Source organism: Draconibacterium mangrovi, from assembly GCF_010586825.1.
Classification (GTDB): Bacteria; Bacteroidota; Bacteroidia; order Bacteroidales; family Prolixibacteraceae; genus Draconibacterium; species Draconibacterium mangrovi.
On record NZ_JAAAGB010000001.1, the window covers coordinates 922,743 to 980,413 of the forward strand.

The following is a 57,671-nucleotide window of genomic DNA, read 5'->3' on the forward strand; positions in this document are numbered from 1 at the left end:
ACACTCTTTTTCAGCTTCGTCGGATTTTACTTTTCCACCGGGAAATTCCCACTGAAAAGGATGATCGGAACTTTCGTTATTTTGAGCAACAAGGATTTTCCCCTGATGGATTATTATGGCGCAGGTAACTTGAATCATTCGGTAAAAATAGAAACTTGAAGAATATTTTCTATCTTTTCTGCGTACTTGAAAATCAACCGCCGATGACTGAACAAGAACTTTTCGAACATCTCGACGCATGGGAGAATATTGAGATTATTGCCGCAGCAATGCTTAACGATCCGGCACAGTTTAATACCCTCATCCACCTTGCCCTAAACGACACGCGGCAAAAAAGTTGGCGTGCCGCTTACCTGGTCGATAAAATCCATGACCAAAAACCGGAATTGTTGCAGCCTTATCTCCAGGCGCTGGTCGCCCAATTAAAAACAGAAAAGAATGCCAGCAAACGCCGCCACTGGTTAAAGCTTATCAGCATGAATGCTATACCTGAAGAGCATAGTGGTTTTCTGTTTGATTATTGCATTGATACATTTACCTCGGGCAGCGAAGCAGTGGCTGTACGCGTGCATGCCATGCAAATTCTGTACAACATATCAGAACTGGAACCCGACCTAAAACCGGAGGTACTGCAGTTAATCGAGCAGGAAATGGAGTTCCATCCTACGGCCGGCATTCGGTCGCGGGGTAAAAAACTAGCCACTAAATTATTCCGACAAATTCAACAAAACAGCGATTAAGAACCGGCTTTATTCTGAAACTTAACAATCAATTCCTGCAATTTAGCATCCAGCTCTGTATTCAATTCCTCTTGTTTGTAGTTTCGCGTAAGAATTATCATGTTTTGCAAATGTGAGATCTGGCGATTTTGTTCGCTTTGTACTGCTGCCGCAAAATTGTCGGGCAACGAAGCATAATAATCAAGCAAAGCAAAACAGTTGTCAGCCATTATACGCACTTTTTCATTTCCTTTTTCTGTGGCCCCGGCACCGTAATACTGTGCTGCCATTTGGAACGAACTGTAATCGAGCGGAATTTTCTCGTTCGGGAAAAGCTCAAACATTTTATCCGCCACCTCAATGGCTTTTTCTCTTTCTCCCTCGGCGAGCAAGGCTTGCGACAAACGCGTAAACATATATTGCGCCTGCATAATGTTTATCTGCTTGCGGTTATACTCGTCCATATGAATATCCGGGTCATTTACATTTCCCCAAACAAATTTATTCATCACATTATCGTAAAGAATATCACTGTCGATTCGTCCGGCAGTTACTCCTTGTTTTGGTGTGCGTATCGGCACAAACCGATAAGCTAATCCTTCAAACTGTAACCAGTCGAGGAAGTGAATATTTCCGGTAAACACCAAACTGTGATCGATATATATCGGGCGTTCCCAGTTGTTGGCAGCAATCATATTCAGCACCGCCATTTCGCTTTTCGAGATCAAATTATCAGAGATCTTAAAACTCACCCTGTCGGTAATAAGGTCTGCATCTTTTTGTCTTACAGTTCCCGAATCCAGCACTTTTTGCTTATCAACCGTAATATGAAAATCGCGCGACGGCAGGTAATCCATCATATCTCCACTGGTAACTTTTACTTTTGTACGCACATCGTCGCTACCTAAAAACTCCATAGCCTCGCTCAGCTCCACCGATCCTTTTATCCGATCCTGGAAAAGCACTGCATCCATACGCCCCATGTAGTATTTATCTTTTGTGAAAGTAAATGGTACCGGATCGGCATCGTATGTTTTAAACTGCTGCTGATTGATGTACCAGTCCATACCCAGGTAACTGATATTTATGATTTTTATATCCCGGCGTACGCCCTCCACTTCCTGCACATACCACAGCGGGAAAGTATCATTATCGCCATAAGTAAACAGAATGGCATTTGGCGCACACGATTCCAGGTAGTCGATCGCATAATCGCGTGTCATGTATTTTCCCGACCGGTCGTGGTCGTCCCAGTTTTGCGAAGCCAGCACACCCGGTACGGCAACCACCGAAATTACGGTTGCCAACACTGCTCCCGGCGCTCCTTTCAGCACCTTCTTTAAACCGGAATATATGGCCAGCACACCCAGTCCAATCCAAATGGCAAAGGCATAAAACGAGCCGGCGTAAGCATAATCGCGCTCGCGTGGCTGGTACGGATACTGGTTGAGGTAAACCACAATGGCAAGACCGGTAAGGATAAACAGCAGCATGGTTACGGCAAAAGTTTCTTTGCCTTTTTTGCCCTGGTTATATTGAAAAAACAAACCCAGAAGTCCCAATAATAGTGGCAAAAAGTAGTACACGTTTCTGCTCGGATCATTTTTCATCCACTCGGGCATGTTATCGCGCGGCCCTGTTTTTGGCTCATCAATAAACGAGATTCCGCTTACCCAGTTTCCATTCTGAAAACCTCCGTGGCCCTGTACATCGTTTTGCCGGCCCACAAAATTCCACATAAAATAACGCATGTACATATGCCCAACCTGGTAACTAAAAAAGAAGCGCAGGTTTTCGCCAAAAGTTGGCTTTTGCATGGTTTTTACTTCGCCTCGGTCACGCACCCTTACCGGAGTTCCTTTTACTTTTCCCCAATCTTTATAAGCCTGAATGTGGTTGGCTTTATCGCTGTACATTCGCGGAAAAATGGTTTCCATTTTTGGCTCGTACACCGAACCACCCGGCATTGTTCCGGTAATTTTGTATTTCCCGTCTACTCTATTGTATTGTTCTTTTGGAGCTTTCGATGCAATACGCGGCGCATTGTAATACGGTCCTTTTGCCAGTGGTCGGTCGCCATACTGTTCGCGGTTCAGGTATCGAACCAGCGCAAAGGCATTATCCGGACTATTCTGGTTCATTGGAGGATTGGCCGATGCACGAATAACGATGAGTGCAAACGACGAATAGCCGATCAGAATTACAATAACCATTGTTAGTGCAGTGTTCAGTACTACCTTGTTTCTTTTTCGGGTATAGTTGATTCCCCAAACCGAACCAGCTACCACCAGGGCGCCCATAAACAATATTCCCGAGTTAAACGGCAAGCCAAATGCATTCACAAAAATGCGGTCGAAGATAAAAGCAACGTGCGGAACTCCGGGTATAATTCCATATTGAATTCCCAGCAAAATACCCATCGAGGCTGCCAGCGCATAAAACACACCTTTCCACGAGAATTCGTATTTTTTGAAATAGTAAACCATTCCGATAGCCGGTATAGCCAGCAGGTTCAACAAGTGAACGCCAATTGACAAGCCCATTAAATACGCGATTAGCACCAACCAGCGGTTTGCGTATTTTTCGTGCGCCACATTTTCCCATTTCAAAATGGCCCAAAATACCATGGCCGTAAACAGCGATGAAAGTGCGTAAACCTCTCCTTCTACAGCCGAAAACCAAAACGAATCGGTGAAAGTAAAAGCCAGCGCTCCAACCAAACCACTACCCCACACGGCAATCTGTTCGCCGGTGCTTAATTCATCCTCCGGGAATAGTTTACGCGCAAGGTGTACGATCGTCCAGTACAAAAACATGATGGTTGCGGCACTTGCAATGGCCGATAAGGAATTAACCATAACTGCGGCTTTGGTAACATCGGGAGCAAACAGTGTAAATATCCGTCCCAAAATCATAAAGGTAGGCGCACCCGGGGGGTGACCAACCTCCAGTTTAAATGCACTTGTTATAAACTCTCCGCAATCCCACCAGCTAACCGTGGGTTCAAGAGTAGCGAAATAGGTTATACAAGCGACAGTAAAAACAAGCCAACCAAGAATGTTATTGATTAATTTTGTGTGTTGCATGATCTGCATTTTATTTTTGAACAAAGGCAAATATAAGCTTTTATACAAGAATGCTTAGAACATAATTATCAAAAAGAATTTCACCTTTTTTTCGAAAGAGGGAATTTTTTTTTGCCCAGATATTGCAGAATAAAATTTTTTTATACTTTTGCACCGTCTTTAACGAAAAGACGCAATAAGGACTGACCCGTGGTGTAATTGGCAACACGTCTGATTTTGGTTCAGAAGAGTCCAGGTTCGAGCCCTGGCGGGTCAACCACCAAAGCCTGCAGTTTTACTGCGGGCTTTTTTTATGGCAAAAAAATCATACAAAATAAGCCCGTCAAATTAATGGGCCACTTATAAAAATAAAAAGCTCCGACCAATGGCCGGAGCTTCTCTAATATCGAAATAAAGCTTCTACTCTTTGTATTCGTCCCAGCTCACCACTTTAATGTCCTCGAGACTGTATTTGCAAATTCCGTAAAGGAATGCACTTGCAACACGGGCATTGGTAATTAGCGGGATGTTATAATCGATTGCACTACGGCGAATCGTATAACCATTTTTCAACTCGCGGTTGGTATGGTTTTTCGGGATATTAACCACCAGATCAATCTTTTTATTCTTGATCATTTCAATGGTATTAGGCGACTGATCTTCCTCGTCGGGCCAGTGCACCAGCGTATTCTCAATACCATTATCGCGGAAGAACTTGTGCGTTCCTTCAGTAGCGAAAATATTGTAGCCTTTTTCAACCAGCATTCTGGTGCTGTTCAGCAACTCCACTTTACCTCTCGATGGTCCTGACGAAATCAAGATGTTCTTTTTCGGGAAATTGTACCCTACCGACAACATCGCTTTCAGAATCGCCTCGTAGTAGGTATCGCCGATACATCCAACCTCTCCGGTCGACGACATATCAACACCTAAAACAGGGTCGGCTTTCAGCAATCGTGCAAACGAGAACTGCGGTGCTTTAACACCCACATAATCCAGCTCAAACAACGATTTATCCGGTTTTGGCACATCGATTCCCAACATTACTTTCGTTGCAATTTCGATCAGGTTCAATTTCATCACCTTCGAAACGAACGGGAAGCTTCGCGATGCGCGCAGGTTACACTCAATAACTTTTATGTCGTTATCTTTTGCCAGGAACTGCATATTGAAAGGTCCGGTAATTTCCAGTCCTTTTGCAATCTGACGAGCAATTTTCTTCACCCTGCGAATGGTCTCAACATATAGTTTTTGCGGCGGAAAAACGATGGTAGCATCGCCCGAGTGAACTCCGGCAAACTCCACGTGCTCCGAAATGGCATAAGCAACCATTTCGCCTTTATTGGCCACTGCGTCAATCTCAATTTCTTTGGCCTGCTCGATAAACTCGGTAACAACCACCGGATGTTCTTTCGATACATTGGCCGCCATTTCAAGGAAATGCTCCAGCTGATCGGGGTTGGAAACTACATTCATGGCTGCACCCGAAAGTACGTATGATGGACGAATCAACACCGGATAACCCACTTCGTCCACAAACTTGTGAATCTCTTCGATGGTTGACAGGCGTGCCCAACGTGGCTGATCAACACCCAGCTCATCAAGCAGTGATGAGAATTTCTCGCGGTCCTCGGCATTGTCGATCTTTTTGGCCGATGTACCAAGGATTGGCACATTTTGGCTGTCGAGTTTCATGGCCAGGTTATTCGGAATTTGTCCTCCCATTGAAACCACAACTCCATGCGGATTCTCCAGGTCGTAAACATCCATTACACGTTCAAAAGTCAGCTCATCAAAATAAAGTCTGTCGCAGGTATCGTAATCCGTACTCACCGTCTCCGGGTTGTAGTTGATCATTACTGAACGATATCCCTCTTTTTTAATCGTATTAATAGTATTTACACTACACCAGTCGAATTCTACCGAACTTCCGATACGGTAAGCACCTGATCCAAGCACCATTACCGATTTATGATCGCCTAAGTAAGTAACGTCGTTCTCCGTGCCATTATGCGTCAGGTACAGGTAGTTGGTTTGAGCAGGATACTCACCTGCAAGTGTATCAATTTGTTTAACTACCGGCACAATTCCGTTAGCTTTACGGAAAGCCCTTACTTTCAGAAGATCTTCATTGATGTTTGCATTCTTGCTCCTCATCACCAAACGTGCGATCTGAAAATCGGAATAACCGGCTTGTTTTGATGCTTTTAACAGTGGAATTGGCAATTTCTCCAGCTCGTTAAACTTCTTCAGCTCCAGTTTTATTTTGTAAATATTATTCAGCTTTTGCAGGAACCAGCGATCGATTTTTGTTTTCTCGTGAATCTGATCGATAGAATAACCTTTGTTGAACGCCTCCGCAATGGCAAATATTCGGCGGTCGGTAGGATTTGTCAACTCCTCCTCGATTCCCTCAATGGTAATCTCCTCCCTATTGGCCACAAAACCGTGCATTCCCACACCAACCATTCGAATACCTTTCTGAATGGCTTCTTCAAAAGTTCGTCCGATGGCCATAATCTCGCCAACCGATTTCATCGAGCTTCCGATATTTTTCGAAACACCTACGAATTTGCTCAAATCCCAGCGAGGAATCTTTACCACACAGTAGTCGAGCGCAGGCTCGAAACATGCAGTTGTTACTTTGGTAACCGAGTTTTTAAGTTGGTGCAAACCGTAACCCAAACCCAATTTTGCAGCAACAAATGCCAGCGGATAACCGGTAGCTTTCGAAGCCAGTGCCGATGAACGTGATAATCGGGCATTCACCTCAATCACACGATAATCTTCTGAGTAAGGATCGAGCGCGAACTGAACGTTACATTCTCCGATTACTCCAACACGGCGAATAATCTTAATTGATATCTCGCGCAGTTTGTGATATTCTGAGTTCGACATTGTTTGCGATGGAGCTACAACGATACTCTCGCCGGTGTGAATTCCCAGCGGGTCGAAGTTCTCCATGTTACAAACCGTAATACAGTTGTCGTATTTATCGCGAACTACTTCGTACTCTACTTCTTTCCATCCTTTAATTGATTCTTCAACCAGGATTTGCGGCGAGTAAGCAAATGCGCTTCCGGCCAGTTTTTCCAGTTCCTCTTCGTTTTCGCAGAAACCGGATCCTAAACCTCCCAGCGTATATGCTGCACGGATGATAATTGGGAAGCCAACCTCTTTGGCAGCAGCTTTCGCTTCAGCCATATTTGATGCCGCAATACTTTTACATGTCTTAACATTAATTTCATCAAGCATGTTGGCAAAAATATCGCGGTCTTCGGTGTCGATAATCGACTGAACCGGCGTACCAACTACTTCAACATTGTATTTTTCGAGAACTCCCGATTCGTATAGTGCAACCCCGCAGTTCAGCGCAGTTTGACCTCCGAACGCCAGAAGTATTCCCTGTGGTTTTTCTTTTTTAATCACCTCTTCAACAAAATGAGGCGTAACAGGCAAAAAATAAATTTTGTCTGCAATGTCTTCAGATGTTTGAATGGTTGCAATATTCGGATTGATAAGAACCGTTTCAACACCTTCTTCTTTCAACGCTTTTAGCGCCTGCGAACCGGAATAATCGAACTCACCGGCCTCTCCAATTTTTAGTGCTCCCGAACCAAGAACAATTGCTTTTTTAATATGTGTTTCTATCATGATAATTTTTGAATTTCGAATTATGATTAACGAATTAAGATTTCAGATTTATCATACATCTGCTACTTGTTTTTATTCTTTTTGGCAGTTTCAATACTTTTCACGAAGATCGATATCAACTCGTTATTCTCGTTGTAACAATCCTGGAGCATATTTAAATTTTTAACCAAACCTGAATATTTAATAATCTTTATTGCCACAAAAGTTTCTCTTAATTCTTTTAAACAAACACTCATTTTATGAATAAAGTCGTTTTTGCTTTCAGCACTTTGAGCTTCTCCATAGTTGAGTGCAGGTGAAGTACCTGATCTAACGATTTGACCTTTCATATGATTGCCGATGGGAGTATTTGGAAGAGCATCTGCCAGCCTGATAATCATGGCGGCAAATCGTATTAGTCTCTCTTCCAAATCAAACTTGTTCATATCTGCAATCATAAATCGTTAATCGTCATTCTGCGGTTCAATTCTTACTTCTTGCTCTCTACGATATTTTTAATGAACTCGTCAAATAAAAACTCGGTATCTACCGGACCACTCGATGCTTCGGGATGGAACTGAGTTGAGAAGAAAGGCTTGGTTTTGTGCCTGATTCCTTCGTTGGTTTCATCGTTTACGTTTGTAAATAATGGTTCCCAGTCGCTTGGCAACGTTTCGGTTGCTACCGCAAAACCGTGGTTTTGAGAAGTGATATAACATTTGTTTGTTCCTTCCAACAACACAGGCTGGTTGTGGCTGCGGTGCCCAAATTTCAATTTATAGGTCTCGGCGCCGGCGGCACGTGCCAGCAATTGGTTACCCAAACAAATTCCCATAATTGGCTTCTCTGCTCCGATTACATTTTTAATATACTCAACAGTTACATCACAATTTGCGGGGTCGCCCGGGCCGTTCGAGATAAACAATCCGTCGAATTCTTCATTGGTAAAATCGTAGTCCCATGGCACACGAATTACCGTAGCTCCGCGATTAAGCAAACAACGGATAATGTTGTTTTTCACACCGCAATCAATTAATACCACTTTGTGCTCTCCGTCTCCGTATACCTCACGTTCTTTGCAACTGGCAACAGCTACCAGGTTTTCTTTATTCGGATCGTAGAAGTCAATCTCATCCCCGAATTCGATCTTTCCAAGCATCGATCCTTTCTCACGTAAAATTTTCGTTAAGGCTCTCGTGTCGATGTCGAATAAACCCGGCACTTCGTATTCTTTTAGCCAATCGCTCAAACTTTTCTCAGCATTCCAGTGGCTAAACTCAAACGAGTAATCAGAGATTATCAGACCGGAAATGTGCAATTTGTGCGATTCGTAATATTTGTGTATTCCGTTCTCTTTTCTGTTAAAAGGAACGCCATAATTCCCAATCATTGGGTAGGTCGACACCAGTATTTGCCCGGTGTAAGATGGATCGGTCAAACTTTCCGGATACCCCGTCATTGCTGTATAAAAAACGACCTCTCCGGCCACCGACTTTTCGCTTCCGAAGGATTTTCCCATAAAAACCGTCCCGTCTTCAAGCGTTAATTTTGCCTGTTTTACTTTGTACATATTCCGATTTAATAATTAAAAAAAATGCGCTTGCCCTAAAATAGTTCAAACGCATTTCAGTTATTCTTTATACTTATTTTCAAATACACTTTCTCAGCCATAATGTTAAGAACATGATATTAAAATCATTTTCCGATGCAAAAATAGAAAATATTCTGAAATTCTTACCTGTTCTTTTATGAAAATGTATATTTTTGCATTACAAATGAATATTTATTCAATGAAGAATAAAGTACAACGACAACGAGAAATCCGAAAAATAATCCAGAGAGGCAGTGTACACAGCCAGGATGAATTATTGGTTGAATTAAAACGCCGCGGGTTCGAACTGACACAAGCTACATTATCGCGCGATTTAAAAGTGCTGCAGGTAGCAAAAGTGCCACATCCGGTTAAAGGATACCTTTATACGATTCCGGAAAACGGACAAGCTGAACGACAAAATTCAGAACACATTAACCGTATAAATTACCTGGCCGACGGATTTAAAGACATACAGTTTTCGGGGAACCTGGCCGTTTTACGAACGCTACCTGGATACGCCAGTAGCATTGCAGCTGTAATCGATTCGGCTAGTACGTGGGAAATTTTAGGAACCGTTGCCGGAGACGATACTATATTAATAATACAAAGGGAAGGAATATCGAAAAATGATTTGACTGAGGCATTAATTAAAATTCTGCCAAAGCTTAACGACAAATTGTAGATCGAAGGATGAAGAGTTTAGAAAATATTAAAGTTTTAATTGCCGACGAAAATCACCTGAAATTCATCGACGACATAAACGACGCTATCGACAGTGCATCGAAACAACGGGGCACCGGTATTGCACGTCGTACATTTGAATACCTCTCTTCGAAAATGAAAGAGGGAAAAGCAATTATTGCCCTTGAAGGAGACACCTTTGCCGGTTTTTGCTACATAGAAACCTGGCAAGAAAAAGGTTTTGTGGCCAATTCGGGTTTAATTGTTGGTGAAGAATACCGTGGAATAGGGCTTGCAAAAGCGATTAAGAAAAAGGCTTTCGAGCTTTCGCGTAAGAAATATCCGAATTCAAAAATATTTGGTTTAACTACCGGTTTAGCGGTAATGAAAATTAACCACGAACTTGGCTACCGTCCGGTAACATTTTCGGAATTAACCTTAGACGACCAGTTTTGGAAAGGCTGCCAGGGATGTGTTAACCACGATATTTTAGAGCGCACCGGGCGAACAAAATGCCTGTGCACAGGAATGCTTTACGATCCGGCATGGGAAAAACCAACATACGCCAACGGAAACGGAATTAAGAAACGCAGCCTGCTCGATCTTCTGCCAAAACGTTTTGTAGGCGTTGCGAAAAAGAAAATAACAGATAAAAATAAGTAGAGTGGCGGCTCGCTATTCGACAGACAGCTACAGACTTAAGTGGAATAACAAACGCCGTCACTCTTTTAAAGATATTGAGACATGAGTAAAAAATTAGTACTGGCATTTAGCGGAGGTTTAGACACATCGTTTTGTGTAAAATACCTGAAAGAAGAAAAAGGTTATGATGTTTATACAGCAATTGCCAACACAGGCGGATTCTCCGACGAGGAGTTAAAAGCCATTGAAGAACGTGCGCTGGCGCTGGGCGCAGTTGAGCACATTACGCTCGACGTAACTAACGAGTATTACGAAAAATGTATTCGCTACATGGTTTTTGGCAATGTACTGCGTAATAACACCTACCCTATTTCTGTAAGTTCAGAAAGAGCATTTCAGGCCATCGCCATTATCGAGTATGCAAAAGAAATTGGTGCTCAATACATTGCTCATGGTAGTACCGGTGCAGGAAACGACCAGATTCGTTTCGACCTGACTTTCCAGGTATTGGCTCCCGAGATTGAGATCATTACGCCAACCCGTGATATGTTACTCACCCGTCAGTACGAAATTGATTACCTGAAAAAATACGGTTTCGAGGCCGATTTCACCAAAATGGAATATTCCATTAACCAGGGACTTTGGGGAACCAGCGTTGGCGGAAAAGAGACATTGACCACTGACAAAAATCTTCCTGAAGAAGCTTATCCAAGTCAACTGGAAGCTACCGAGCCCAAAACCATTGAATTGGGTTTTGAAAAAGGGGAATTGGTTTCGCTCGACGGTGAATTTTACGAAAACGGTCCCGATGTGATTCGTGCATTGGAAGATGTAGCATCGAAATATGCCATTGGCCGCGACACTCACGTTGGCGACACCATAATTGGCATTAAAGGCCGCGTTGGTTTTGAGGCTGCTGCTCCGCTAATTACGATTAAAGCACACCACCTGTTGGAAAAACACACGTTGACCAAATGGCAATCGTACTGGAAAGAGCAGTTGGGCAACTGGTACGGCATGTTCCTGCACGAAGCCATGTACCAGGAGCCGGTGATGCGTAACATCGAAGATTTCCTTGAATCAACTCAGGAAAATGTAACCGGAAAAGTGATCGTAAAGCTTAGACCTTACAACTTCGAGCTGGTTGGTATTGAATCGGAGCATGATTTAATGAATTCAGGATTTGGCCAATACGGCGAAACGGTTGAAGCCTGGACTGCTGACGATGTAAAAGGATTTACCAAAATCTTAGCGAACTCACTAAAAATCTACAATAAAGTAAACGGGAACTTGTAAGAATGTTGAATGATGATTAACGAATACTGATTTTAGAAGGAAAAATCTGAAATCAAAAATCGTTAATCTACAATCGTTAATCAAATGATTAAAGTTGGAATTATAGGAGGAGCCGGATATACCGCCGGAGAGCTGTTGAGAATCTTATTAAATCATCCGCAAGCAGAAATTGGTTTTGTGCAAAGCACCAGTAATGCGGGCAACCTGATTTCGGATGTACACATTGATTTGCTGGGCGAAACCGATATCAAATTCACCGACCAAATACCTTTTGATGAGGTGGATGTTATTTTCCTTTGCATGGGGCATGGCAAGTCGATCGAATTTGTGGAGAAAAATACTTTCCCACAATATTTGAAAATTATCGACTTAAGCCACGACTTCAGACTAAAAAGAGAAGGCAATGACTTTGTTTATGGTTTACCTGAATTAAACCGCGAAGAAATTGAATCATCAGAACGAATTGCGAATCCGGGATGTTTTGCCACAGGCATTCAACTGGCACTGTTGCCACTTGCGGCGAATGATTTGTTGCAGGATGAAATCCATGTCCAGGCCATTACCGGATCAACCGGTGCCGGGCAAAAACCAACGGCAACCTCGCATTTTAGCTGGCGAAGCAGTAATGTTTCAGCATACAAAATTTTCGAGCACCAGCACGAAGGCGAGATCATTCAGAGTCTGAAACAATTGCAACCCGATTTTGAGAAAGATTTCAACTTTGTACCGATTCGCGGAAACCACACACGCGGTATTTTTGTTGCCTGTTATACAAAATTTGACGGTTCGCTTGAAGAAGCCAACGAAATATACAAGGATTACTACGCCGATCACCCGTTCGTTTTTGTAACCGACAAAAACCCCGGAGTAAAACAGGTAGTAAATACCAACAAAGGCGTAATTTATTTGGAAAAACACGGTAACAAACTGGTAATAATCAGCTTAACCGACAATTTAATAAAAGGCGCATCCGGACAGGCAGTTCAGAATATGAACCTGATGTTTGGCCTGGATGAGAAAACCGGACTCAACTTAAAACCGGTAGCATTTTAAAACTGAACGCAGATAACACAGATTTTGTAGATTCTCACTAAAAAGATCAGTGCACATCAACTAAATCAGCGTCATCAGCGTTCCAATCACAAACGAATGGAACTATTTAACGTATATCCACTTTTCGACATCACTCCTGTTAAGGCAGAAGGCTGTTATGTTTGGGATGAGAATGGGATGAAGTACCTCGATCTTTACGGCGGTCATGCGGTAATTTCAATCGGGCACAGCCACCCAACTTATGTTGAAAAGATAAGCAAACAACTTCAGCAAATTGGATTTTATTCCAACTCGGTTCAGAATCCTTTACAAAAGGAACTGGCTGAGAAATTAGGCAAACAATCGGGTTGCGAAGATTACCAGTTGTTTCTTTGTAACTCGGGTGCCGAGGCCAACGAGAATGCACTGAAACTGGCCTCTTTTATAACCGGTAAAAAGAAAATTATCTCTTATAAAAAAGGTTTCCACGGGCGTACTTCGGCTGCGGTAGCCATTACCGATAATCCGAAAATTATTGCTCCTGTTAACGAAACAGACAATGCACTAATCCTGCCCTTCAACGACATTGACGCAACGGAAGAAGCATTGAAAAAAGGCGATGTGGCGGCTGTAATTGTTGAAGGAATTCAGGGAATTGGAGGGATTTACGTTCCCGATACCGAATTCCTGACTAAACTAAAACAACTGACCGAAAAATATGTGGCCGTTCTGATTCTTGACGAAATTCAGTCGGGATACGGACGAAGCGGAAAATTCTTCGCCTACCAGCATACTGATATAAAACCCGACATTGTTACAATGGCCAAAGGAATGGGTAACGGGTTTCCGATTGGAGGCGTACTGATACAGCCGGAAATTGAGCCGTGGTTTGGTATGCTCGGAACCACATTTGGCGGTAATCACCTGGCTTGTGCTGCTGCCATTGCTGTTCTCGACGTAATGAAAGACGAAAACCTGGTTGAGAATGCCGAAACAGTTGGAAATTACCTGATGGATAAATTGGCGGCAATTGATGCTGCGTTTGAGATCAGAGGTGAAGGATTGATGATCGGTTTGGAATTTAAGCAACCAATTGCCGAAATTCGTAAGAAATTGCTTTTCGATTACGGGATTTTCACCGGCGTATCAGGGCAAAATATTATCAGGCTGTTGCCACCGCTCAGCCTTACAACCGAACAAGCCGACACCTTTTTAGCAGCGTTTGCAGAAGTACTTGGCTCGTTCGCTGAATAAAAAATGATTTGAACACGACATTTTCTAAATTCGACAAAATGGAAAATAAAAAAATAGCAATAATCGGGGTAGGAAACATGGGAGGTGCCATTGCACTTGGTCTTTTAAAATCGGGCTCAGTTGAAGCAAGCAATATCTCCGTTTCCGACAGAAAAGAAGCTACGCTCAAAAACATGAGCGACCTGGGAATTAGTGCTTACGAAAACAATATCGATGCGGCAAAAGATGCTGATGTGATTATTGTAGCCGTAAAACCCTATCATATTGAGGGAGTAATTAACAGCCTGAAACCCATTTTGTCGCCGGAGAAAATTTTTATTTCCATTGTTGCAGGAGTAGGTATTGACGCTTTGGGTGAAATGGCCGGAAACGACATTCCTATTTTCAGGGTAATGCCCAACACCGCAATTGCTTTACAGGAATCACTAACCTGTATTTCGGCAAACGGCAACACCGAACCCTACCGCGAGTATGTTGTTGAACTGTTCGACAAACTGGGAAAAACCATTGAGATTCCTGAAGAACTGATGGCAGCTGCAACTGTACTTTCATCGTGTGGTATTGCTTATGCGCTACGTTATATACGTGCAGCTATGCAAGGTGGTATCGAAATTGGGTTTAGCGCCGAAATGGCACAGCTCATCACCGCACAAACAGTAAAAGGTGCGACCGAATTGCTGCTACAGTCGGGACATCACCCCGAAAGAGAGATCGACAAAGTAACCACACCAATGGGCGTAACCATTACCGGACTAAACGAAATGGAACATAAAGGCTTTAGCTCGTCACTGATTCAGGGAGTTCTGGCCTCGTACAAAAAAATAAAAGACAACTAAAAACTGTGCAGACCCGCTACAAGAAAATAACAGTAAAAGTAGGCAGTAATGTTCTGGCCAAATCCGACGGAACGCTCAATGTGGCGCGCATTGCCCACCTGGTTGACCAAATTGCTCATCTGCAAAAAAATGGCGTTGAGGTGGTTTTGGTATCGTCGGGGGCAGTTGCTGCAGGCCGCGCGGTAATGAAAGAAACAAAAAAGTCGGACGCCGTATCGCAACGACAGTTATGGGCTGCACTGGGTCAGGTAAAATTAATATCGCGTTATTCTGACTTTTTCCACGAAGAAGGTCTCACCTGCGCCCAGGTACTTACCACCAAGGAAAATTTCTCGAGCCGCCGGCATTACCTGAACATGAAAAACTGTATCACTACCTTGCTTGAAAACAAAGTGATACCGATTGTAAACGAAAATGATACCATCTCGGTAACCGAACTAATGTTTACCGATAACGACGAACTGTCGGGGTTGATTGCATCGATGGTAGATTCCGAAGCACTGGTCATACTCAGCAATATCGATGGTGTTTACACCGCTCATCCCGATAGCGAGGGAGCCGAACTGATTGAGCGTATTCAGGTAAGCGACAAAGGCCCGGAGGATGCAATTTCGCCTGAACGATCAGAATTTGGCCGCGGCGGAATGCTTACCAAATTTCGAATTGCCAAAAAAGTGGCCGGCGATGGAATCGGGGTTCATGTTGCCAACGGAACCCGCACCAATATTCTTATCGATCTGCTCGACAAATCGAAAAACCTAAAGCACACTTTTTTCGTACCTAACCAGAAACCATCAAGCGGAGTAAAAAAATGGATCGGTTATTCCGATGGTTTTGCAAAAGGAGAGGTACAAATCAACGAAGGAGCACGAAAGGCACTGCTTTCAGATAAGGCCGTAAGCCTGCTTCCGGTGGGAATTGAAAAAATTGAAAGCGAATTCAAAAAAGGAGATTTAATAAAAATAACAGGTATAAACGGCGAGTTTGTCGGCATGGGAAAAGCCTCGTACGGCTCGGAAAAAATTAAGAAGGAGAAACAATCCGACAAGCAAAAACCGGTAGTACATTACGATTATTTGTATTTAGAATATAAAACAACAAAACATTAATATAGAAATATAAAAATAGCTCAGAGTAACCTTTAACGAAGTTTGTCTACCACGATAAACTACCCTTACTCCCTTTTTTTTGATGCCTTAATTTGAACATATTCTGAGCTCCCTCTCCCTCCCCCGGGAGAGGGTTTTTCGTTGAAAGACCATTGACTATGAAGATAGAACAACAGCTAAAAAAAACGTTAGAAGCATCGCGCAAATTAAACCTGGTGTACGACGACCAGGTTAAACAGCTGCTGCTGGAGCTGGCAAACGAAGCGAGGGCAAAGTCGGAATTTATTCTTACCGAGAATCAAAAAGATCTGGATCGTATGGATCCTGAAGATCCGAAATTCGACCGGCTTAAATTATCAGAAGAACGAATTGAAGCCATTGCCTCCGACATGGAGAATGTTGCCGGCCTTGAAAGTCCGGTTGGAAAAACCTTAAAGGAAACGGTTCGCGAAAACGGATTAAAAATTAAAAAAGTTACGGTGCCGTTTGGTGTAATTGGGATAATTTATGAAGCCCGCCCGAATGTTACTTTCGATGTTTTTGCCTTGTGCCTTAAGTCTGGAAACGCCTGTGTTTTAAAAGGTGGCAGCGATGCCATTTACTCCAACCAGGCCATTGTTTCCATTATTCGCGATGTACTTAAGAAATTCGGTTTCGACGAAAATACAGTAACACTCCTTCCTGCCGGGCGCGAAGAAACCAACGAAATGTTGCGGGCCCACGGATACATCGATTTGATCATTCCACGCGGTAGCCAGGGGTTGATAAACTTTGTTCGCGAAAATGCTACCATTCCGGTAATTGAAACCGGTGCCGGAATATGCCACACTTATTTCGATGAATTTGGCGACGCAGAAAAAGGCCGCGAGATTATTTTCAACGCCAAAACCCGCCGTTGCTCAGTTTGTAATGCCTTGGATTGTTTGGTAATTCACGAAAACCGATTGAATGAGCTGAACGATTTTGCCAAAAAACTTTCGGAAGAACAGGTGGTAATTTATGCCGACGAAAAAGCATACAAACAAATAGAATCGGTTTATCCGGCAGAGCTTTTGTTTGAGGCAACTGAAGAATCATTCGGAACAGAATTCTTATCGATGAAAATGTCGGTAAAAACAGTGGGTTCTTTTGATGAAGCATTGGAACATATTAATAAATATACTTCAAAACACAGTGAGGCCATCATTACTGAAAACCAGGAGCGAATTGAGAAATTCCGGAAAATGGTAGATGCATCATCCGTTTATTCCAACGCCTCTACTGCTTTTACCGACGGAGCACAATTCGGACTGGGAGCTGAGATTGGCATCAGCACACAAAAATTACACGCCCGCGGGCCGATGGCTCTGGAAGAATTGACCAGCTATAAATGGATTATTGAAGGAAACGGACAAGTAAGACCAAAATAAAAAATCAAAACTAAGTTTGACGTTAGAGCTTCGTGCTTCCGACTTCAGACTTCCAACTTTTAAATTATGAAAAAATTCACATCAGTAAAAGATATTCCCAGCATTGAAAAAGCGCTGGCAACCGCATTCGAAGTAAAAAATAACAAATTTGGATTTCAGCACCTGGGAAAAAACAAAACTATGGTTTTGGTATTTTTTAACTCAAGTTTGCGTACACGTCTCAGCACCCAAAAAGCTGCCCAGAATATGGGCATGAACACCATGGTGATGAACGTAAACGAAGACAGCTGGCAGCTGGAATCGGAAATGGGCGTGGTTATGGACGGTAAAAATGCCGAGCACCTGCGCGAAGCCATCCCGGTTATTGGTAAATATTGCGATGTAATTGGTGTGCGTGCTTTTGCAAAATTCGAAAATCGCGAAGACGATTATGCTGAAAAAATACTGAGCCAGTTTGTTGAATATGCAGGCGTTCCGGTGGTAAGCATGGAAGCCGCCACCCGCCACCCGCTGCAAAGTTTTGCCGACCTGGTTACCATTGAAGAACACAAAAAAGTGGAAAAGCCCAAAGTAGTTCTTACCTGGGCACCACACCCGCGTGCTTTACCCCAGGCCGTGCCAAACTCGTTTGTGGAGTGGATGCGCGAAACCGATTACGAACTGGTGGTTACTCACCCGAAAGGTTACGAACTGGCACCTGAATTTATGGGCGATGTAAAAGTTGAGTACGATCAGAAAAAAGCTTTTGATGGTGCTGATTTTATTTATGCAAAAAACTGGGCATCGTACACCGATTATGGCCAGATTCTATCTAAAGATATGAGCTGGACGGTTGATGAAGCAAAAATGGCTTTAACAAACGATGCCAAATTTATGCACTGCTTACCGGTGCGCCGTAACATGGTGGTTACCGATGGCGTTATCGACAGCCCGAATTCAATTGTAGTTGAACAAGCCTACAACCGCGAAATTACTGCACAGGCAGTATTGAAAATGATTCTTGAAAATGCTTAATTCTGCTACCTTTGCGGCCTTACGGATTGAGAGAAACGAATAACATGACCAAAAAAATAGAAATAATTCCTGCCATCGACCTGATTGATGCCAAATGTGTGCGACTTTCTCAGGGCGATTACAACCAGAAGACGGTGTACAATGAGAACCCGCTGGAGGTGGCCAAAATGTTTGAAGATGCAGGAATCACACGTTTACACCTCGTTGATTTGGACGGGGCAAAAGCCAAGCACATTGTAAACTACAAAGTACTGGAAACCATTGCCGGCAAGACCAATTTAGTGATCGACTTTGGCGGTGGACTGAAATCGGATGAAGATTTGGAAATCGCCTTTAATTCAGGCGCAGCAATGGTTACCGGCGGAAGTATTGCAGTAAAAGAAAAGGAAACCTTTCTGAGCTGGCTGGCGAAATTCGGTAGCGAAAAGATCATTCTGGGTGCCGATGCAAAAGACGGCAACATTGCTGTAAGCGGCTGGCTGGAAACCACTGAACTAGGAGTTATCGATTTTATTTCAGAATTCCACAAACAGGGAATCATGAAAGTAATTTCAACGGATATTAGCCGCGATGGAATGTTGAGCGGCCCCTCTTTTGAACTGTACGCCGACATTATGAAAACACTCCCCAAAGTGGAAATTATTGCCAGTGGCGGAATTGCCACCATGGACGACATATTAAAATTAGATGAAATGGGCGTTCCGGGCGTGATTACCGGAAAAGCCATTTATGAAAATCGCATAACTTTGAAAGAAATTGAGCAATTTATTGCGTAGTTGTGAAGTTGTCATGATTTCCGTCAATTAACGGTTTCTGCATCTTCTTGATAAAGATTCCGAAACAAGTTCGGAATGACCTACTCGTAACTCGTAACTAAGATCTCGTAACTAATAAAAATGCTTGCAAAACGAATAATACCATGCCTCGATATCCGCAACGGACAAACCGTTAAGGGAATTAATTTTGTGGACATTAAAGAAGTTGGCGACCCTGTAGAACTGGGCGCAAAATATGCTGCCGAAGGTGCCGACGAACTGTGTTTTCTGGATATAACAGCGACACACGAAGGCCGAAAAACTTTTGTAGAACTTGTAAAACGGATTGCAGCGCACATCAATATACCGTTTACAGTTGGTGGCGGAATCAGCGAATTGAGCGATGCAGAAAAACTTTTGGCTGCAGGTGCCGATAAAATCTCCATCAACTCATCGGCAGTTCGTAATCCAAAACTAATCGACGACCTGGCGCTGAATTTTGGAAGCCAGTTTGTAGTGGTTGCCATAGATGCACGCGGCGATGAGAACGAGCATTGGACAGTTACCGTAAACGGAGGCCGAATTCCAACCGATAAAGAACTTTTTTCGTGGGCCAAAGAAGCCGAAGACCGCGGTGCCGGAGAGATACTTTTTACTTCGATGAACCACGACGGAACAAAAAATGGATTCGCCAATAAAGAGCTCTCGAAAATGGCAGATATGCTGAAGATTCCGATCATTGCATCGGGTGGCGCAGGCGCCGAAGAGCATTTTGTTGATGTTTTTACAAAAGGCAAAGCCGACGCCGGACTGGCAGCCAGCATCTTTCATTATAACGAAATTCCAATTCCGGTTCTTAAGAAATACTTAAAAGAAAAAGGCATTGTTGTTCGATAGCCAATCAAAATAGTAACTTCGCAACACAATTACTGAATTAAAAATTTCTCCGGGCTTCCGGCCACGGACTTCTGACAAAAGATTATGAGACAGCTAACAGATATTTCAAAAATCGATTTCAATAAAATGGACGGGCTAATTCCGGCGATCATTCAGGATGCAGAAACGCAAAATGTTTTGATGCTTGGTTTTATGAACGAAGATGCGCTTGCCAAAACACAGGAGATTGGTAAAGTAACGTTTTTTAGCCGCACCAAAAACCGCCTGTGGACCAAAGGCGAGGAATCGGGAAATTTTCTGGATGTTGTTTCAGTTGCCATTGACTGCGACAACGACACACTGCTTATAAAAGCAAATCCTGTTGGACCGGTTTGCCACAAAGGCGACGATACCTGCTTTGAAGAATCAAACACAGGCAACGATATTCAATTCCTTAGCTACCTGCAGGATTTTATCGACAAACGCAAAGCCGAAATGCCGGAAGGTTCGTACACAACTTCTTTATTTCAAAGAGGAACACGAAAAATTACGCAAAAAGTTGGCGAAGAAGCTGTTGAAACCATTATTGGAGCTATGGCAAACGATGATGAGAATTTTATGTACGAAGCCGGCGATTTGCTTTATCACTTAGTGGTGTTGCTTACTCATAAAGGTTATCGCATTGAGGACGTGGTTCGCGAGCTCAAAAAAAGGCACAAATAAAGCACTGTTTTTCAACAGATTAAGAACGTTGATACTTTTTCCCCTCCCCTTTAAATTAAAAAACTACTTTTTAACTGAGGTCAATAAACATATTATAGAACACAGTTATGAAACATTGTTCCATAACATAGTTATAAAACATTGTATATTACCAGTTTACAATTAGGCATATCTCAGCGGTACTCCGTAGCTTTGTTATATCTTCTAACTACAAAAAACCGCTTTTATGGAAACATTAACCATTTGTCCTACCAGTACCGCCACCATTTTAGCTTGTCAACAAATTGCAAAAACCTTTAAAGAAAACATCTACGAGTTATCGATTCTGCGAAAAGAATGGGATCCGGAATTCGCAACATCCTTAATGGTGTGGATCGACGACACCATTGATAAACACTACGCTGAGAATCTGGATGTTTTGGAAGATGAACGCTATCGCGAATGGCACGAGATTATGGTTGAAGGCCTTCAACACCTAAAGGTTCTTCGAGCATCCGTAAAAGTCGACTTTAAAAAAGACAAAGCCTTTCTAAAAGAATTCTTCCAAACCACCGGTTACTCCGATTATTTCAGCGATGCCAAAAACGGCGACCACATTAGTCTGTTTAAATTTCTAAAAACATTTGCCGCCAATTTAAACGAAGGTATAAGGCAAAAGATCAGTGAAAAAGGAACTCCAGATTCCTTATTCGACAAGATTCTTGTTTGTGCCAACCGGATCAGTCAGTTCGAAGACTTTTTTATTGCTTTGGAAGGAGATACCGAGTTGGATAATTACGGCAAAAAAGAAGTTGCCCAGATTTACGAAACAATACAAGACATTTGCCGGATTGCAATTGCCTATTACCAGTTCGATCCGAAAATGCGTTGCAAATTCAATTACTACAAAGTAATGGTGAACTTATAACGACTTTTTTTTCGTCAACTACTTAATAATTAATTCGAAATGCAGTCTGCCTGCACATTTTTTACAGGCGGACTGCAATTTTTTTATACTATTCTTCCGTTTCTTCGTCGTCCGAATCTTCTGTTTCTTCCGGAGCGTCTGTAGCTTCAATCTCCTCGTCAGATGAAACAACTTCCTGCTCTTCTTCGGTGAACGGATTTACACCGTCAGTAAAGATCGGATTCTTTTTCGCCTCGGCCAACGGAACAAAACCTTCAGGGATTTGTGCTTCCTCTGGATTATATGGAAAAACATCTACAATCGGACTAACCGCCAACGAGGTAACGACAAAAGGAATTACCAGGTATTCCAAACTTTCATCCAAACGGTTAAGTGCCTCCTTTATATCGTCGGCCATAATCAGGTAATAAGCACGAATCTTTTTCTCTTTTCCGGCCTCTTCATCAATTGTTACCAGGTTAATGGTAGCTTTAAACCACCACTCCCCGTTTTCGTAAGGAAAAACTTCCGCAATCCGCGATTTCTTAATATCGACAATGGTAAACTCGCCACCCCGAACCATTTGTTGCATTTGCCGAATAATCCTTGTTTCGGCATCAGTGTACGATACGGCATCCAACAAAAAGTTTTCTGTTACCATAGATTCGCTTCCGCTCTCGGAAACTTTCATATATTTTACTTTACTCTCGAACCAAGTTTGCATCATAATTTCTACAATTTTTAAGAAGTGACAAAAATACATAAGCCTCAAATACTTTAACTCAAAACCCTGCATATTTATCAACAAAAAACCGACTACAAATTGCAGTCGGTCTCCGATTCTTTTAATCTAACTAAACTAACTAATAACTACCCTTGACCTTAATTCTACGTAAAACGAAATATATTATGTGCAGTTAATGTTCTATTTTTTCGAGTCGTGTAGTTGAAAAGAAAAATGGCCCCGCCCAACGACGGGGCCACAAACAGACAGCTACAGACTTAAAAGCTGAAGAAGATTATTAGTTGTAGGCACTCTCACCATGTTCGTAAACATCGAGGCCCTCTTCTTCAATGCGCTTAGAAACGCGCAGTATATTTGCTTTCTTCAGGATGAAGAATAATACCAAACCTAAACCAAATGCCCAAGCGAAGAATGCTGCCACACCTATAGCCTGAATACCCAGTAATTTTGCTCCACCACCGTAGAATAAACCTTCAGAAGTAGAGAATAAACCAACAGCCAGTGTACCAAAAGCACCACCAACACCGTGTACTGAAATAGCACCTACAGGGTCGTCAACTTTTAATACTTTATCGATAAATTCAACTGCGAATGGCAGAATGAAACCAGCAATAATACCGATGAATAATGCTCCCATCGGATTCACGGCATCACAACCAGCAGTAATGGCCACCAAACCGGCCAATGCACCGTTCAATGAAATTGAAAGTGATGGACGTTTGTAACGGAACCATGCAACCATCATTGCAGTAACAGCACCAGCTGCAGCAGCCAGGTTAGTAGTTACAGCGATATGACCAATGGCAACAGCGTTATCAGTACCGGCAGCTGCTAATTGAGATCCAGGGTTAAATCCGAACCATCCGAACCACAGGATAAATACACCAAGTGCTCCGTAAGCCAGGTTGTGACCAGGAATTGCAGTCGGAGTTCCGTCTTTTTTATATTTTCCAATACGAGGTCCAATAATAGCCGCACCAGCTAAACCAACCCATGCACCAACAGAGTGTACGATAGATGAACCGGCGAAATCGTGGAATCCAAGTTGGCTTAACCAACCACCACCCCATGTCCAGTGACCTGAAATTGGGTAAATAATTACGGTAATTACAATACTAAAAATTAAGTATGCTTTAAATTCTGTTCTTTCAGCCATTGCTCCCGAAACAATAGTTGCAGCAGTTGCAGCAAATACAGTTTGGAAGAACAAGTCGGCATAATCAGAATAATTATCGCCAAAACCGTCGCTCATAAAGAACAGGTCAGGTGTTCCGATGAATCCTCCGATTGAGTCTCCATACATAATGGTAAAACCGATAACCCAATATAATATCGAACCGATAGAAAAGTCCATCAGGTTTTTCATTAAAATGTTCGCGGTGTTTTTCGATCGTGTAAAACCTGCCTCTACCAGGGCAAATCCAGGTTGCATGAACATTACCAGAAATGCAGCAACCAATAACCACATATTATCTATACCTATTTGTAGGCCTTGCAAAGTTTCTTCCATGATAATCTAATCTTTTTTCAGTTACTACTCTTCTTTTCCTTTAATAAAAAGTGATTCATCGCCATGTTCGCCGGTTCTGATTCGGTATGATTCTTCGATAGGAATAACGAACACCTTACCATCACCAATCTCGCCCGTTCTGGCAGATCCTAAAATGGCCTGAATTGTTTTATCTGTATTTTTATCGCGAACGATAATGGATAATTTTATTCTTTCAATTGTACTGGTATCGTAAACAATACCACGATAAGCACGACCTTCGCGAGCCTGGCCAACTCCTCTTACATCCCAGAAAGAGAAGAATTCAATGCCTGCTTCATACAGCGCGTCTTTTACCTCTTCAAATTTTGATTTGCGTATTACTGCTTCAATTTTTTTCATCTTATTTAATATTATTTGTTTTGATTATAAGATGTAACGAGTCCGAGTTATACGGACTCGTTTCATATCAAAATATCTTCTCTTTACAGTGAAATACCAACTGCAATGTGGAATCCTCCGGTTGATGGATTCAGCATAACTGCTCCTGAAACCGGCAGAGTAAAGCTTTCGGTAATCTGTACTTCTTTTGAAGTTCCAACCATGATGTTACAGATGTTGAAATCGCCATCGTCAGTGTACTGACCGTCGCCACCACCAAGAGTAATGTCAACCGGACCTGCAGAAACTGCTGCTTCAAGATACAAGTCGCTTGTAGTGTTGATCTCATCATCTCCAAGTCCTTCCATGTAAGCTGCAGTGAAAGTAAAAGCACCAACACCCAAACTAACCATAGGTTCGAAGTAGTGCGATTCTCCTTCGGTCCAGTCTGATCCTGGGAAGTAGTAGTCGGTCAAGGTAAAGCTTAACGAAGCATTTTCACCTAAATCGAAACCATAACCCATGTAAAGGTCGGCCTCAGCTGCTTCTTCAGAACCTGTGCTGTATGATCCCCATGCACCAATGGCAAATCCACCTGCACTAAACTCAACTCCGGGCTGAAAAGCTGCCCCTGTTCCAAACTTGGCACCACGCCATAAATAACTACTGTAAATGTCTAAACCTGTGCTCACTTCCTGAGCTTTAACATTCGAAATTGATACAACAAAAAGTAATAACAAACTTGCTGTAATCAGTAGTGTCTTTTTCATAATCGTAAATTTTAAAAGTTAAACTGCTATTTTTAATTTTAAATCTTGTCTGTCCTATTTAAACGGGGGTGCTTTTATTTTTTATGCACTTTTTCATCCTGCACCCTCTGTTTTTTATTTCTTGTTTCAAATAAATATACTTTTTTCCATTCTTACCCTCGTTTACAGGCTACATGTTAATTCGCTTAACAAATTATTAATATTTGATACCTTATTTTACCTTTTTGATAGATATACACATGTTTTGTTGCCGTTTTTACACCAAAACGCCCAATTCGAAGCACAGAACACTAAATAACTAATGCCTTTTATTGTTATTAGATCTTGGATTAATTAAAGGACGATGAATACCGCCCCAAAGAAAGATGCAGATTTTCATCACATTGAAGTATGGAAGTTTATTATTTAATAGACACAGACATATAAAACCAACACCAGGGAACCATTTTTACTATTAAAAATGATTCCCTTGCGATATTTTACTTCGAGTGTGCAAAAGATTAAAACTGATCGTTTAGTTTTTCTTTTGAAACCGGGGAGGAAGAAATATTTTGTTTTTGATTTACCTATCTTAACTCAACAAGATACATGGTATTAAATCTGCTCGCCCTGGTTTTTGGATTTAAAAACCTCGCCGATTGCCCGGTCAACGGTTTGTGTTCTGTGAATTTCTTAACCACATTCATGTTTAATCCCATTTCAAGCATATCATTATATCCCGCTTCCGAGGTATATATCCATGCCCCCGGCTTTGGTAAAAATGCTTCCAGGTCTTCTTTTTCGACAAGATATTTGCCCGGAGATTTTGAATACAGAAACAAATTCCAAAGTCTGGCCTGCTCGGTATATATACTCAGTGTTGAGTTTTCAGGAGCCTTCTCATTAAAAATTTCTGCAGCCTCAATCGAAGTATGAAACTTCAGCATATTGGGTAACATGTTTACATTAACAGTAAACAGCATTATGGCAATGGTGAATGTTAGCATAACAATTTGCCTCTGCAAATTAATCCTTTTTACAACCATCAACACTAACCCGGCATAAAGGACCCCGTAGATACCCCAAAACCACAAGCGTTTTTCAGGGAATACCACAACAGGCAATAGTAATAATATAATAGGACCGACAACTGCAATTACTTTATTTATTATTGCAACTAAATTTCTGGTTTTCGATCTTTCTTCGGAAGAAAATAAACGCACGGTCCATTTAGCAGTAATTATATACATAAAAGGAACTGCCGAAAGCATGTAGTGTGGATTTTGCTGTTTGGCTACCGACAGAATTCCCAAATAAACCACAATTGCAAAAATGTTTACGACCTCAAAATCTCCGGTTTTATTTTTTCGTAAGCCATTCAGGCTTCTGGCTTCTTTAATAAAACCATAAACCATAAATATGCTCCAGGGTAATAACACATATAACGATGTATGTAGATAAAAAGAATAATCGGCACCGCTTCCGTGATACGAACCGGTAACACGCCCAACATTATTGGTCCAAAAGTAGAACTTGATTCCCCCAAGTCCAAACTGGTTTAATAACCCAACCATTGCAGGCAAAATCATAATGCCCACAATTACCAGGGCAATCAGCCAACGGTAGTTAAATATTTCTTTCCATTGTTTATGCACGAGCATTGTACCGCCAATTGCTGCAGCAGGGATTACGACTCCCACAGGGCCTTTTGCCAACATCGACAAACCAACGCCAACTGCACCAAGCAAAAAATTGTGCCATTTATGGCTTTTTAAATACGCCGAAAACTGCCACACCGAAAAAACCACAAAGTCGGCCAATAAAGTATCGGTATGTATATCGTTGTTAAAATGTTGGAACCCCAAAGACGATATCCAAAAAAAGGCTGCCAGCAAACCGGTTTCTTTGCCGTAAAAAAGTTTACCCAACCGGTAGGTCGAATAAATTCCGATGAACGAAAACAATAGAACTGCCAATTTATAGGCCGGTATCGAGAAACCGAACAATTTGAAAGTTACCGCTGCAATCCAAAACAGCAGAGGAGGTTTCTGCTCATAAGCATCACCGCCAATAGTCAGGTTAATCCAGTCGTGGTTCATCAGCATCTCGCGGCCAACCTCTGCATATTTAGCAGCATTTCCAACCAAAAGAACCGGTAAGGCCGGAATTACAAACAAAAGAAGGAGAACAGGAACGGCAAAGTATATACGTCGATCATTCATTAGCGATGAATTATAGCAAGCGCGAAAACAAAAAATACTAATTTTACGCCCACATTTTTAATTTGAATACAAATGAAGAAAAATATTTCGTGGATTACAATTCTCGACATTATAGTTTATGCCGTGATTATTGGTTTTGTGGCATATGGAAAAAGCCAAAGCAATTTTGGACAGGAAGCGTTTGATAAAGTTATTCGCGAAGATGGCTGGGTAGAATACCTAACAGCGCTTTTTCTGCTTTTGGGAGCCATCCTTTTTGCCACAAAGGCAGTTAGAGCCGGAAAAGAGAAAAGCCAGAAAAAAATATTCTTTAACGCTCTTGCTTCATTCGTTTTTGTTTTTGGCTTTGGCGAAGAAATTTCCTGGGGACAAAGGATATTTTCGATCGAATCCGGCGAATATTTTATGCAAAACAATTACCAGGGCGAAACCAATTTGCACAACCTTGAAATTGGTGGAGTAGATTTAAACATCCTCATCTTTTCAAATCTGATGTTTGTTGCGCTAATCAGCTACTTTATTATACTACCAATACTCACCTGGAAAGTAAAAGCCATTCGCAAACTGGTTGTTGATTATGGAGTTCCGATTCCACGGCTGCATCATATTATAGTGTTACTGGCCGTTAACACCTTTATTCCGCTGGCCATAAATTTGATTAAAGAAAGTGAACTACATGAACTCGCCCTATCCGGAATCCTTTTCTTAATTCTGATTAATCCGGCAAAAAACATTAAAAATATTAGTTTAACCAGCTAATATTGTATCTCGCCGGAAGCTTCAATTTTCTGAAAAGGTTATTTTTAAGAAAGAAGTTTCTCTTTCGGGTTGTAAGGATCGAGAAATACCAAAAGTAAAACGGTAACAAATATAGCCTCCCACAGCTCCCAAATTCGTCTCTCGGGAATGAGCAAAACTATACCTGTACAGACCAATATCAGCACCGAGTATTTGATTTTTGGAACAGGAATGCCCCACAGATCAATTGTACGAGTGAAGAACGGCCACTTTTTATACAGTAGAAGTGTTAAAACAAAATAAGTTCCGAAAACAACTACCAGCCCGGTCGAGAAAATCAGTTTATTCAGGTTTACGCCTCCTATCTCCAGGTTATGCAAATTGGTTTCGCCCTGAAAATTATGCTGTGCAAAAAAACCTGTAGTCTCCACAGAGAATATCCTTTGCCCCCAGGAAATTTCTTCACCAAAACCGAAAAATGCACCGACAACAATTATCAGGCTTAAAGCCACCCAAAGTTTATTCCGGTCCTTATACTGCTTAAATAAACGAATAGCAAACAATACCGATATCAGCAATAAACCCAAAGCAGTCAGGTTTTCAAGCGGGCCATCTTCGGCTACCATTGTGTGGCAAAAATCGTAATTAAAATAGAAACTTGCTGCCGAGTATAAAGCGACAGCAATAATCAGGTAAGATATAATCAATAATACTTTCTTCATTGTTTAAAATTTTCCGGCAACACCCCCAACAACAGCGCCATCAGAGATATCAATAATGAAGTGCAAATCTAATAATATTCAGCCAAAAAAATCTCTTTCAAATTGGCATATCTGATGCCAATTTTCCCTGCCGGGTTTTATATCTCTGTTTTGCATGTTATTAATTAGCTTTAGTTCCCGTAAATTAAAAGAAGCTTTCATTTGAAATTTTATCTTTGCAGTTATTAATATTAATTGAAGCGACAGGGCTGCATTCAGGTTCTCATCTTCCGTCTTCTGCCTTCCGTCTTCCAACTATTTTAATATGAAACTCTGGGATAAAGGTACACCTGTTAACAAAGCAATTGAAGAATTTACTGTTGGTAAAGACCGCGAATTGGATCTGTTTTTGGCAACACACGACATTTTGGGCTCGATGGCACATGTAACTATGCTCGAATCGGTTGGGCTAATCGAAAAAGATGAGCTTCCAACGCTTCTGTCCGAGTTGAAAAGTCTTTATGCTATTGCCGAAAAAGGCGAATTCACGATAGAAGAAGGTGTTGAAGATGTACACTCTCAGGTTGAATTTATGCTTACCGAGAAATTGGGCGACCTTGGCAAAAAAATACACAGCGGACGTTCGCGCAACGACCAGGTTTTACTCGACCTGAAACTGTTTACCCGCGATGCCATTAAAGAAATCGCCGAAACAACTTCGGGCCTTATCGATATTCTGCTAAAACGTGCCGAACAAACAAAACACATTTTAATGCCGGGCTACACCCACTTGCAGGTGGCTATGCCTTCGTCGTTCGGACTTTGGTTTAGCGCCTATGCCGAAAGTTTGTCTGACGATTTAGAATTGCTTTTGTCGGCTTTTAATATTACCAATCAAAACCCATTGGGGTCGGCAGCCGGTTATGGTTCGTCGTTCCCGCTTAACCGCCAAATGACAACCGACCTGCTCGGCTTTGCAAGCATGAACTATAATGTGGTTTATGCGCAAATGGGAAGAGGTAAAGTTGAAAAGATTGTTTCGTTTGCTTTAGCGAACATTGCCGGAACATTATCAAAACTGGCTTACGATGTTTGTTTGTTCATGAGCCAGAATTTCAATTTTGTAAGCCTGCCTACCGAATTTACTACAGGATCGAGCATTATGCCCCACAAAAAAAATCCTGATGTTTTTGAGCTCACCCGTGCCCGTTGCAACAAATTGCAAGGTGTTCCGGCACAAATCAGCTTAATCATCAACAATTTGCCCAGCGGCTATTTCCGCGATTTGCAAATGGTAAAAGAAGTATTTCTGCCTTCGTTTAAAGAAATGAACGACTGCCTTAATATTGTTAGTCTGGCCATCAATAAGATGTCGGTAAACACCGAAATTCTTAACGACAGCAAATACGATTACCTCTTTAGCGTTGAAGAAGTTAATAAACTTGTATTGCAGGGAATTCCATTTCGCGAAGCTTACAAACAAGTTGGCGCTCAAATTGAAGAGGGAAACTTTACGCCCGAAAAATGCGTAGACCATAGCCACGAAGGGAGCATCGGAAATTTATGTTTGGATAGTATTTCAAATAAGAAAGAGGAAATCATTAAAAAATTTCTATTTAACAAAATAGAGGAAGCAAAAAAGAACCTGCTTCAATAAGATTTCAACCTATTTGAAACCTAACAAATGTCAGAATCATATAAAATACTGGCAAAGGATTAAGTTTTTTATGATTTTTCTCAAGGTTAATTGTATGTTATTAAACACAATTTACACCTATTAAGATTGCGAATACACACCTCTTTGATTATTTTTGATTTCACTTCGTAAGTAAAAACGGGATTTTCACTTACAGTTTAGCAGTGAATCGGTTTTGACAGCGCCAATTACTGCACTAGTGCGAATTTTAAAGAGAAAGGAAAATATGATGCAGACAAAAGAACCTGTAGCAAAGGGATTGTACCGCCCTGAATTTGAACATGGGAGTTGTGGTATCGGGTTTGTAGCAAACCTAAAGGGCAGAAAGAAACACAATGTGATTTCTGATGCTTTGTCGATGCTGGCTCGTATGGAACATCGCGGGGGTACCGGGTTTGATATTAAAAGCGGTGACGGTGCAGGGATATTACTACAAATTCCACACGAACTTTTCATGGAAGAATGTCCGAAACAGGACATTAAATTACCTCAGTTTGGCGAATATGGCGTGGCCATGATTTTCTTCCCAAAAGAGGACCGAAAACGTTCAGAGTGTAAAGATATTATCGGACGAAATCTAAAGAAGTTTGGATTACCCTATTTGGGTTATCGCAAAGTTCCGGTTGACAATTCTGACCTGGGACGCGATTCTTTGGCTTCAGAACCATATGTACAGCAATTGTTCATTGGGAAACCTGATGGTATGTCGGTGGAAGAGTTCGACCGCAAACTTTTTGTTTTCAGGAAATACACTGAAAAATTGGTTCGCGAGTCAGTTGCCGGAATTGGATACAACGGAATGAATATCATTTCGTGTTCATATAAAACCATTATTTATAAAGGTCAGTTAACAACCGAGCAGGTTTCGTTATATTTTAAAGACCTAACAAATCCGTTGGCAGTGAGTGCCATATCATTGGTACACTCACGTTTTTCTACCAACACTTTCCCTTCGTGGAAACTGTCGCAGCCTTTCCGTTACATTGCGCACAACGGCGAAATCAACACCAACAAGGGTAACATTAACTGGATGCGTGCCCGCGAAGTGCTTTTGGAGTGCTCGGCATTTACGAAGGAAGAGTTGGAAATGATCTTCCCGATTTGCGACATCCGCGATTCGGACAGTGCCAACCTCGATATGGCCATTGAAATGCTTGTGTTAAGCGGACGATCGTTACCACACGTACTGATGATGCTTATCCCTGAAGCATGGCAAAATAATCCGGATATGGATCCGAAAAAGAAAGAGTTCTACGAATTCTATTCTGCAATGATGGAACCATGGGACGGTCCGGCATCGGTATGTTTTACTGATGGTGTATTGGTTGGAGCAACACTCGACCGTAACGGATTGCGTCCGTCACGTTATTGCCTTACCGAAGATGATACATTAATAATGTCGTCAGAAACCGGTGCAATTGATGTTCCGCACGATCAGGTAAAAATCAGAGGTCGTTTGCAACCGGGCAAAATGTTTGTTGCCGATTTGGAACAAGGCCGCATTATTTCTGACGAAGAAGTTAAAGCTGAAATTTGCTCAAGCCAACCGTATGGCGAATGGGTTAAAGAAAATATGACTTACCTGGACGAACTTCCTTTTATTCCTGACCTGGAATTAAAAGAGCCGGATAAAAAAACCGTATTTAAAAGACAGAAGGCTTTTGGATTCACCCACGAAGATATTGAGGTGATCCTGAAACCAATGGCGATGAACGGAAGCGAAGCACTAGGCTCGATGGGAGCTGACAATCCGCTGGCTGTACTTTCTGATCGCCCGGTGCATTTGTCGCACTACTTTAAACAATTATTCGCCCAGGTAACCAATCCGCCAATCGACCCGATCAGGGAGCGTATTGTAATGGATTTGAGAACCTATCTGGGAGGTTTTAAAAATATTCTGACGGAGTCGCCTGAACATTGTCGTAGAATTGCAGTTCACCAGCCTGTTTTAACCAACGAGCAGTTGATTAAACTGGCCTACGTGGATCACACGCATTTCCAAACGAAAAAGATCAGTATTGTTTTCCACGCCGATGGAAAAGAAGGAACGCTGGAAACCAAATTGGAACGTTTGTGTCAGTATGTTGAAGATGCGATTGATGAAGCTTATTCAATCATTTTGCTCTCCGACTTTGCGGTTAGCACCGACCATGCGCCGATTCCTTCGTTACTGGCAGCCTCGGCTGTTCACCACCACCTTATCCGTGTTGGAAAGCGTGGAAAAGCCGACATTATTATGGAAGCCGGAGATGTGCGCGAAGTACACCATTTTGCCACTTTGCTGGGCTACGGTGTTTCTGCCGTAAATCCTTACATGGCAATTGATACCATCAAGAATCTGGTTGATGAAGGTGCTTTAGGAGACATTACCAAAGATCAGGCAATAAAAAACTACGTGAAAGCCATTGGCGGCGGACTGTTGAAAGTATTCTCGAAAATGGGTATTTCAACATTGGCATCGTACCAGGGAGCACAGATTTTTGAAGCTGTTGGAATCAAGCAGGAAGTAATTGACAAGTACTTTACCGGAACCGTTAGTCGTGTTGAAGGTCTTAGTCTTGACGACATTGCCAAAGAAGCAATGATGCGTCATCGTCAGGGATTCCCAACCCGCCAGGGCGGAGCAAAAGTACTGGAGCCGGGTGGCGAATACCACTGGCGTAAAGATGGCGAACGTCACTTGCTGAGTCCTGAAGCGATTCAACTGATTCAGGAAGCAACAAGAAAGAACGATTTCGAGAAATATAAAAAATACTGTAGTGTAGTTGACGATCAGGCCAAAGCCGCATTCACTTTACGCGGATTGATGGACTTTACTTCTGACCGCCAGTCGATTCCGCTCGACGAAGTTGAACCGGCAGAAAGCATTCTTACCCGTTTTGCTACGGGAGCAATGTCGTTTGGTTCAATCTCGTGGGAAGCACACACTACACTGGCCATTGCCATGAACCGCATTGGTTCAAAATCAAACTCGGGAGAAGGTGGTGAAGACCCGATTCGTTACACCAAGTTGCCAAATGGCGACGATATGTGTTCAGCTACCAAGCAGATCGCATCAGGACGTTTCGGTGTGAACAGCTACTACCTGAGCATGGCGAAAGAGCTTCAGATAAAAATGGCGCAGGGAGCAAAACCGGGTGAAGGCGGTCACCTTCCGGGTCATAAAGTAAATGGATGGATCGGACGCACACGTAACTCAACTCCGGGTGTAGGATTGATTTCTCCTCCACCGCACCACGATATTTATTCGATTGAGGATTTGGCACAGCTGATCTTCGACCTGAAAAACAGTAACCGCGATGCACGTATCAACGTGAAACTGGTTTCTGAAACAGGTGTTGGAACTGTTGCCGCCGGTGTTTGTAAAGCAAAAGCCGATGCCGTACTGATTTCAGGATACGACGGAGGAACAGGAGCGTCACCGGTTAGTTCGATCAAACATGCAGGATTGCCTTGGGAGCTTGGATTGTCGGAAACACACCAAACGTTGGTTCGCAACCGCTTGCGTAACCGTATTGTGGTGCAGTCTGATGGCCAGATGAAAACATCGCGCGACCTTGCTATTGCAACTTTACTTGGTGCAGAAGAGTGGGGAGTGGCAACAATGGCACTGGTGGTTGAAGGATGTATCATGATGCGTAAATGCCACAGCAATACTTGTCCGGTAGGAGTAGCTACTCAAAACGAGCGCCTGCGTGGTTTATTCAAAGGAAATCCTGATCATGTTGTAAACTTCTTCACATTCCTTGTTGAAGGTCTTCGTGAGATCATGGCCGAACTGGGCTTCCGCACCATTAACGAAATGGTGGGTCAGTCGCAGTGTCTGAAATTTAAAGACGACATTGATCACTGGAAATATAAAGGACTTGACCTGAGCCCGATTCTTTATAAAGAAGAAATGGGTGCGGAAGAAGGTCTTTACTGCAGCAAAAAACAAGATCACCAGTTGGAAGAAATCCTTGACTGGAAACTTGTTGAAGCCGCGCAAAAAGCGATAACAGACGGTGAAAAAGTAGCCGCAGAATTCGAGATAAAAAATATCAACCGAAGTGTTGGTACCGTTCTGTCGCACGAAGTAACCAAAGTACATAAAGGAGAAGGATTACCCGACGGAACTATTCATTTCAAGATGACAGGTTCTGCTGGACAATCGTTCGGTGCATTTGTTTGCAAAGGTATTGAGATGGAGATTGAAGGAGATGCGAACGACTATTTCGGGAAAGGATTATCCGGTGGTCATTTAGCCATCTATCCGGCCAAAAACGTACAGTTCATTCCGGAACAAAACATCATTGTAGGTAACGTTTGTTTCTACGGAGCAACAGACGGCGAGGCTTATATCCGCGGTATTGCCGGCGAACGTTTCTGTGTTCGTAACTCGGGAGCCCAAGTTGTTGTTGAAGGTATTGGCGACCACGGCTGCGAATACATGACAGGAGGAAAAGCAGTTATTCTTGGAAAAACAGGAAGAAACTTTGGTGCCGGTATGTCGGGTGGAGTTGCTTATGTGCTCGATATCGACGGAACATTCCCAGGTCTTTGCAACAAAGGAATGATTCAACTGGAAAGAGTTACGGATAAAGCTGAACAGGAAGAACTGAAAGCAATGATTCAGAAGCATAAGGATAAAACAGAATCAACTGTTGCAGAATATGTTCTATCCGATTGGGAGGAGACAATAGGCAAGTTTGTAAAAGTAATTCCTACCGACTACAAACGAATGCTGACGTACATTGAAGAGGCCCGTAAGACGGGTAAATACGAAAAAGAGTCGGATGTAATTGATGCCGCATTTGATATGCATCTGGCCAATTTGTAATTTTTTATAGACGCTAAGACATGGGAAAGCCAACAGGATTTTTAGAATATAAAAGAGTTTCCAATCCAACACGAAAAATTGAGGAACGCCTTAAAGATTGGAACGAGGTATACATATTACGCGATAAAGAAACGTGTGAAACACAGGGTGCTCGCTGCATGGACTGCGGTGTTCCATTCTGTCATCGCGGAGCATTATTGCACAACGGAGCTTCGGGCTGTCCGGTTTACAACCTGATTCCGGAGTGGAACGACCTGATTTACAAAGGTCGCTGGAAAGATGCACTGGAGCGACTTCACCACACCAATAACTTTCCTGAATTTACAGGAAGAGTTTGCCCTGCACCTTGCGAAGCAGGTTGTGTGTTGGGAATTAACGAACCGGCTGTTACCATTCACGACAACGAACGAACCATTATCGACAATGGTTTCGAGCAAGGCTGGGTGGTTCCGGAACCACCGGAATCGCGCACCGGAAAAACAGTTGCCGTTGTTGGATCGGGTCCTGCCGGACTGGCGTGTGCAGCTCAGCTGAACAAAGCAGGTCATACCGTTACTGTTTTCGAACGCGACGACCGTATCGGCGGTTTGCTTATGTACGGTATTCCGAACATGAAACTGGATAAAAACGTGGTACAACGCCGTGTTGATATTTTGGAAGCAGAAGGAATTATTTTCAAAACCAATACCGAAGTTGGAAAAGACATTCGCAGCAAAAAGTTGCTCGACGATTTTGACGCGGTTGTTTTAACTACCGGAGCTACAAAACCACGCGACCTGAATGTTGAAGGCCGTGAGCTGAAGGGCGTACACTTCGCTATGGAGTTTCTGAAAGCCAATACAAAAAGTTTGCTCGACAGTAAACTGGAAGATGGAAATTACATCTCGGCAAAAGATAAAAACGTAATTGTAATTGGTGGTGGCGATACCGGTACCGACTGTGTAGCCACATCGCTTCGTCATGGTTGCAAAAGCATAACTCAGTTGGAGATTATGCCTCAGCCACCAAAAGAGCGCAACAGCGACGCAAACCCATGGCCCGAATGGCCCGGCAATGAAAAAACCGATTACGGCCAGCATGAAGCTATTTTGGCAAAAGGCAAAGATCCACGGAAATACTCGATAATGACCACTAAGATTGAAGGTGAAAACGGTAAAGTAAAAGCTTTGCACACCGTTCAGGTTGAGTGGATAAAAACCGATAATGGCGGAAGAATGCCACAAGCGGTTCCCGGAACAGAAAGATACATTAAAGCCGACCTTGTGTTGTTGGCGATGGGATTTTTGGGACCTGAAGATAAAATTGCCGAGGAGATGGATATGGAACGTGATGCACGTTCGAATTACAAAGCCGAATACGGCCAGTTTAAAACCAGTATTAAAAAGGTTTTTGCTGCCGGTGATTCGCGCCGTGGACAATCGTTGGTGGTTTGGGCCATTAACGAAGGTCGCGCCGCTGCCCGCGAAGTAGATACTTACTTAATGGGCGACACTGTTTTGCCATAAGGCAATTGTTCTGTGACAAGAGCGATTAAATTCGCTCGCCTAAAATTTGAAAGTTAGCATATGCTGTAGTGGGCTATGCTATTTTATAGTGCAGTTTTTTCAGGAGATCCGGCCGGAGGAGGAAATTTATTATCCGAAACTAAATCACTTTCCCTTGACCAGAATGTGAAACGCCGGTTCTCCTTTTTTCTTGCAAAATTTATATCAATTTTAATTTCAAATGAGTTTTAAAAATTTTTAGAGATTTTGGATTTAGACGAGGTAAATAAATTGAGTCATAGCATAGTTCTGATGAAATTTTTTACTGAAGTATAAATTCAAAAGAATAGAAATTTAAGGCTCATTTGGGGTTAATATTGATATCCATTCAGAATATGGGGCTTCCCGGGAGGGTAGCCCTTTTTTTTGTTAACGGTAACTTGTATGTGGTCGGGCGGTCCCGATGTAATCGGGAGTGTCAGACCCGCAGGAAAGTGAGCAGAAAGTATGACTTGTCAGACCGCTAAAACCCCCGCCTGCCATATACAATTCCTTAGCGGTAGTTATTATTTCTTATTTCTAAGTTTATCAATTATCTTCCTTGTAAATTTTGAAATTGTTTGAAGGTCCTTTTTAATTGAATCTTTTTCGAACTGACTCGCAGAAGACCTTATAAATTCTATATCCTTTCTTATTGAATCTTTTTCGAATTGACTAACCTTGCTTTTTAATTCAAGAATTAGATTAGATGCCTGAATATTTATTTTTTCCGATTCCGGCTGATTATTCCAAACCTTCTTTAAATCTTGCCAAATATCGTTTTGTTCTTTACTCCACATAAAATTATAATTTATCGGTGATACAATTCAGTAATATTTTTCTTATTCTTTTCATTTTTACGGCGATATGATTTTCTGTTAAACCCGTAATTACTGCTATGTCTTTATAGGGTAAGCCTTCTAAATAAAGAATAATTATGGATTTATTATTTTCCTCTAATAAGGATATGCAGGAAGCAAGAGCATTATACTTTTCTTGTTGACTTTTATCCTGAGGGACCTCAACCGGAATAAATTCAATAGATTCTAATCGAACAAATTTTTTATTTTCAGTTTCTGATTTTTGTTTCGAACGAAGACAAACATTTAGGGTAATTTTATAAATCCAGGTATTGATGTTTGATTTCCCGTTGAAAGTTGTGAATGATTTCCAGATTTCGGATACTACATCTTGAAAAAGGTCTTGTGGTTCTAATGGATGTACGGAATATATTTTACAAATTCGATAAATTTTATTTTTGTTGAATTCAATTATCTGTTCAAATGTATCCGATGATTCGTTTTGCATTTAGTATATTTTTAACGCTTCACATATATTAGTTACACGGTTTATTAAGATATGACGAAAAATCAAAATTAATTTCGGGATTTCTAATTACCGCTAAGGGTAATTGCATGTCTCGTAGCTTTGGTTTGAGCGTTGGCTTTATATGTTGTTTAAAGATAACAGATTTTTTTGTATAACATAAGCTTTGGGAATACTCCCAAAGGCTCCCTAACGCGTGTTTCTTGCTTTGGGAATACTCCCAAAGGTTCCCCAACACATGTTTCTTGCTTTGGGAATACTCCCAAAGGTTCCCCAACGTGCGTTTCTTGCTTTGGGCATACTCCCAAAGGCTCCCTAACGTATGTTTCTTGCTTTGGGAATACTCCCAAAGGTTCCGTAACCTATGTTTTTTGCTTTGGGAATACCCCCGAGGTTCACCAACACATATATGCTGTTACGGGTAAACTCACCATAGCATGTTTTACTAACTTTTATATTCTGCTCTAAGTATCCTCTACTGCCCCTCGTTTGCAACGAGGGGTTTCTAATCTTGTCGTTTTTAACGACCTTATAAATGGCATTTAAAATGCCCGGAAACCTTACCCCTCGTTACAAACGAGGGGTAGCCAGGTTAACCAGTAAGTTTTTTATTTTACCAGATTTTTAAAAGCTGATCCAAAAATGAGGTAGCTGGTATTTCCTCCAATGGTACCTTCGTTTTGGCCCCACAAAAACGGCCAGTCGTCGTAATTTTCAAAATGGTCGGGTTGCCTGAACAATACGCCGGGAGCAACATTGCCCGGTATAAACGAGAAATCGGCCCTATTGTTACCATAAAAAACTGCTTTGGGACGAGCAGCACCCACCGTTGCCACAAACGAATAATTGTGATACGGATGGCAGCCAAACAGCCAGTTGGTGGCCTTAAATGCATGGCTTGCGTCAATAATATCAGGGAAATACTGGCTGGCAAAACAAATGGTAGTTCCAAAGCTAACAACACCGCCGTTGCCTGCCCAGTTCCGAAGGCCAATCGGCACTCCGTACGGATTATCCTTTTCAAGCTCTTCTATATATTCTTTGTATTTTACCACATACGGCTGCAGCTTTTCTTTGTACGCTTCGTCCATGTGCGGTATGGCATGTAGTGCTGTTAAAATGCTGAAACTCACGTTACGGTCGAGTGCAGGCCATAGCAATTCCTGAAACTTATCGATATATTGCTGCTCGCCGGTTGAAATGTACAGTTGAAGATTGGTGCCCATATCTGCACCCCAGCCCCATCTGCGGTTGTCCTCCGGCACATTGGCAAGTAATTCAGTAGACTCTTTCAGCAGTCTTTTCGACTGTATCAACGCCCTTTCCGAAAGATCGTCGTTATAGCCTTTCAGAGCACGGCTTGTTGCGGCAAACATAGCAGCGGCCCTGAGATCGAGGCTGGGATTACGGCTTGTGAACGCCCACATATCATCTTTTACACCGCTTGATTTGCCATCGCGGGCTACTTCGTACGGCCCCAAATTTGGATTATACGGAAGGCCGTCGGTTATTGAAGCGGCATCGCCAAGGTGATGATAATTATCGAGAACAGAGTTGGAAAGCGTTTGTGCCATATGACCGATAATTTCAGCCTGGGCCACAAGGTTCATTGTTCCGTGCTCGATATACTGCAAAATATCGGGTGTTCCATCCGGACGATGAAGATCAACATATCGCTGCTCCTCGTCAACAAAAGTCTGATCGCGCAAGGGTTTGAAATACTCCCATGTTTGAACGAAATTCTGAACAACGGAAATGTTCGATCCGGTTTCTATATCAAAATCCCCGGCATCGAAAAAGCCACCAACGTTTAATCCCGGAATGGTTTCCAGCGCTTTGTATTTGGTATCGGTGGTTGGGCCCTGGCCATGCAAATCGAAGTGATCGGTGTTTGGCGGAGCCTGAAGGTAGCCTTCTTTAAAAGGTTCGCCGTGCCACACCCTGTAAGCTTCGTTCACAAACATGTGGTTCATATGAATCGGAACCCAAACATCGCTGGTGGCGTCGGTAATCCAATCGTAAACGTTATCTTCAATTATAAAGTTATTTGTTTTACAATCGCCATACTGAATGTAGTAAATACCGGGTGTTTCAACAGACGAAAAATCAAATTTCACGTAGTGATATTTATAATAGTCGCCCCACGATTCGATTTTGCCACTGAATACTTCGGTTGCATTGCCATCGTCGCCTACTTTGTAAACAGATGCTTTCGCAAGCGGCTGATCTTTTTTGTCGAGTTCAATAACAGAAACTTTTTGTTGCGAAGGCAGGTAGCCAACCTGCGAAAAACCAATATTGGGCTCTCTTACCCAGCCTTTAATGGCATTGGGTTCAGCGGTCCAGGTTAAAACCTTGCCCGTTTTTCCGGCCGGAAGTAAACTGCGAACTACATACCAGCCGTTTTGGGCCAGCACACGGCCATCAAAAAGCATAATGTCGGCATCAGCAGAAGTGATCTTCACCATGCGTTCGGGCTCATCGGGAGCAAGAAGCATTGTTCGTCCGGTTTCGAGCGGAAGCGGATCGATAAATTTGCCGGTTCCCCTGTCGTCGGAAGTTACATATCCTTTAAATTGTTTGGGTTTTTCGCTGTTGGGCCTGGTAATGGTATTACTTGCCACGTAGCGCGAAAAGCGGTTAATACGCCCATCCATTAAATAGGTTTTTCCCCAGTACTGCGACGGCAAAAACTCAAGATTAAACCCGGCACTCCCTTCTACAGATTCAGGAAGAGGTTCGTCGAGGAAAACAGATATCTCAACACCTTTGCCCTTAGCTGTAACTATCACGCGCGATTCGAAATCGTAATCCTCATACCGTAAGATTGCCGAAATACTGTTGCTTACACTGTCAACTGTTCGGGTTGGTATTTCAGGCACCAGATCCCACTGCTCCGGGGTATGCGAAAGTCGAACGGCACCACCTTGTGCGGTTCTTACTCCGTGGTGGATTAATTCTATACCGGCGTTTTTTTCGTCGTTAAAGCCCCCGGTAAAAAGGTTACTGTACACCAATACATTCACGCCTTGCGTTTCGAAATACTCAAGATCGTTGAGTACCATATCCTGGTTTGGTTCAGGACTACATGCCGCCAGTAGCAGCAAAATGAATGATAAAAATGAAAGTTTTTTCATAAAGTTAAGTTGGTTATATCGATTTATTATGTTTTGTTATTTTATAGCCGAACTCTGGCTACTATAAACCCAATTTCCATTTTCAATATTAACTGATATTCAGTGAACAGCTGTTTAAATTTAGATTCGGTATTTAAGAAAATAGATAATTCTCCGGGTTCTCCTGCGGCTCGTTACGAAGAAAGGGGAGCTGAGGTATCCAATCCGTACCGGGTTATCGTCAACAACCTTCAACTCTCTTTTACTAAACTCTAATCCGTACCGGATTTTTAAATAGCCGAAAGAAAACTCCATCGGAGTTTGATTATAATAATGAGAATATACCTGTAGAATTACAACCCCGTCGGGGTTGGATTTTCATTTGGAAAGGCCTCGTTTTTAACAAGGGGTAGTTGTCTTTTGTTATGCCGGAGGCATCAAATATTTAAAGTATGCTTCTAATGAAAAAAGATTCGACTCCGGCCAGAGTCGTACCTATCATGTGAATTTGAATTTGCTATAAATATGTGAATCCGCTGGATTCTTTTTAGATTCTACTGATGAATCCTGATCCACTCAACCGTTGAATCGTTCTTAAACTTTACCACCATAAATTTGCTGTGCAGCGGCCAGAAGAGCAGCCGTTCCTGCTTAATCAGATAATAAATGTAGTTTTCGTTGTTGCGGTCGGGCTCGCCAAGCAAATCAATAATTTGCGATTGCTGAAGCGATCGGATGGTGTCGTTGTAAACCACATCGTTAACCATTTTGTCGCGAAAAGGGTAGTTCCTCCCCTCTTTGGTTTGCCACTTCGTTTTATCGAAAACCAAAGCACTGGATGGTTTATCAGACATGCCCGGTTCGTAATTTTTAACCTCCGAATTACAGGCCATGCAAAAAACAAGAACAACAACGCTGAAGAATGGTATCGCTTTCATTTGCAGGATTTTTTCATTTCAAATATACCGCAACGCTACACGGTCAGTTCAATTCCTTCGGGGCGTGTATGTTTCCACCGGCGGTGCGACCATAAATAATATTCGGGTGTTTCGCGTATCACTTCTTCCATTTTCCGAATGTAGGTAAGCAAAATATCTTTCGATTCTACTTTCGACGGGTCCTCAATAAGTTGCGTAAAATGAGCTTCGTAATGGCCGCGCTTTAGTTTTTTTAGATGCAGGAAAAATATGGGCTGATTGGTTTTAATGGCAATCTTTTCGGGGCCGGTAAAAAACGGTGCTTCCCGGTTTAGAAACACGGTCCAGAACGGCGAATTGGCAGCTGGCGTCTGATCGGCTGCCAACCATAAAACGGCTGGTTCGCCACGTCGGACATGCTCGATTGCTGCGCGTGCCGATTTGTGTACCGGCACCGATTCGCCCCCCCACTTGCTTCGCGAGTGTTCAATATATTTTTCAAAAGCCATATTTCCCCGAATCGGATTCACAATCATCAGCAGTTTATGCGCCGATTTGGTTTGAATAGAGCTGCACCACTCCCAGTTGTTGTAATGAAATCCGAGCAGCATAATACTTCGTCCTTCCCGGGCATATTGTTGTGCCTCTTCCAGACCTGTAACTTTCAGGCGCTTATCCATCTGCTTTTCGCTCATGCTGTGCAACTTGATAGTTTCAAGTGAAAAGTCGCAAAAATGACGGTAATAGCGGTGCATAATTTTACGAATCTCCTCCTCGCTTTTCTCCGGAAACGAATGGCGAAGATTATCCAGAATCACCTTTTTACGGTAGCCGACAACATACCGAACCACCAGGTAGAAAAAATCGGCAATGCCGTAAATGACCCAAAATGGCAGCACCGAAATAAATTTTAACAGCAGTACTACACCACCGTTTAACAGGCGTTTAAAAAATCCTTCGTAATAGCGTTTATCTTTTTTGCGTAAGCTCTCGTCAACCATACTAAAAAACTATTGAATTAAAGCTGTGCCCTCCGGGCGTTTGTGCTTCCATCGTTTGTGGCTCCAAAGATAATACTCCGGATTCGATTTTATCACTTCCTCCATTTTTTCGATGTAACGCAACAAAATCTCCCGCTCATCAGTTTGCGTAGGTTCTTCTACCAGTAACGAGTAACTGTATTCGTACATCCCCCGCCCCAGGCGTTTAGCCTGCTGAAAAAATATGGGTTGATTGGTTTTTCGTGCAATTTTTACCGGACCACGGAAAAAAGCGGCTTCGCGGTTCATAAACACCGCCCACAGTGGCGAACTAGCCAGAGCCCTCTGATCGGCAATTAATCCGAGCACAGCCGGCTCCTGTTTTTCAAAAAAGCGGTAAGTTACTTTTGCTGCAAGCCCCATCTGAACGGCTTCGCCACCCCAACGCTCGCGCGCTTTCTTCAAAAAATTGTCCATTGGTTCGTTGTCGCGCATTTTGTTGTACACCATCAGCAACTTACAGTTTATTTGCTGCTGCAAGGCCCCCGACCATTCCCAGTTATTGTAATGAAATGCCAATAATAGGGCGCCATTTCGTTTTTCAGCTAAATCATTTAGCTCCTCGGCACCTGAGAATTTTATACGTTTCTTCAGTTCCTTTTCCGACAATCGGTAAAGTTTAATACTCTCTAACGACACATCGCAGAAATAGCGGTAAAACTTATTCCGGAGCAGAAGAATCTCTCTTGCACTTTTCTCCGGAAATGCGTGTATTAAATTATCGGTGATTACTTCGCTGCGGTACTTCACCAAGTCTTTTATTATAAGGTACAACACATCCGACAAAAAATACAAACACACAAAGGGAAGCAAGGCAATGACTTTTAACATAACCACGACGGCCCATTTCCCGCCATACCCGAGAAGCACTGATAATTTTTGATTTTCTTTTTTCGATTTGCTCATTGTGTGTACTGCAAGCCCTGTTAAAATAGCTTAAAAAGCAGTTTCAAAACTACACTTTTAAGCTTACATTCGCTAAAAATATCTCTATATTCGGTTGATGAAAACAGGAAATATGAAACGCGCATGTAAGTTCTTTTCCTCCAGGATTATGCTTAAAACAATGCGAGTTCCATCTTATTCCTTAGAAAACAAATAATTTTAATTAGATGAAAACAACACTCACACTAATTTTGCTTTTAACAGGAATTTCTATAATGGCTCAAAATACATTTATTGCTCACCGCGGAGCTTCGTATCTGGCACCTGAAAACACAGTGGCTTCGGCAAAACTGGCATGGGAACTTGGGGCCGATGCTGTTGAAGTGGATGTTCACCTGACGAAAGACAACCGCGTAATCGTTATTCACGACAATGACACCAAACGTACCTGCTACGGAAAAACAAATCTTACCATTGCCAAAACACCATCTATCCTGCTGCGCGATTTGGACGCCGGCGTTTGGAAAGGGGAAGAATTTAAAGGGGAGAAGTTGCCTTTCCTGTCGGAGATAATTGAAACCGTTCCTGAAGGCAAAACACTCGTTGTAGAGATTAAAGCCGGAGGAGATGAAATTATTCCGGCACTTAGACGTATTGTTGATAACAGCGGGAAAACAGAACAGATTGTTTTTATCAGTTTTGGCTGGAAAACCATTGTTGCAGCGCATAAAGAATTTCCCGATAACAAATGCTACTGGCTGAGTTCTGTTAAACCGGGTCTAAAGAAAAAAATGGAAGAGGCCGCGGCTGAAGGACTTGCCGGCGTTAACTTAAAATATTCGGTTATCGACGAAGAAATTATGGCACAGGCCAAAGATCTTGATCTGGAAGTTCTTAGCTGGACCATCGACGACCCGGAAGAAGCCCAACGCCTAACCGATATTGGTGTAACCGGAATTACTACCAACCGCCCCAAGTGGCTGAAAGAACAAATGAATCAATAAAAAAGGGGACTCTAGTGCTTGATACTCCTTCGTTTTCATTGAACCCAGGAGTGGATTCTGTGCCAGTACGACTTCTGCCTTCACAAATCGTTAATCACCATACTTCATTCAAGTCACAAAAAAGGGCTGCCTTTTGTTAAAAGACAACCCATAGTTTCTGACGTTTTCTGAATACTTTTCCTGTATTCTTAAAGCTTTAATTACTTAACCACATTTCAAAAATAGAGCATTATTCTGTTAAGGCGATTTAACTAAGGTAAATTATTGTTAAACAATTTTTAGGAATGTTAAAAGTGTTAATTCAGGTAAAAAGGTGATGGTAAAGAAATTACCCGCAATGTTTTTGGGCAACAACCAGCTGAAAAGCTCCTTTACCGATGAGTTTTGATCGTTTAATCACAAATCCGTTGACCGGTAAAATAGTAGTCAAACCACCTGCTTTTGTATAGCTTTTAAAATTACGGTTGTGTTCAACTCCTGCCAGAAACTCGGCAACTTTGCTGCCAACACCCAAATAATTTTTGGGCAAGGGAACGGCATAATCCAACACTACAATTCTTTCAGCCACTTTTTTCACCTCAGCAAAAATGGCTTTATATAACCCCGGCTCAAACTGGTGCAAAGCCATGGAAAGTATAGCCACATCAAATTTTTGCTGATAAAACATACTTAAGTTAGTGGCATCGCAAACAACAAAAGAAGCATTGATAATCTTTTTCTTTTTGGCATGGTTGGTAGCATAACTTATCATCGATGCAGAAAGATCAACGCCGGTTACCGATTCTGCTTTATCGGCAAGCTCAAACAACTGCGCACCTGTTCCGCAAGCAATGTCAATTACAGTATCGCCTTTGTTAATTTCATGAGCAAGCCGTTTGCGCAGATTTCCGAGCAGCGGATCGATTATTGTACTGTAAACAAAGCCGGTCTCCAACATTTAATTTGTCTTTACTGATTTAAAAAAGTCCCAAATCACATCGCAGCCATTGATATCTTCATTCATATTACCGATCAACTTCTTCGGTAAATATTGTCGGGTGCCCGGCCAGGTATGACCTCCATTTTCAATTCTAATATTTATTAACCGGATGTTTGGATCATCCGGATTTTTCCAAACCGTTTTATGAACCATACAATCGTCTGCTGTATTTTTATCGGGCAGTTCGCTCTCTTCGGCTAATTCGAAACATCCATTTTGTTGTTTCCAGAAGTTTACGCTTTTATCAACGCTCACCACCTCTCCCCTTTTTTGTTTTAAAACGGTTACCGGCCCGCCGTTGTATGGAACCAAGGGATCAGCAGTGCCGCAAATAAATAACACCGAAACAGGATTTTCATGGACAATTTGTTGCTGATCTTCACTCATATTTGCCGCCACAACAGCAATAGCTTTAAAAACTTCGGAGCGTTCAAGCGCCAATCGCTGCACCATAAATCCACCATTAGAAATTCCACAGGCAAAAACACGATCTCTATCAATTGAAAGTTTTTTATCGAGATCGTCGATCATTACATCAAAAAAGCCCGCATCATCGATATTCAATCTGCGGGCAAGAGCCAACGTGTCGCGGTCGCCATCGTTCCACCCTCTTTTATAGCCATTCGGATAAACGGCAATAAAACCATCTCGCTCAGCCAGCTCATTAAAACGATACTTTGTAAATCGTGGCATGCGGCCCGCTCTTCCGCCTCCACCGTGTAAAATAAATACAACCGGATAATCGTTTCGCTCTGAATAATTTTCGGGAACAAACAATTCGTAGTTTCGCTCCAGCCCGTCAACTTCAACATGCATCGTTTCCGTCCATTGCTGCGCAAAAGTGAGTTCAGTAAGAAAAACGATAGTTATTGATAGCAGCATTTTGTACATTTCAGGCAATTGCTTTACTTCATAAACTCTATGAAGTTTGTTTTGTTGTTATCAATGTTTAAAATTAAAATTAATGAAGAATTTTCTGATTCTAAGTACTCTTGCGTTGTTATTATTCTCCTCGTTTAAATCCGACAAACCGGCCTACGTGCTTTTTAATAAAGATGGCAAGCCGGTGAAATACGAAAAAATGTTGAAGCAAATGGAAGACGCCGACATCGTATTGTTTGGCGAGTTGCACGACAATCCTATTTCGCACTGGCTGCAGCTGGAACTCACAAAAGACCTGTATCAACAACAGGGTAAAAACCTGGTTCTGGGTGCCGAAATGTTTGAAAGCGATAACCAGGTGATTATGGATGAATACCTGTCGGGAAAAATATCGAACCGGAATTTTGAAGACGAAATACGTTTGTGGCCCAATTACAAAACCGATTATAAACCGCTGGTGGAATTTGCCAAAGACAGTGGCCTTTATTTTGTGGCCACCAATGTTCCGCGTCGTTATGCATCGCTGGTTAATTCAAAAGGTTTTGAAGGGTTGGAAGAACTTTCGGACGAAGCAAAAGCTTTTTTACCACCGCTGCCGCCTGCTTACGATTCAACGTTGAATTGTTATGCCAGTATGATGAAAATGGAAGGAATGGGTAGCCATGTTACGGCCAATTTCCCGAAAGCACAAGTCATAAAAGATGCCACCATGGCACACTTCATACTGCAGAACTGGGAGCCGGGAAAAGTACTTTTGCATTACCATGGCGCCTATCACTCGCAAAATTTTGAAAGTATTTACTGGTACCTCAAACACGAAAAACCGGAGCTGAACATTGTTACGATACATTCGATTACTCAGGATGATATTTCGGAATTAACAGAAAAAAATACGGGTGCTGCAGATTTTACGATTTGTGTGGATGAAGATATGACCCGAACACGATAAAAAAAAGCAGGAGCCTGGAATCCTGCTTTTATAAATGTCGTGTGACCGGAGAACGTCTTAATTCTTGTTTTTTGCTTTTTTTAAGCTTCTGCAAGTTATAGCAGGAAAGCCAAAAAGTAAATACCCAATATTGGGTATTTTTACGTACCTTGAGGAGGTTTAAATCTTTTTTGAAAGTCACAGAACAACATGGACAATACAAGTTTAAACAGAATGAAACAAGCCTGGGAGGCTAATAAGGTAATAAGTCCGGTGAAGTCGGAATTGTACCTGAACATTATTGAACAGGTGGTAAATCTGTTTACTCCCGGAAGTTTCTATTACTACATCATGAACTTCGGAACCCTTGAAATGGATTACGTTGATTCGCGTATAGAAACGGTTTTAGGCGTAAACACCAAAGACTGGAGCCTTGAACGATTGTTTGAGCTCGTGCACCCCGAGGACCAGGAGCAGATGCACCGCAAAGAGGCTAAAGCAGTAGATTTTACGCTTAACCGAATTGCGAAAGACGAAATATTAAAATATAAGGTGGTTTATCTTTTACGTTTGCGCCACGCCGATGGATATTACAAAACCATATTGCAACAGTCAAAAGCGCTCACCCTCTCCGAAGACGGCAAAGTTCAGCAGGTTTTGGGCATTCATACCGATGTTACACACCTGAACATGGAGATTGACCATAAAATTTCGTTTATCGGCGACGGGCTTCCCTCCTACTACTCGCTGTCAACCGATGACGATTATCACCCGGTGGAGCTCGATTATCACACGCTTTTTACAAATCGGGAAAAGGAAATTCTGGGCAATATTGCCAAAGGAAAAACATTTGCCGAGATTGCGGAAGTCTTAAATATTTCGCCTCACACCATTAATACCCACAAAAAAAATATTCTAAAAAAAACGGATTGCAACAACACCACCGAATTGATTGCACGTTGCGTTCGCGAAGGAGTAATTTAGCTAGCGGTAAAAATTCATTTCTTCAAGGTACTCCCAGCTTTTCTGTGGAAGAAAATGACGCACATCTTTACCCTCTTTTATGGCCTTACGAATAAACGATGACGAGATTTCCATTAACGGAGCATCTTTGGCCATCGTTATGTTTTTCTCGACCAGCACCTTATCCGGATCGAAACCGGGGCGTGGATAAACGATTATTCCGTAATCACCGAGTATTGTTTCGTAATTCTTCCACTTATGAAAGTTCTCGAGGTTATCCGATCCCATCAATATTTTAAAATAATAGTTCGGGTGCTGTTCTTTTAAATATGCCAGTGTGTCGACCGTATAACTGGGTTTTGGCAGGCTGAATTCGATATTTGAAGCCCGAAAGCGGTCATCGCCTTCAACAGCACGGTGCACAAGCTCCAAACGCTGGTAATCGTCCAACAGATTGTTTTTCTTTTTTAGCGGATTATGCGGCGACACCACAAACCAAAGCTGATCGATATCGGTGTATTCTACCATATAGTTGGCAATGGCCAAATGCCCGATATGTATGGGATTGTAGCTACCAAAATAAAGCCCAACCGTTAACTGTAGATTGGTTTTGGGTGCGAGTATGTCGGTGACGATGTTACTCATAGTAAAGCAAAAGTACAAAAATCCTAATTTCCAATTAGCTTGTGAACGTCATGCTGAACTTGATTCAGCATCTCCAGGGAGCAGATTCCGAAACCACCTCGGAATAATTAAGTGTTAGTTTGACAGAAAATTTGCAATAATTCTTTCAGCCTCCACAAAAGCGTCTTCCAGCTTGTCGTTAATAATCACCACATCAAATTGTGGTGCAAAACTTAATTCGTGCTCGGCTTTTGCCACACGCATCGCAATCTTTTCTTCGCTGTCGGTTGATCGCCCAACCAGGCGATTACGCAACTCCTCTACCGACGGTGGCTGCACAAAAACAGCCAGAGCCTCATCGCCGTAATATTTTTTAATATTCAGGCCACCAACAACATCCACATCAAAAACCACATTTTTGCCTTGCTCGCGAATACGTTCCACTTCGCTTTTCAACGTACCATAGCTAGTTCCTTTGTACACTTCTTCCCACTCCAGAAACTCGTCGTTTTCCACTTTTGCCAAAAACTCTTCACCCGATAAAAAGTAGTAATCTTTACCGTGCGTTTCGGTGTGGCGCGGTTCTCTGCTAGTGGCAGAAATTGAAAATTCAAGATCGAAACCTTGCTGTAATAAATGTTTTACGATAGTAGTTTTCCCAGCCCCTGATGGAGCTGAGAATATGATCAATTTTCCTTTCATTGTTTTAAGCTACGAGCCCCGAGCTGCTTGCTACGAGTTTTTAAATAAACTATAATACATTAAGTAGCTGCTCTTTAACGCGCTCCAGATGATCTTTCATTTGCACAACAATACGCTGAATATTGGTTTCGTTGGCTTTTGAGCCTATGGTATTGATCTCGCGACCAATCTCCTGCGAAATAAAACCAAGCTTTTTCCCCGATGCACCGTTTTGTTTGGCCGTTTCGAAGAAATACTCGCAATGATTGGCCAGGCGTACTTTCTCCTCGTTAATGTCCAGTTTTTCAAGGTAAAAGATCAGTTCCTGCTCAAAACGGTTTTCATCTACATTGCCATTCATTTTCAGCGCTTCCAGATTATCCGTTAAACGAACCTTCAACGCTTCAATACGCTGTTTTTCGAACGGCTCAACCTGTTTTAACAAACTACTGATGTTCTCCACATTGCCAATAATATCAGCCTCCAATGCTTTTCCTTCGTTCTCGCGGAAATCGTTAATATCGCCAAGTGCGGCAAGAATATTGGCATAAATGGTTTCCCATTCTGATTCATCGAGTGTTTCGTATTCGGTTTTCACCACATCGGGCAAACGCATAGCCGCCTGCAAAGTACTTTGGTCAACAGCCAATCCCAGTTCTTTGCTGATCTCATTCAGTTGATTGTAATAACCTTTCAGAATAGGCTCGTTAATTTTCGAATTGGTTTCGTCGCCCAGGTTTTCCACGTAAATGTTAAAATCAACTTTCCCGCGTACCAGTTTTTCGGCAATCGCTTTACGAATTATAATATCTTTTTCGCGATACAAGGCGGGAGTCCGGGTATTAATATCGATTTGTTTACTGTTTAGCGATTTAATTTCAATGGTAATCTTTTTGTTGTTTACCTCGAATTCGGCTTTTCCAAAGCCGGTCATTGATTTTATCATGTGGAATTAATTTTTATTCAAATTTAGTATAAAGTCTGTAAAAACAGCAGAACGGATTCCTGATGTTGAAAATTGGATGCTGGATTCTGGATATTTGATACTGGATACTCGATCCTGGATGCCGGATGCTCGATATTGGATTATAGATTCTGGATGCTGGATCATCATTAAAGCATTATCGCATTTAAGCATTCCTTCCCTTCAGTCCTTCAATCCCTCAGTCCCTCCATCTTATAAAATCGCTCCGGAACCGATCAATTCATCATCGAGATACCAGGCGGCAAATTGCCCGGAGGTGATTCCCCTTTGCTCGTTTTCGAACAGGAACCAGGCACCGTCTTCTTTTATATGTATCGTTCCTTTTTCCAGCGGCTGACGGTAACGAATACGGATATCAAAGTCGCGTTTTTCGCCATCCTGCATTTTTAGGTCGGGGCGTATCCAGTGCATATTTTCTGTGGCTACAAACAGTCCTTTGCGGTACAACCCGGGATGCTCAAAACCTTCGCCCACATATATAATGTTGCGTTTTACATCGGTGCCAAGAACAAAAAGCGGCTCTTTGCGGCCACCAATGTTCAGTCCTTTACGTTGTCCGACGGTATAAAAATGTGCACCCTGATGTTCGCCAATCACTTCGCCGTTCCACGGTTTATACGGAAAGGGAAAACACAGCTTTTTATAGTTTTCTTCCGAAACCTCAATATTCTTTTTCTTTTCCATGAATTTGGCCGGAATCTCAATAACATTACCCACTTTCGGTTCCAGCTGCTGCTGCAAAAAGGTAGGCAGATCAACTTTCCCAACAAAACAAATACCCTGCGAATCTTTACGCTCGGCAGTTGGCAGATTTTGCCGGCGTGCAATATCGCGCACCTCAGGCTTTAATAACTCACCTACCGGGAACATGGCTTTTGAAAGCTGTTTCTGGTTTAGCTGACACAGGAAATAACTCTGGTCTTTATTCGGATCTTTACCGGCCAAAAGCTGATGAATGGTTTCCCCATCCACTTCTACTTCCGACTTGCGGCAATAATGCCCTGTTGCCACAAAATCGGCATCAAACTTCAGGGCTTCTTCCATAAAAGTGTCGAATTTAATCTCGCGGTTACACAGCACATCGGGATTTGGCGTACGCCCGGCCTGGTATTCGGCAAACATATAATCCACCACGCGTTTTTTGTAATCCTCGCTCAAATCGACAATATGAAACGGGATATCGAGCTTTTTGGCCACCATTTTGGCAATCAGCGAATCTTCTTCCCACGTACACGAACTGGTAAGCACACCTTCGCGTTCGCGGTAGTTAATCATAAACAAACCGATCACCTCGTGCCCCTGCTCCTTTAACAGCCAGGCCGCCACACTCGAATCAACACCTCCGGAAAGTCCTACTACTACCCTGCTCATTTATACATTTTTAGGGCGGCAAAAATACAATGAAAAAGTGGAAAGGCAAAGAGAAGGATTAGTGATTAAGGATTAATTGAGTGAATGAGTGGGAAGTAGGAAAAGGCAAAGTGTCATCCTGAGCGGACCTGTCCCGATCGAAGCATCGGGAGTCGAAGGATGAATTTCGAATGATGATTAACGATTTCAGAATGAATAGGCAGTAGGCAAAAAACAATACGCAAAGTTCTACTGTGTCTTATGTGATCTATGTGGTTCAAAAAAAACAAGGCAAAAGTTGAGCGTAACGAATTGAAAATCGGCCACGGCCAAATCCCGACCGTCGCGTCGGGGGAAGGGTTAGCGATTAAGGATTAAATAGTAATTGTGCGAATTAGTAAATGAGTGATTGGGTGAATAAGGAAGTAAAAAAGATTGCTTTATGATGATTAATGATTTGTGAAACGGTTGGCGCCTGTTGTCGGGGCGATCCCGAAGCAATCGGGAGTGTCAGCCCCGCTCTTACCCCCGCCTGTCCTATTCCAAATTGTTACGCAACCGTCCTTTTTAATATTTCCATTTTGCACCTTTTTCTTCTGCATCTTCTTTTCTGTATTCCGCAATTTTTCGGATCAGATCTTCAGGGAGTGGCTTGTCATACTGAAATTGAACAGAATCCTGTTTTGTTGTATATTCACTAAGCTCTTTTTCAAATGGTTTCATTGCCGGGCCTGTTGGGGTGAAACTCAAATGAGATTTATGAGCAGAATAGGCGAAAAGAATTGTTACTGATTCAAACGCCGGTTTTCCCCACTTTAATCCCTCTTTCGCTTTTGGAGCAACACTTTTTAAAATTGCACGCAATTCGTTTATTCTCGATTGAGCAATTTCAGGCAATTCTTCAATGTATTCTTCAACACTGCTTGGCTTCTTTTTTTGCATATTTCTCATTTTTTAGGAATTCGTATTGCTTTCGAGTTTTGGCTCTTTTTAAGATCTTCAACGCGTACCAACTGGGCGCAAGATCTGACTTGCCAGACTGCTCATACTTCGCCTACGATCTGCAATTATTAGACGTATTAATTTTTCTTAATTAGTCTATCAATTTTTATCAAAAGAGCTGTTTCTATGCAATCTTTTAAACTTACCATAATTTCTTTAGGAGAGATTATAACTTCAAATTTTTGTCCATTTGTTTCATAAATTAATTGCAATGTAAGATAATCTTCATTTACTGGCCACCTCCTGTTTAAAGTACTATGTGTAAACTTGTTTCGAAAGTTAAAAAGCCAATTTCTTTTAAATTCATCATTATCTCCATTTAAGTCTAATTCTTGCTGAAGGAGTTTGTCTAGTTTTATGTCGCTTAGCAATTCTTTATAACAGTTTGTTGATTTGATAATATCCAAAGTGTTAAAAAAACTGTTTTTCACCCCATAATCTCTAATATACTTTTCATGGAGCTTCACAATTTCACTCTTTATATCCAGCTCATGTGAATGTGAAATATTATCAATTAGAGTATGAATTTCTTGATTCTTCCTCCAAACTAACCATTCATAAAAAGTCTTGTATCTTACTTTTTGACTCAGAGAATCAAAGCATGTTAAGCCCAAATAGAAAACCAAACCAAATATTCCGAACTTAATGTTGTTTTCATTTTGTATCAATTCATTAATCATAGAAAGTCTGTCAGATACAGATAAGATTTTCTCGAAGTCAAGCACTGTATTTTCAGTAGTTGAGCTGATAGCGAGTTGTTCAACTATTTTGGCATCTAATTTTTCAACTTTGTCTTTCGGTAATTTTAATGAATCATCAAGCGAAGAAAAGAATCTAGTTTTATCGTCTATTATTACAGATTTCAGATTTCTATTAAGTTCATCCTTATTAAAAATTTCATAGAATTCGTTAACTAGAAATTCTTTATCATATCTAAGCTTTTTCATCTATCTTCCAATTTTGTGACTTCGAAAGGTAAATTGTATCTTACTTGGCGAAAATCCGCCCCATGCAAACCACTGAACCTGCAATGAAATATGCAAAAGGTTACAAGCAGTAGTGGTTTATTTAAATAATTCTTCGACATCCAGTTTATTGTCATCTGCTACATTATTCCAATATATTATTGAATCTTGATTTTTACCAATCATGCTTACTTTAACGGTACAAGAATTATTATCCATTGGCAAATCTACAATGTTTAGTTTATACACTTTTGTCAAATTTAATTTTTCCGTTACGACATTTGGATGTAATGCAAAATTTACACTTTGTCTGTCTGATTGGTGACTTGGATAAATAAAAATATCAGTTCTCAAATTGTGTTTCGCATAGATGTAAGAGTGAGCAATAAAACTAGAAACAACATAAGAGTTATCATAAATGAAAAGATGGCTTAAAAATTCTAATATCTTTTTCATTCCATTAATCTCATCAATTGAATAGCCTTTAAGTGTTTCTTCTATTTGATTTAAATTGTCATCTGAAAGAGTTTTATAGATACTTGTATCCGCAAGATTTCCAAACAGAAATGGTGTAACTCGAAAGTCTAGACCAGGTTTTAAATCCCATCTAGATAAATAATAATTGTGTTTAGGATTTATGTTTTTTTCATTTCTAATTGTTTCAACAATTGCAGTCATTGGACTGTCTGCACAATAAAATACTGGGTGATATGGGATATTTGCTCTTTGAATATTTTTTATGACGTTATTAGGAGGATAGGAATATTCCGAGATCAAGGTTTTATTCATTGATCCTGTCTCTTTTCTAAGTCGATAAAAAGGGAAGGTAAAATCTTCACTTTTCATAATCTTGAGAATATGAGGGAATATCCCAAGTTTCTGGGTAAATAGTTGATGAAATCTTTTCTCAAATTTTTTGGGACTACTCTTTACTTTGTAATTATCCCACTTTTCAATAAGCAACAACTCATCGATACCTTTTTTAACATTCTCAATTTTAGGCAATTCTATTTTGTTTGTCATTTTATTGTTGGGTTGATTTTTATTGCTCCTAACTTTTTTCCCCATCAACCAAAAGCAACCATAACCCCTAACACCGAAATTATTGTCAACTTCAAGTATATTCTATACAAATTTGTTGCTTGCTGTTTTAATGCGTGTATCAATGGTTATAATCTTTAGTGCATTAAATATAATAATTATAATAAAAAGTGGGGAGGTGCCGGGCAATTATCTTATCAACCTCGCTTAAACCCATCACTCTGTTAAGTAATAAACCGTATTTTCCTGAAAAAGAACACCCTGAGACACAACAATTACCTTTTTGTGATACTTCTGTGATAAACCCAAACTACCTTTCGGATGTTCAACAAAGAAAACATTATCATGGAAAAGGCATTGATCATCGAAGACGACAAGGATATTTCCGAATTAGTTGCCATTCATCTAAGCGATATGGACCTGGAAGTTGACAAAGCTTTCGACGGGAAAGACGGATTAATGAAAGCGCTGAACAACCAGTATCGCTTTATTTTGCTCGATCTCCGGCTTCCGCTGCTCGACGGTTTTGAGATTTGTAAACGCCTGCGAATGGAAAAGGTAAACACCCCCATTTTAATGCTCACATCCAAATCGGAAGAGATCGACAAGGTGCTCGGGCTTGAAATGGGTGCCGACGATTATATCTCGAAACCTTTTGGTATTCGCGAATTGCTGGCACGGATAAAAGCGGTGCTACGGCGTTACGATTCCACGCAGACGAGTAATGAAACGGAAGAAAAAGAAATTCGTTTCGATGATCTGTACATCAATGTAGGGATGCGTATTGTTGAATTAAACGGGAAGCGGATTGAGCTTTCGCCAAAAGAATTCGACCTGCTGATTCACCTGGCGTCGCACCCCGGACGAACCTACACCCGCATGCAGCTGCTCAACCAGATTTGGGGCTACGAGTTCGAAGGATTTGAGCACACCGTTAACTCGCATATTAACCGCCTGCGCTCGAAAATTGAAACCAATATGAACGAACCGCAATACATACTTACCACCTGGGGAGTTGGATACAAATTCAGAGAAAATTAAAAGTAAAAAAAGATGAAGACTAAGATATTTAACCGATTGTACCTGCAGGTGTCAGCCATATTTTTGCTGGTACTTTTTATGTTTACGGCCATTGCGCTGTATATTTCGGTACAATCGTCGGCCAAATATTCGGTAGAGGTGAACCAGCGCCTGAACCGCAACCTGGCCACCAGCACTGTGGAAGTTATTCAGCCGCTGATGAAGGACGACATTGCCAGCGACGAGGCCATTGCCGACATCATGCACTCGATGATGGTGATCAACCCGATTGTTGAAGTGTATTTGCTCGATCCGGAAGGAAAGATACTGAAATATGTAGCCCCTGAGAAAGTGGTAAAACTCGAGCGCGTAAACCTGGAACCGATCAGGGAATTTATTGCCGACCCGGATCACAGCATTATTTACGGCGTCGATCCTCGGAATCCGGGAGAGTTTAAAACCTTCTCGGCCGCAACCATTACCGAAGGCGGTGTATTAAAAGGCTACATTTATATTGTGTTGGCCAGTCAGGAATATGTTTCGGCCGCACAAACCGTAATCGGCAGTTATATCCTGGGTTTGTCCATCCGCTCGGTTATTATTATCCTCATCATATCGGCGCTGGTGGGTTTGCTCGCCATTTGGGGTATTACCAAAAAACTAAACCCGATCATCGATGGAATTCAGGAATTTAAAAAGGGGAACCTGGCATCGCGTATTGCGGTGAAAAGCGAAGGAGAACTCGACCGGATTGCTTTGGTTTTTAACCAGATGGCCGACACCATTGAACAAAACATTCGAGAACTGGAAGGCGTTGACAACCTTCGCCGCGAATTGATAAGCAATGTGTCGCACGATTTGCGTACGCCGGTGGCTTCCATTCAGGGATATGCCGAAACGCTGATACTAAAACAGGATAATATTTCGGAGGAAGAACGCAATAAGTACCATCAGATCATTTTTAAAAGTTGTGGTCGTTTGCAACGGCTGGTGGAAGAATTGTTCGAATTATCGAAACTGGAAACCAACCAGATTGAACTACACACCGAGCCATTTTCCATTTCGGAGTTGGTGTACGATATCGTGAATAAATACCGCATCCTCTCGCAAAAGAAAGGTATCAATATCGACACGGTAATTGCCAAAAATGTTCCGGTGGTGGAGGCCGATATTTCGCTAATCAACCGGGTGCTGCAAAACCTGATCGACAATGCCATGAAATTTTGCCGCGAGGGCGACAGTATCCTCATTGAAATTGACACCAAAGAACCGGAAAGAGTGGAAGTCCGCGTTGTTGATTCCGGGCCGGGGATTAAACAGGAAGATCTGCCGAACGTTTTTCAGCGTTACTTTAAAGGGCGTAACGATGAGAACAG

General features: G+C 42.0%; 49 protein-coding genes and 1 tRNA gene (2 of these 50 cut by a window edge). 24 read left to right on the forward strand and 26 right to left on the reverse strand.

Features of this window, described 5'->3' with window-relative positions; translation table 11 throughout:
* A protein-coding gene (locus G4420_RS03685) for a (deoxy)nucleoside triphosphate pyrophosphohydrolase (protein ID WP_163322221.1) crosses the window boundary here: on the reverse strand, positions 1-138 show its 5' portion. It extends 279 nt beyond the left edge of the window; the window shows 138 of its 417 coding nt (coding positions 1-138); it begins with the start codon at positions 136-138; its stop codon lies beyond the left edge, outside the window.
* Positions 139-203: 65 nt separating this feature from the next.
* Between G4420_RS03685 and G4420_RS03690 the strand changes: the two genes are divergently transcribed.
* The gene (locus G4420_RS03690) at positions 204-740 is read left to right on the forward strand and encodes a hypothetical protein (protein WP_163322222.1); all 537 of its coding nucleotides are present in this window, start codon (positions 204-206) and stop codon (positions 738-740) included.
* Here G4420_RS03690 and G4420_RS03695 read toward each other — a convergent pair.
* Positions 737-3,805: a glycosyltransferase family 117 protein gene (locus G4420_RS03695; protein WP_246241522.1), complete on the reverse strand. Its 3,069-nt coding sequence runs from the start codon at positions 3,803-3,805 to the stop codon at positions 737-739. The genes G4420_RS03690 and G4420_RS03695 overlap by 4 nt on opposite strands.
* A 183-nt stretch (positions 3,806-3,988) precedes the next feature.
* Between G4420_RS03695 and G4420_RS03700 the strand changes: the two genes are divergently transcribed.
* Positions 3,989-4,064 (forward strand) — tRNA-Gln (locus G4420_RS03700).
* Between the two features lie 140 nt (positions 4,065-4,204).
* On the opposite strand, the gene carB is transcribed toward G4420_RS03700, so the two are convergent.
* The 3 genes from carB to carA form a co-directional block, all read right to left on the reverse strand.
* On the reverse strand, positions 4,205-7,438 hold the full coding sequence (gene carB, locus G4420_RS03705; protein WP_246241530.1) for a carbamoyl-phosphate synthase (glutamine-hydrolyzing) large subunit: 3,234 nt from the start codon (positions 7,436-7,438) through the stop codon (positions 4,205-4,207).
* A gap of 62 nt (positions 7,439-7,500) precedes the next feature.
* A complete protein-coding gene (locus tag G4420_RS03710) occupies positions 7,501-7,863 on the reverse strand; it encodes a four helix bundle protein (RefSeq protein ID WP_204273584.1) in 363 nt (120 codons plus the stop codon).
* A 44-nt stretch (positions 7,864-7,907) separates the two neighbouring features.
* Positions 7,908-8,987, reverse strand: a complete 1,080-nt coding sequence (gene carA, locus G4420_RS03715; RefSeq protein ID WP_163322225.1) for a glutamine-hydrolyzing carbamoyl-phosphate synthase small subunit — start codon at positions 8,985-8,987, stop codon at positions 7,908-7,910.
* A 220-nt stretch (positions 8,988-9,207) separates the two neighbouring features.
* Between carA and argR the strand changes: the two genes are divergently transcribed.
* The 13 genes from argR (at position 9,208) to G4420_RS03780 (ending at position 21,545) form a co-directional block, all read left to right on the forward strand.
* Entirely contained in the window at positions 9,208-9,693 is a 486-nt protein-coding gene (gene argR, locus G4420_RS03720) for an arginine repressor (protein ID WP_163322226.1), read from the forward strand.
* 8 nt (positions 9,694-9,701) lie between these two features.
* Positions 9,702-10,355, forward strand: coding sequence for a GNAT family N-acetyltransferase (locus tag G4420_RS03725; protein WP_045026168.1), 654 nt, complete (start codon positions 9,702-9,704; stop codon positions 10,353-10,355).
* An 81-nt stretch (positions 10,356-10,436) separates the two neighbouring features.
* Positions 10,437-11,630: an argininosuccinate synthase gene (gene argG, locus G4420_RS03730; RefSeq protein ID WP_045026167.1), complete on the forward strand. Its 1,194-nt coding sequence runs from the start codon at positions 10,437-10,439 to the stop codon at positions 11,628-11,630.
* Positions 11,631-11,714: 84 nt separating this feature from the next.
* Positions 11,715-12,683, forward strand: a complete 969-nt coding sequence (gene argC / locus G4420_RS03735; RefSeq protein WP_163322227.1) for an N-acetyl-gamma-glutamyl-phosphate reductase — start codon at positions 11,715-11,717, stop codon at positions 12,681-12,683.
* Positions 12,684-12,779: 96 nt separating this feature from the next.
* The gene (locus G4420_RS03740; RefSeq protein WP_163322228.1) at positions 12,780-13,916 is read left to right on the forward strand and encodes an aspartate aminotransferase family protein; all 1,137 of its coding nucleotides are present in this window, start codon (positions 12,780-12,782) and stop codon (positions 13,914-13,916) included.
* A 38-nt stretch (positions 13,917-13,954) separates the two neighbouring features.
* A complete protein-coding gene (proC, locus tag G4420_RS03745; RefSeq protein ID WP_163322229.1) occupies positions 13,955-14,752 on the forward strand; it encodes a pyrroline-5-carboxylate reductase in 798 nt (265 codons plus the stop codon).
* A gap of 5 nt (positions 14,753-14,757) precedes the next feature.
* Positions 14,758-15,861, forward strand: a complete 1,104-nt coding sequence (gene proB / locus G4420_RS03750; RefSeq protein WP_163322230.1) for a glutamate 5-kinase — start codon at positions 14,758-14,760, stop codon at positions 15,859-15,861.
* A 158-nt stretch (positions 15,862-16,019) separates the two neighbouring features.
* Positions 16,020-17,270 carry a glutamate-5-semialdehyde dehydrogenase gene (locus tag G4420_RS03755; protein ID WP_163322231.1) on the forward strand — a complete coding sequence of 417 codons (1,251 nt, stop codon included), beginning with the start codon at positions 16,020-16,022 and terminating at the stop codon, positions 17,268-17,270.
* A 66-nt stretch (positions 17,271-17,336) separates the two neighbouring features.
* Positions 17,337-18,284, forward strand: a complete 948-nt coding sequence (locus tag G4420_RS03760) for an N-acetylornithine carbamoyltransferase (protein WP_163322232.1) — start codon at positions 17,337-17,339, stop codon at positions 18,282-18,284.
* 44 nt (positions 18,285-18,328) lie between these two features.
* A complete protein-coding gene (gene hisA, locus G4420_RS03765; protein WP_163322233.1) occupies positions 18,329-19,060 on the forward strand; it encodes a 1-(5-phosphoribosyl)-5-[(5-phosphoribosylamino)methylideneamino]imidazole-4-carboxamide isomerase in 732 nt (243 codons plus the stop codon).
* A gap of 120 nt (positions 19,061-19,180) precedes the next feature.
* Complete coding sequence (gene hisF, locus G4420_RS03770; RefSeq protein WP_045026160.1) at positions 19,181-19,936, forward strand: imidazole glycerol phosphate synthase subunit HisF; 756 nt, start codon at positions 19,181-19,183, stop codon at positions 19,934-19,936.
* 84 nt (positions 19,937-20,020) lie between these two features.
* Positions 20,021-20,638 (forward strand): bifunctional phosphoribosyl-AMP cyclohydrolase/phosphoribosyl-ATP diphosphatase HisIE, encoded by a 618-nt coding sequence (gene hisIE, locus G4420_RS03775; RefSeq protein WP_163322234.1) that lies wholly within the window; start codon positions 20,021-20,023, stop codon positions 20,636-20,638.
* A gap of 226 nt (positions 20,639-20,864) precedes the next feature.
* Positions 20,865-21,545, forward strand: coding sequence for a hypothetical protein (locus tag G4420_RS03780; RefSeq protein WP_163322235.1), 681 nt, complete (start codon positions 20,865-20,867; stop codon positions 21,543-21,545).
* An 88-nt stretch (positions 21,546-21,633) separates the two neighbouring features.
* Here G4420_RS03780 and G4420_RS03785 read toward each other — a convergent pair whose 3' ends face one another.
* The 5 genes from G4420_RS03785 to G4420_RS03805 all read right to left on the reverse strand — a co-directional run bounded on the left by G4420_RS03785 (position 21,634) and on the right by G4420_RS03805 (position 27,110).
* Positions 21,634-22,251, reverse strand: a complete 618-nt coding sequence (locus tag G4420_RS03785; protein WP_163322236.1) for a DUF4494 domain-containing protein — start codon at positions 22,249-22,251, stop codon at positions 21,634-21,636.
* 295 nt (positions 22,252-22,546) lie between these two features.
* Entirely contained in the window at positions 22,547-23,779 is a 1,233-nt protein-coding gene (locus tag G4420_RS03790; RefSeq protein ID WP_163322237.1) for an ammonium transporter, read from the reverse strand.
* A gap of 24 nt (positions 23,780-23,803) precedes the next feature.
* Positions 23,804-24,160 (reverse strand): P-II family nitrogen regulator, encoded by a 357-nt coding sequence (locus G4420_RS03795; protein ID WP_163322238.1) that lies wholly within the window; start codon positions 24,158-24,160, stop codon positions 23,804-23,806.
* 83 nt (positions 24,161-24,243) lie between these two features.
* Complete coding sequence (locus G4420_RS03800) at positions 24,244-24,909, reverse strand: TorF family putative porin (RefSeq protein WP_163322239.1); 666 nt, start codon at positions 24,907-24,909, stop codon at positions 24,244-24,246.
* Between the two features lie 566 nt (positions 24,910-25,475).
* Positions 25,476-27,110 carry an ArnT family glycosyltransferase gene (locus G4420_RS03805; protein ID WP_163322240.1) on the reverse strand — a complete coding sequence of 545 codons (1,635 nt, stop codon included), beginning with the start codon at positions 27,108-27,110 and terminating at the stop codon, positions 25,476-25,478.
* A 72-nt stretch (positions 27,111-27,182) separates the two neighbouring features.
* Between G4420_RS03805 and G4420_RS03810 the strand changes: the two genes are divergently transcribed.
* Positions 27,183-27,869 carry a hypothetical protein gene (locus G4420_RS03810; RefSeq protein ID WP_163322241.1) on the forward strand — a complete coding sequence of 229 codons (687 nt, stop codon included), beginning with the start codon at positions 27,183-27,185 and terminating at the stop codon, positions 27,867-27,869.
* A 44-nt stretch (positions 27,870-27,913) separates the two neighbouring features.
* Here G4420_RS03810 and G4420_RS03815 read toward each other — a convergent pair whose 3' ends face one another.
* On the reverse strand, positions 27,914-28,570 hold the full coding sequence (locus G4420_RS03815; RefSeq protein ID WP_163322242.1) for a hypothetical protein: 657 nt from the start codon (positions 28,568-28,570) through the stop codon (positions 27,914-27,916).
* 304 nt (positions 28,571-28,874) lie between these two features.
* On the opposite strand from G4420_RS03815, the gene argH reads away from it, so the two are divergent.
* From argH to G4420_RS03830, 3 genes are all read left to right on the forward strand, one after another.
* The gene (gene argH, locus G4420_RS03820; protein ID WP_163322243.1) at positions 28,875-30,206 is read left to right on the forward strand and encodes an argininosuccinate lyase; all 1,332 of its coding nucleotides are present in this window, start codon (positions 28,875-28,877) and stop codon (positions 30,204-30,206) included.
* 265 nt (positions 30,207-30,471) lie between these two features.
* Complete coding sequence (gltB, locus tag G4420_RS03825) at positions 30,472-35,064, forward strand: glutamate synthase large subunit (protein WP_204273585.1); 4,593 nt, start codon at positions 30,472-30,474, stop codon at positions 35,062-35,064.
* A gap of 20 nt (positions 35,065-35,084) precedes the next feature.
* A complete protein-coding gene (locus G4420_RS03830; RefSeq protein ID WP_163322244.1) occupies positions 35,085-36,569 on the forward strand; it encodes a glutamate synthase subunit beta in 1,485 nt (494 codons plus the stop codon).
* 545 nt (positions 36,570-37,114) lie between these two features.
* Here G4420_RS03830 and G4420_RS03835 read toward each other — a convergent pair.
* The 6 genes from G4420_RS03835 to G4420_RS03860 all read right to left on the reverse strand — a co-directional run bounded on the left by G4420_RS03835 (position 37,115) and on the right by G4420_RS03860 (position 43,892).
* Complete coding sequence (locus G4420_RS03835; RefSeq protein ID WP_163322245.1) at positions 37,115-37,387, reverse strand: hypothetical protein; 273 nt, start codon at positions 37,385-37,387, stop codon at positions 37,115-37,117.
* A gap of 4 nt (positions 37,388-37,391) precedes the next feature.
* On the reverse strand, positions 37,392-37,895 hold the full coding sequence (locus G4420_RS03840; RefSeq protein WP_163322246.1) for a sigma-70 family RNA polymerase sigma factor: 504 nt from the start codon (positions 37,893-37,895) through the stop codon (positions 37,392-37,394).
* A 626-nt stretch (positions 37,896-38,521) separates the two neighbouring features.
* Entirely contained in the window at positions 38,522-41,050 is a 2,529-nt protein-coding gene (locus G4420_RS03845; protein ID WP_163322247.1) for a cellulase N-terminal Ig-like domain-containing protein, read from the reverse strand.
* A 533-nt stretch (positions 41,051-41,583) separates the two neighbouring features.
* On the reverse strand, positions 41,584-41,967 hold the full coding sequence (locus G4420_RS03850; RefSeq protein WP_163322248.1) for a hypothetical protein: 384 nt from the start codon (positions 41,965-41,967) through the stop codon (positions 41,584-41,586).
* Positions 41,968-42,002: 35 nt separating this feature from the next.
* Complete coding sequence (locus tag G4420_RS03855) at positions 42,003-42,947, reverse strand: lysophospholipid acyltransferase family protein (RefSeq protein ID WP_163322249.1); 945 nt, start codon at positions 42,945-42,947, stop codon at positions 42,003-42,005.
* Positions 42,948-42,956: 9 nt separating this feature from the next.
* Positions 42,957-43,892 carry a lysophospholipid acyltransferase family protein gene (locus G4420_RS03860; protein WP_163322250.1) on the reverse strand — a complete coding sequence of 312 codons (936 nt, stop codon included), beginning with the start codon at positions 43,890-43,892 and terminating at the stop codon, positions 42,957-42,959.
* Between the two features lie 206 nt (positions 43,893-44,098).
* On the opposite strand from G4420_RS03860, the gene G4420_RS03865 reads away from it, so the two are divergent.
* Positions 44,099-44,875 carry a glycerophosphodiester phosphodiesterase gene (locus G4420_RS03865; protein ID WP_163322251.1) on the forward strand — a complete coding sequence of 259 codons (777 nt, stop codon included), beginning with the start codon at positions 44,099-44,101 and terminating at the stop codon, positions 44,873-44,875.
* 328 nt (positions 44,876-45,203) lie between these two features.
* Here the strand turns inward: G4420_RS03865 and G4420_RS03870 are convergent, their stop codons facing one another.
* The gene (locus G4420_RS03870) at positions 45,204-45,812 is read right to left on the reverse strand and encodes a class I SAM-dependent methyltransferase (RefSeq protein WP_163322252.1); all 609 of its coding nucleotides are present in this window, start codon (positions 45,810-45,812) and stop codon (positions 45,204-45,206) included.
* On the reverse strand, positions 45,813-46,736 hold the full coding sequence (locus tag G4420_RS03875; protein ID WP_163322253.1) for an alpha/beta hydrolase family esterase: 924 nt from the start codon (positions 46,734-46,736) through the stop codon (positions 45,813-45,815).
* An 82-nt stretch (positions 46,737-46,818) separates the two neighbouring features.
* On the opposite strand from G4420_RS03875, the gene G4420_RS03880 reads away from it, so the two are divergent.
* Together G4420_RS03880 and G4420_RS03885 are read left to right on the forward strand one after the other, a co-directional pair.
* On the forward strand, positions 46,819-47,685 hold the full coding sequence (locus tag G4420_RS03880; protein WP_163322254.1) for a ChaN family lipoprotein: 867 nt from the start codon (positions 46,819-46,821) through the stop codon (positions 47,683-47,685).
* 213 nt (positions 47,686-47,898) lie between these two features.
* Positions 47,899-48,648, forward strand: coding sequence for a LuxR C-terminal-related transcriptional regulator (locus G4420_RS03885; protein WP_163322255.1), 750 nt, complete (start codon positions 47,899-47,901; stop codon positions 48,646-48,648).
* Here G4420_RS03885 and nadD read toward each other — a convergent pair whose 3' ends face one another.
* The 7 genes from nadD to G4420_RS03920 form a co-directional block, all read right to left on the reverse strand.
* On the reverse strand, positions 48,649-49,272 hold the full coding sequence (gene nadD / locus G4420_RS03890; RefSeq protein ID WP_163322256.1) for a nicotinate (nicotinamide) nucleotide adenylyltransferase: 624 nt from the start codon (positions 49,270-49,272) through the stop codon (positions 48,649-48,651).
* Positions 49,273-49,386: 114 nt separating this feature from the next.
* Entirely contained in the window at positions 49,387-49,953 is a 567-nt protein-coding gene (gmk, locus tag G4420_RS03895) for a guanylate kinase (protein ID WP_163322257.1), read from the reverse strand.
* A 49-nt stretch (positions 49,954-50,002) separates the two neighbouring features.
* A complete protein-coding gene (locus G4420_RS03900; protein ID WP_163322258.1) occupies positions 50,003-50,878 on the reverse strand; it encodes a YicC/YloC family endoribonuclease in 876 nt (291 codons plus the stop codon).
* Positions 50,879-51,109: 231 nt separating this feature from the next.
* Positions 51,110-52,288: a tRNA 2-thiouridine(34) synthase MnmA gene (gene mnmA, locus G4420_RS03905; protein ID WP_163322259.1), complete on the reverse strand. Its 1,179-nt coding sequence runs from the start codon at positions 52,286-52,288 to the stop codon at positions 51,110-51,112.
* A gap of 546 nt (positions 52,289-52,834) precedes the next feature.
* Positions 52,835-53,209: an iron chaperone gene (locus G4420_RS03910; protein WP_163322260.1), complete on the reverse strand. Its 375-nt coding sequence runs from the start codon at positions 53,207-53,209 to the stop codon at positions 52,835-52,837.
* A gap of 137 nt (positions 53,210-53,346) precedes the next feature.
* Positions 53,347-54,216: a hypothetical protein gene (locus G4420_RS03915; RefSeq protein WP_163322261.1), complete on the reverse strand. Its 870-nt coding sequence runs from the start codon at positions 54,214-54,216 to the stop codon at positions 53,347-53,349.
* Between the two features lie 117 nt (positions 54,217-54,333).
* Entirely contained in the window at positions 54,334-55,257 is a 924-nt protein-coding gene (locus G4420_RS03920) for an RES domain-containing protein (RefSeq protein WP_163322262.1), read from the reverse strand.
* A 339-nt stretch (positions 55,258-55,596) separates the two neighbouring features.
* Between G4420_RS03920 and G4420_RS03925 the strand changes: the two genes are divergently transcribed.
* On the forward strand, positions 55,597-56,316 hold the full coding sequence (locus G4420_RS03925; RefSeq protein WP_204273586.1) for a response regulator transcription factor: 720 nt from the start codon (positions 55,597-55,599) through the stop codon (positions 56,314-56,316).
* 12 nt (positions 56,317-56,328) lie between these two features.
* Positions 56,329-57,671, forward strand: the 5' portion of a protein-coding gene (locus tag G4420_RS03930) for a sensor histidine kinase (RefSeq protein WP_163322263.1). It continues 127 nt past the right edge of the window; only the first 1,343 of its 1,470 coding nucleotides appear in the window; its start codon is at positions 56,329-56,331; its stop codon lies off the right edge, out of view.

Bases quoted from the DNA above. Each gene is read 5' to 3' on its own strand.
- G4420_RS03830 (WP_163322244.1), top strand. From the start codon at position 35,085: ATGGGAAAGCCAACAGGATTTTTAGAATATAAAAGAGTTTCCAATCCA.
- G4420_RS03835 (WP_163322245.1), bottom strand. From the start codon at position 37,387: ATGTGGAGTAAAGAACAAAACGATATTTGGCAAGATTTAAAGAAGGTT.
- G4420_RS03780 (WP_163322235.1), top strand. From the start codon at position 20,865: ATGGAAACATTAACCATTTGTCCTACCAGTACCGCCACCATTTTAGCT.
- G4420_RS03805 (WP_163322240.1), bottom strand. From the start codon at position 27,110: ATGAATGATCGACGTATATACTTTGCCGTTCCTGTTCTCCTTCTTTTG.
- gmk (WP_163322257.1), bottom strand. From the start codon at position 49,953: ATGAAAGGAAAATTGATCATATTCTCAGCTCCATCAGGGGCTGGGAAA.
- gltB (WP_204273585.1), top strand. From the start codon at position 30,472: ATGATGCAGACAAAAGAACCTGTAGCAAAGGGATTGTACCGCCCTGAA.
- nadD (WP_163322256.1), bottom strand. From the start codon at position 49,272: ATGAGTAACATCGTCACCGACATACTCGCACCCAAAACCAATCTACAG.
- G4420_RS03755 (WP_163322231.1), top strand. From the start codon at position 16,020: ATGAAGATAGAACAACAGCTAAAAAAAACGTTAGAAGCATCGCGCAAA.
- G4420_RS03865 (WP_163322251.1), top strand. From the start codon at position 44,099: ATGAAAACAACACTCACACTAATTTTGCTTTTAACAGGAATTTCTATA.
- mnmA (WP_163322259.1), bottom strand. From the start codon at position 52,288: ATGAGCAGGGTAGTAGTAGGACTTTCCGGAGGTGTTGATTCGAGTGTG.
- G4420_RS03885 (WP_163322255.1), top strand. From the start codon at position 47,899: ATGAAACAAGCCTGGGAGGCTAATAAGGTAATAAGTCCGGTGAAGTCG.
- G4420_RS03695 (WP_246241522.1), bottom strand. From the start codon at position 3,805: ATGCAACACACAAAATTAATCAATAACATTCTTGGTTGGCTTGTTTTT.
- G4420_RS03860 (WP_163322250.1), bottom strand. From the start codon at position 43,892: ATGAGCAAATCGAAAAAAGAAAATCAAAAATTATCAGTGCTTCTCGGG.
- G4420_RS03920 (WP_163322262.1), bottom strand. From the start codon at position 55,257: ATGACAAACAAAATAGAATTGCCTAAAATTGAGAATGTTAAAAAAGGT.
- carB (WP_246241530.1), bottom strand. From the start codon at position 7,438: ATGATAGAAACACATATTAAAAAAGCAATTGTTCTTGGTTCGGGAGCA.
- G4420_RS03925 (WP_204273586.1), top strand. From the start codon at position 55,597: ATGTTCAACAAAGAAAACATTATCATGGAAAAGGCATTGATCATCGAA.
- G4420_RS03855 (WP_163322249.1), bottom strand. From the start codon at position 42,947: ATGGTTGACGAGAGCTTACGCAAAAAAGATAAACGCTATTACGAAGGA.
- hisIE (WP_163322234.1), top strand. From the start codon at position 20,021: ATGAGACAGCTAACAGATATTTCAAAAATCGATTTCAATAAAATGGAC.
- G4420_RS03840 (WP_163322246.1), bottom strand. From the start codon at position 37,895: ATGCAAAACGAATCATCGGATACATTTGAACAGATAATTGAATTCAAC.
- G4420_RS03810 (WP_163322241.1), top strand. From the start codon at position 27,183: ATGAAGAAAAATATTTCGTGGATTACAATTCTCGACATTATAGTTTAT.
- G4420_RS03785 (WP_163322236.1), bottom strand. From the start codon at position 22,251: ATGATGCAAACTTGGTTCGAGAGTAAAGTAAAATATATGAAAGTTTCC.
- G4420_RS03800 (WP_163322239.1), bottom strand. From the start codon at position 24,909: ATGAAAAAGACACTACTGATTACAGCAAGTTTGTTATTACTTTTTGTT.
- G4420_RS03915 (WP_163322261.1), bottom strand. From the start codon at position 54,216: ATGAAAAAGCTTAGATATGATAAAGAATTTCTAGTTAACGAATTCTAT.
- G4420_RS03710 (WP_204273584.1), bottom strand. From the start codon at position 7,863: ATGAACAAGTTTGATTTGGAAGAGAGACTAATACGATTTGCCGCCATG.
- G4420_RS03795 (WP_163322238.1), bottom strand. From the start codon at position 24,160: ATGAAAAAAATTGAAGCAGTAATACGCAAATCAAAATTTGAAGAGGTA.
- G4420_RS03690 (WP_163322222.1), top strand. From the start codon at position 204: ATGACTGAACAAGAACTTTTCGAACATCTCGACGCATGGGAGAATATT.
- G4420_RS03900 (WP_163322258.1), bottom strand. From the start codon at position 50,878: ATGATAAAATCAATGACCGGCTTTGGAAAAGCCGAATTCGAGGTAAAC.
- proC (WP_163322229.1), top strand. From the start codon at position 13,955: ATGGAAAATAAAAAAATAGCAATAATCGGGGTAGGAAACATGGGAGGT.
- G4420_RS03845 (WP_163322247.1), bottom strand. From the start codon at position 41,050: ATGAAAAAACTTTCATTTTTATCATTCATTTTGCTGCTACTGGCGGCA.
- G4420_RS03850 (WP_163322248.1), bottom strand. From the start codon at position 41,967: ATGAAAGCGATACCATTCTTCAGCGTTGTTGTTCTTGTTTTTTGCATG.
- carA (WP_163322225.1), bottom strand. From the start codon at position 8,987: ATGTACAAAGTAAAACAGGCAAAATTAACGCTTGAAGACGGGACGGTT.
- G4420_RS03790 (WP_163322237.1), bottom strand. From the start codon at position 23,779: ATGGAAGAAACTTTGCAAGGCCTACAAATAGGTATAGATAATATGTGG.
- G4420_RS03815 (WP_163322242.1), bottom strand. From the start codon at position 28,570: ATGAAGAAAGTATTATTGATTATATCTTACCTGATTATTGCTGTCGCT.
- argC (WP_163322227.1), top strand. From the start codon at position 11,715: ATGATTAAAGTTGGAATTATAGGAGGAGCCGGATATACCGCCGGAGAG.
- G4420_RS03875 (WP_163322253.1), bottom strand. From the start codon at position 46,736: ATGCTGCTATCAATAACTATCGTTTTTCTTACTGAACTCACTTTTGCG.
- G4420_RS03740 (WP_163322228.1), top strand. From the start codon at position 12,780: ATGGAACTATTTAACGTATATCCACTTTTCGACATCACTCCTGTTAAG.
- argH (WP_163322243.1), top strand. From the start codon at position 28,875: ATGAAACTCTGGGATAAAGGTACACCTGTTAACAAAGCAATTGAAGAA.
- hisA (WP_163322233.1), top strand. From the start codon at position 18,329: ATGACCAAAAAAATAGAAATAATTCCTGCCATCGACCTGATTGATGCC.
- argR (WP_163322226.1), top strand. From the start codon at position 9,208: ATGAAGAATAAAGTACAACGACAACGAGAAATCCGAAAAATAATCCAG.
- G4420_RS03880 (WP_163322254.1), top strand. From the start codon at position 46,819: ATGAAGAATTTTCTGATTCTAAGTACTCTTGCGTTGTTATTATTCTCC.
- G4420_RS03910 (WP_163322260.1), bottom strand. From the start codon at position 53,209: ATGCAAAAAAAGAAGCCAAGCAGTGTTGAAGAATACATTGAAGAATTG.
- argG (WP_045026167.1), top strand. From the start codon at position 10,437: ATGAGTAAAAAATTAGTACTGGCATTTAGCGGAGGTTTAGACACATCG.
- G4420_RS03870 (WP_163322252.1), bottom strand. From the start codon at position 45,812: ATGTTGGAGACCGGCTTTGTTTACAGTACAATAATCGATCCGCTGCTC.
- G4420_RS03725 (WP_045026168.1), top strand. From the start codon at position 9,702: ATGAAGAGTTTAGAAAATATTAAAGTTTTAATTGCCGACGAAAATCAC.
- G4420_RS03760 (WP_163322232.1), top strand. From the start codon at position 17,337: ATGAAAAAATTCACATCAGTAAAAGATATTCCCAGCATTGAAAAAGCG.
- hisF (WP_045026160.1), top strand. From the start codon at position 19,181: ATGCTTGCAAAACGAATAATACCATGCCTCGATATCCGCAACGGACAA.